This is a genomic window from Pseudomonas sp. TE3899 (assembly GCF_056279105.1).
This window is the reverse complement of record NZ_JBWBQR010000001.1, coordinates 3,181,988-3,239,361: the sequence shown is the minus strand read 5'-3', so window position 1 is coordinate 3,239,361 and position 57,374 is coordinate 3,181,988. Positions and strand designations below refer to the sequence as shown.

The window sequence follows — 57,374 nt, the reverse complement described above, 5'->3', positions numbered from 1 at the left end:
CGCGGGCCGGTTGGCCAGGCGGGCTTCCAGGGAGTTGGCGACGTCTGTGGCAACAATGGCGTAGAGCATGTCAGTCCTCGGTTTTTGGCGTAGTAGTGTCAGCGTCATGCAGGTGGCGGGACAGGTAGATGCCTTGCGCGACCAGGAACAGCAGGGTCATGCCCAGGCTGCCGAACACCTTGAAGTCGACCCAGTAGTTCTGGAAGGTGAACGCGACGAACAGGTTGGCGGCGCCGCAGAACAGGAAAAAGGCGATCCAGGCGATGTTCAGGCGAGTCCAGACAGCATCCGGCAGGGTCAGCGCGTGGCCCATGATGCGTTTGATCAGCAACTGGTCGCCGATGAAGTGGCTGCCGATGAACGCCAGGGCGAACAGCCAGTTGACCACCGGGGCTTTCCATTTCAGGAAGGTTTCGCTGTGGAAGGCCAGGGTCAGGCTACCGAAGACCAGGCAGGCGATCAGGGTCAGCCACTGGCTCTTCTCCAGCTTGCGCTGTTTGATGAAGAGCGTGCCGTACACCACCAGGGAACTGATGATCAGCATGGCGGTGGCACTGTAAATACCGCCTACAGTGACCTCATGACCGGCTATGTCGACGACCCGTGGATCGATTTTGAAGACGATGAAAAACAGCAGAAGCGGGATGAAGTCGATGAATTGTTTCACAGTGGCAGCCAGAAGCAGGATGTGTCGGCATAATAACAAACATATTGACGCGCGATAGCGCCAGCTGATTTGAGGTTACAAAGCCCTGTGAATGTTGATTTGCACTGCCATAGCACGGCCTCCGATGGCGCCCTGGCGCCTGCGGTACTGGTTGCGCGTGCGTTCGAGAAAGGCGTGCAAGTGCTGGCCTTGACCGATCACGACACCCTCGAAGGCCTCGATGAGGCCCGCAGCGCCGCGACGGCGCTGGGGATGCAACTGGTCAACGGCGTCGAATTGTCCTGCACCTGGGGCGGCGCGACCATTCATGTACTGGGCTACGGTTTCGACGTCAACGCGGTACCGTTGGTCGAGGCGATTGCCCGATTGCACGATGGCCGCTGGCTACGGTCCGAAGAAATAAGCCGCAAACTCGCGCTCAAGGGCATGCCCGGTGCGATGGACGGTGCCCGGGAGATGCAACAGGCCCTGGGTGACAGTGGCAACGCGCCGGCCCGTCCGCATTTTGCCGACTGGATGGTGCGCGAAGGCTACGTCAAGGATCGCGCCGAAGCGTTCCGCAAATGGCTCGGCGCCGGCAAGCTGGGGGACGTCAAGCAACACTGGCCGACCCTGGAAGACACCGTCGCGACCCTGCGCGCCGCCGGTGCCTGGGTCAGCCTGGCGCACCCGTGGCATTACGATTTCACTCGCAGCAAGCGTCGCCGCCTGATTTCTGACTATATTCAAGCGGGAGGCCACGCGATTGAAGTGGTCAATGGCCATCAGCCCGCCGAACAGGTCGGCAGCCTGGCCATACTTGCTCGCGAGTTCGGTCTGCTGGTCAGCGCCGGCAGCGATTTTCATGGCCCTGGAGGCTGGTCGGAAATCGGTGAATACCGCCCGGTTCCGGAGGATCTGCCACCGTTATGGTGTCGATTCAAACATGACCCAATTATTGCCGCCGTCTGAACAGGTAGAGAATGTGAGTCAATTTTTCCAGATTCATCCGGAAAACCCGCAAGCGCGCCTGATCAAACAGGCGGTCGAGATCATCCGCAAAGGCGGGGTGGTGATTTACCCCACAGACTCGTCCTACGCCATTGGTTGCCAGATCGGCGACAAGAACGCCGTGGAACGCGTGCGCCGGCTGCGTGGGCTGGATGACAAGCACAATTTCGCGTTGATTTGCAGCGACCTGTCGCAACTGGGCATCTTCGCCAAGATCGACACCGGCACCTTCCGTATCCTCAAGGCCCATTTACCTGGGCCCTATACGTTTATCCTCAACGCCACCCGCGAAGTGCCGCGCCTGTTGCTGCACGCCAAGAAGCGCACCATCGGCCTGCGGGTGCCGAGCCATCCGATTGCCCTGGCGCTGCTGGCCGAATTGGGCGAGCCGTTGATGAGCGTGACCCTGATCCTGCCCGGCGACACCGATCCGCTGAGCGATCCCCACGAAATGCGTCAGTTGCTGGAGCACCAGGTGGACCTGATCATCGACGGCGGTTTCGGCGGGATCAAGGCGTCCACGGTGATCAACCTCGCCGACGGCGAACCGGAAGTGATCCGCGTCGGTTGCGGCGACCCAGCGCCGTTCATGGCCGAGGCGTAGATGTCTGCAGTAGAACCCGTCGACAGTCAGGCCGGAGCCCAGCAAGAGCTGCCCTTCGCGATGGTCTATGGCCAGGCGGTCATGGAAATGCCGCTGGACTTGTACATCCCGCCGGATGCCCTTGAAGTCTTTCTCGAAGCCTTCGAGGGTCCGCTCGATTTGCTGCTGTACCTGATCCGCAAACAGAACATCAACATCCTCGACATCCCGGTGGCGGAAATCACCCGGCAATACATGGGTTATGTCGAGTTGATGCAGTCGGTGCGCCTGGAACTTGCCGCCGAGTACCTGGTGATGGCCGCGATGCTGGCTGAGATCAAGTCGCGAATGCTGCTGCCCCGCGCCGAGTCCATCGAAGCCGAGGAAGACGACCCGCGCGCCGAACTGATCCGGCGCTTGCAGGAATACGAGCGCTTCAAGGCTGCCGCCGAAGGCATCGATGGCCTGAGCCGGGTCGGTCGCGACGTCGTGGTGCCCAAGCTCGATGCCCCGGAAGCGCGGGCGCGCAAACTGGTGCCGGACGTGAGCCTGGAAGAATTGCTGATGTCCATGGCCGAGGTCCTGCGCCGGGGCGACATGTTCGAAAGTCACCAGGTCAGCCGGGAGGCCTTGTCCACCCGCGAGCGCATGAGCGATGTGCTGGAACGGCTCAAGGGCGGCGGTTTTGTGCCCTTTGTCGAGCTGTTCACCGCTGAGGAAGGACGGCTGGGGGTGGTGGTGACCTTTATGGCGATCCTCGAACTGGTCAAGGAATCCTTGGTCGAGCTGGTGCAGAATGAAGCGTTCGCGCCGATCCATGTGCGGGCCCGAGCCGAATAACGAGTTGAATCATGAACCTGACTGAACCCCGCGAGCTGGCGCCACTGCTTGAAGCCTTTCTGTTGGCCTCGGGAAAACCGCAATCCCTTGAACGCCTGTTCGAACTCTTCGAAGAGGGCGAGCGGCCTGAACCGCCGGTGTTCAAGAAAGCCCTGACGATCCTCGCCAAGTCCTGCGACGGCCGCGCCTTCGAATTGAAGGAAGTCGCCTCCGGCTACCGCCTGCAGATCCGCGAGAAGTTTTCGCCGTGGGTCGGTCGGTTGTGGGAAGAGCGTCCGCAGCGTTATTCCCGGGCCATGCTCGAAACCATGGCGCTGATCGCCTATCGCCAGCCGATCACCCGGGGCGAGATCGAAGACGTGCGGGGCGTGGCGGTCAACAGTCACATCGTCAAGACGTTGCTGGAGCGCGAATGGATTCGCATCGTCGGTTATCGCGATGTGCCGGGTAAACCGGCGATGTTCGCCACCACCAAGGTGTTTCTCGATCACTTCAACCTGAAAAATCTCGACGACCTGCCGCCGCTGGCTGAACTGCGCGAGATGGAGCCCGACCCGGTGCTCGATTTCGATGACGCGCCAGTGCCGGCCGGCTTGCAGGAACTGGCCGACGCCAGCGCCGAGCCGGAAGAGCCCAAGGAAGAAACCAGTTTCCATACGCTGCTGCTGGAACTGGATGACATGGAGCAGGGGATCAAGACGGACTTTGATGACTTGTTGCGTGATGGGGCAGTGACGGAGACGGAAGAAGGTCTGGATCTAGCGGTGCCAGAGCCAGTCATCGAAGTTGAACTTCAGCCTGACCCGGAAGCCACAATCGAAGAAGAACCGGAAGACGAGCCGGAAGACGAGCCGGAAGAGGAGCTGGAGGATGATGTTCTGGGCGTTGCCGAAGCCCGCGAGAAACTCCTGGCTGCTGTCGCCGCGCTAGAGCCACACAAGCCCGAACCGGAACCCGAGCTGAGCGACGAAGAAGCCGAAGCCCGCGCCCTGGCTGAAGCGATCGAAGCCGAACGCCGGGAATTCGACGACTGACCGAATCCCCGCGGGCAATAAAAATCCCTTGTAGGAGCGAAGCTTGCTCGCGAAGACGGCGGCACATCCAGCATCGATGGGTCAGACACACCGCTTTCGCGAGCAAGCTTCGCTCCTACAGCGAAGACGGCGGCACATTTAACATCGATGCGTCAGGCACACCGCCATCGCGAGCAAGCTTTGCTCCTACAGCGAAGACGGCGGCACATCCAGCACCGATGGGTCAGACACACCGCTTTCGCGAGCAAGCTTCGCTCCTACAGGAAGCGCGTTCACAGGAATTATTGATGAGCTCAACCAAAGACCCCTGCATCAGCCTCTGCAAGTTCACCGACGACATCTGCGTCGGTTGCGGGCGCAGCAAGCGTGAAATCAAGGCCTGGAAGAAACTCGACAAGACCGACAAGCGCACCGTGCTCGCCGAAGCGGCGTTGCGCTTGATCAAACTCGGTGCCACCGGTCGGCGGAAAGCCAAGTAAGTCTGCATTCATCAGCTAGTCTCTGATGCGCGAACGCTTGCATGAGCGTATGATTCGCGACCCTCCGGCGATCCCTTCGTCCGAGACCCAGCTTTCAACACTTCAGGGCCCTCACTTCAGAGCGTCCTGAACAGACCACACCGGGAGGTGCCCAGATGAGTATCAACGACCAGAAAGACGGCCCGAAAGACGACGCCGAAATCGGCCCCGCAGGCGAGAAACTGCAGAAAGTCCTCGCCCGTATCGGCGTCGGCTCGCGCCGTGACGTAGAAGCCTGGATCAGCCACGGCCGCATCAAGGTCAATGGCAAAGACGCCACCCTTGGCCAGCGCGTCGACATGCACGACGCCATCACCATTGATGGCCGCGTGATCAAGCGCGAAGAAGCCGCCGAGTCGGTACGCCGCGTGATCATGTACAACAAGCCCGACGGTGAAATCTGCACCCGCCTTGACCCGGAAGGCCGTCCGACCGTATTCGACAAGATGCCAAAACCGAAAGAAGGTCGCTGGATCAACATCGGCCGTCTGGACATCAACACCACCGGTCTGCTGATGTTCACCACCGACGGTGAACTGGCCAACCGCCTGATGCACCCTTCCTACGAAATGGACCGTGAATACGCGGTGCGTGTGCGTGGCGAAGTCGATGACGAGATGATCGAGCGCTTGAAAGCAGGGGTTGTCCTCGAAGACGGCCCGGCCAAGTTCACCGACATCAAGCAGGCGCCGGGCGGCGAAGGTTTCAACCACTGGTACCACTGCGTGGTGATGGAAGGTCGCAACCGCGAAGTTCGTCGCTTGTGGGAATCCCAGGGCCTGGTGGTCAGCCGTCTGAAGCGCGTGCGTTTCGGTCCGGTGTTCCTCAACTCCGACCTGCCGATGGGTCGCTGGCGCGAAATGAGCCAGTACGAAGTCGACATTCTGAGTGCTGAAGTGGGCCTGACGCCTGTGGCCATGCCGCAGATGAATGCCAAGAGCAAAGACAAGCTCGACCGTATGCAGCGTAAATCGTCGCGTCCGATGGGCAAGACCGAGCGCGTGCGTTCGTTGCGTCCAGCCATCGGCAACCAGACCGCTGCGACGCCGCGTGACACCCGCGAACCGCATATCGAAGGCGAGCGTCCAGCCCGCAAGCCCGCAGCACCTCGTGCTGATGGCGAGCGCGGTCCACGCACGCCACGTCCGGCCAATGGTCGCACCGAGCGCGGCGAAGGCCGTGGTGCGCCAAGCGGTGGTCGTAGCGATCGCGGTGCTCCTCGTGGTGAGGCCCGTGGTGATTCGAATCGCGGGGTACGCCAGTGGCGGACCGTCCGGCCGACACCAAGCGTCCGGCCAAGGCGCCGGCGAAGAAACGCCCGGGCATCGTGCTGGTCGACAAGGACACGCCATCGGGCAAGCGCCGTGGCGCACCGGCCGGTTCGGGCCAGCGTCCGGGGTTCGGGCGTCGTAAGCCGGAGTGAAGCAGCGTTGAGTTTTTAGCGGCAAGCTGCAAGTGAAAAACGCCAACCTCAGGGTTGGCGTTTTTTTTCGTCTGGCTGATCGTTCCCACGCTCTGCGTGGGAATGCATCAATGGACGCTCCGCGTCCGCTTCGCAAGGGACGCGGAGCGTCCCGGGCTGCACTCCCACGCAGAGCGTGGGAACGATCATTTAAAAGACAAACCGCCCATCAAACACCGGCTCATCATCGAGCGCCAACACACCGCCGGAGAAGATCAGGTCCAGGTGATGACTGCCCTTGGCCCCGCCGCCCAACCCCAGGTGCAAGCCGCAATGGCGCTCCTCGAACCCGGCGTTGCGCGCGTAAAGCTCCTTAACGCCTTCATTGGTGCCAATGCCCAACTCCTCGATCCGTCGATTCGACGGATTGGCGTCCAGGTATTTATTGAAGTCATGTTCCAGCCCCGGCACATCCGTGGCGATTTTGTGGATGGTCGAGTTCTTGATCCACAGTTCCAGCGGCGATTCCAAGACCCCGTATTTGCGCGCGAACGGAATGGTGCTGAGGAACGTCCCCATGAACTTCACGCGGCCATTGATCTCTTCGCTATGCGTCGCGATTTCGCCGGGGGCCAGGTCAAAGTTGCCCACACCGTTGATATCAGTCCACTTCTTGATGCTGCTCAACGGTGCTTCGAACCATGAACCGTGATCATCTTTGAAGCTGAGCGTCGTGGCATGGGACATGCGCTGGATCAAGTGGCTGTTCAACCCGGCAATGCGCTGCGGGGTGACGCTGAAGGTGTCGTAAAAGTAATCGCCGTAATCCTTGAACAGCAACGACTTCTTCCAGTTTTGCGCCATCACCCCTTGCAGCGCGCGGACAAACTCCGAGCCATCGGGACGAGGGTTGGGCAGGGTGGAAGAGTCGTAGAAGAAAATGTACAGATCGCTGTCAGTAATCGCCTGCGCCAGCAATTCGGTGGGTTCGAGGTCCAGGCGCAGGGTGCTGAAGCTGAACGGTGTGCTCAGACCGGCCTGTTCGGCGATGGCGCCGGTCAGTGCCTCGTAATCAGCGGTGTGGCCGAGCAAGACCTTCGCCGGGTTGATACCGACAAGGGCCGGGTGGTGTTCGAGGTAGTAAAGGAAATGCGAGATAGCCCGTTGCTTATCCATGTAATCCTCCCTGACAAACCGAGAAAATGTGGCAGGCACGACCGGCCGGATCGTGCCTGCCGGGGATGGCTTACAGAGGCCACATCGCCGTGCCGAACGGAACAACCGCGTCGGCTTGCATCATTTCAACGGCGGCTTCATGGGTCGGTGCTTCAAACCAATCGTCCAGTTGCAGTTCAGTTTCCAAGTCTTTGTCCAGTTGCATGTGAATCTCCTAGATGACTTTTGAGTAAGAACAGCGGCGCAGTTTTCAATCGATGAATACAACGCCAACTTGCCGGTCGATGTGGCTCGGCAAGTCGCTGAAAACCTAGTTCACTGGTTTTTAAAATGCAAAAAAATAATTAAATAAGATTTGTTTGAACTATTTATTCCATTTTTCCAGAGTGAATTTCTTAATAAGAAACAAAAAACTAACTCGACCTTTTCCTTAGGAAGCTTCCTAACGTCAATTTGCAGTCGGCCTTCAGAAAGATCTGATTTGGCAAATTTACGTTACGGCTTGTAACGGAATCTTTACGAAATACGCAGTTAAACCTCGCCTGATAAGGCCGTCTCGACGGCTGTAAGGAAAAGCTTCCGCCATGCCCGCTCACAGTCCATCCGCAGGGCTCTGGCCCGCTTGTTTCAGCCGCGCTTGACGGGTGAGATGCGTGCCATGCCTGCCGTGCAGGTGCATAACAAGAAGGAGGCGCAATGAACGCCGTGATCGATCTCCAATTCTCTCCGTGGGCCGATTCTTCCATCGCCCGCGCCGACGACCTGCAAAGGTCTGACTCCTTTTTTGCAGCTGCCCGGCACCCCCGAGGCGGACACAGACAATCCCGGCAACCGACGCGCTGATCCAGCGGGTCTGGCAGCAGGGGGTTAGCGGTGTACAATGCGCCGCGTTTTAACTGTGACCTCCTGCGCATCTGCGCACTTCAAGGCTACCCGTCTTGTTCACTCCGCCGCGCCACAAGCGTGTCGGGTTCGATTTCGTCACGGATAAAAACAAACAGGTGACGCATGACCGTTGTAATTACGCTGAACTCCTGGTGCTTGCGCTGGGGTTTGATCGGCGCTGCTTGAAATTGCAACCGAGCAGCAACGTCTACTGAACATCATCAAACCTTGCGTGAGACCCTTTTCATGAGTGGACAAAACTCGCATTCAGGCGAGCTGAAACGCGGCCTGAAAAATCGCCACATTCAACTGATCGCCCTCGGTGGCGCGATCGGTACCGGGCTGTTCCTCGGCTCGGCGGGCGTGCTGAAATCCGCCGGCCCGTCGATGATCCTCGGCTACGCCATCTGCGGCTTCATTGCGTTCATGATCATGCGCCAACTCGGCGAAATGATCGTCGAAGAGCCGGTGGCCGGTTCCTTCAGCCACTTCGCCCATAAATACTGGGGCGGTTTCGCCGGCTTCCTGTCGGGCTGGAACTGCTGGATTCTGTACATTCTGGTGGGCATGTCGGAGCTGACCGCGGTCGGCAAGTACATCCACTACTGGGCGCCGGATATCCCGACGTGGGTCTCGGCCGCCGGGTTCTTTGTATTGATCAACCTGATCAACCTGGCCAACGTCAAAGTGTTTGGCGAAGCCGAGTTCTGGTTCGCGATCATCAAGGTCGTGGCGATTGTCGGCATGATTGCCCTGGGCAGCTATTTGCTGGTCAGCGGCAACGGCGGCCCGCAGGCCTCGGTGAGCAACCTGTGGTCCCACGGTGGTTTCTTCCCGAATGGCGTCAGTGGTCTGGTGATGGCCATGGCGATCATCATGTTCTCCTTCGGCGGCCTGGAAATGCTCGGTTTCACCGCAGCCGAAGCCGACAAGCCGAAGACCGTGATCCCGAAAGCCATCAACCAGGTGATCTACCGGATCCTGATTTTCTACATCGGCGCCCTGGTCATCCTGCTGTCGCTGACGCCATGGGACAGCCTGCTGGCGACCCTGAATGCGTCCGGCGATTCCTACAGCGGCAGCCCGTTCGTGCAGGTGTTCTCGATGCTCGGCAGCAACACCGCCGCGCACATCCTCAACTTCGTGGTCCTGACCGCGGCATTGTCGGTGTACAACAGCGGCACCTACTGCAACAGCCGCATGTTGCTGGGCATGGCCGAGCAGGGCGATGCGCCGAAGGCCCTGGCGAAGATCGATAAGCGCGGCGTGCCGGTGCGTTCGATCCTGGCGTCGGCGGCGGTGACGTTGATCGCCGTGTTGCTCAACTACCTGATCCCGCAAAACGCCCTGGAGCTGTTGATGTCCCTGGTGGTGGCGACCCTGGTGATCAACTGGGCGATGATCAGTTTCTCGCACTTCAAGTTCCGCCAACACATGAACAAAACCAAGCAGACGCCGCTGTTCAAGGCCCTGTGGTACCCGTACGGGAACTACATCTGCCTGGCGTTCGTGGCCTTCATCTTGTGCGTGATGCTGCTGATCCCGGGCATTCAGATCTCGGTGTATGCGATTCCGGTGTGGGTCGCGTTCATGTGGATCTGTTACGGCATCAAGAACAAGCGCCGCGCACAGCAGGCGTTGCACACCGCGGTGAAATAACGCGGTACGCAGAAACAACAAACCCGGCCAAGTGCCGGGTTTGTTGTTTTTTTAACGCTCACTGCTTTAATGCCGCCAATACATGATCAGGATCATTATGTATCGCTCGCAGCAGAGCGCGGGCAGGCCCTTCCGGGTCGCGACGGCCTTGCTCCCAGTTACGAAGAGTGCCCAATGCCACATCAATAGTTTCGGCAAACCGGGCTTGAGATAGCCCTGTGGCCTGTCGGATTTTTTTTACCTGTGCAGCATCAATGTGGAATTCACGTGACGGCTGACGCTCGCCACGGTCAATTTCGTCCATCTGGGTCATGCTTTCTACAAGGCGGTTGAAGAGATTTTTTTCCATCATTTCCACCTACTGTTTAGTTCGCGAAGCACTTTTTTCTCATCCTCGGACAGATCGTCTTTGGCCCCTTTCTGATAGATCAGAATCAGGCGGATCTGGTAAGCCGATACGAGATGGTAGTAGATCACTCTAACCCCACCTCGCTTGCCCTTTCCTTGTGCGCCCCAGCGTACCTTCCTGAGACCTCCTGTTCCTTGGATTACATCCCCCGTGTCTGGGTTTTCTGCCAACGAATTCTGTAGTGCTCGGTACTCATCCTCACTGAGAAGACCTTTGACGTCTTCGGTAAAGATCGGGGTTTCAATAAAGATCATGCCTTTTCTTGGCGTACGTCAGTGGCGTAGTTCGACTATAGCCATTCAATCAAGGTCGAGCAACGACAAACTCGAGCCGCACCCACATGATCTTCTGCGCGTCGTAAATTGCATTCGCGCTATCCTGCACATCCTGAACCTGGACGCTTTTCCATGCTGGTTATCTCCAACAACGTGCACCTACCGGATGCCGAGATCGAATTGACCGCCATCCGCGCCCAGGGCGCCGGTGGGCAGAACGTCAATAAGGTTTCCAGCGCGATGCACCTGCGCTTTGACATCCCGGCCTCGTCCTTGCCCGAATTCTACAAGGAGCGGCTGCTGGCGCTACGCGACAGTCGCATCACGAGCGACGGCGTATTGATCATCAAGGCACAGCAATACCGCACGCAGGAAGCCAATCGCGCCGATGCGCTGGAGCGGCTGGTGGAGTTGATCCTCAGCGCCACCAAAGTCGAGAAGAAGCGCCGTCCGACCAAGCCGACCCTTGGTTCGAAGAAGCGTCGGCTGGAGTCGAAGACCAAGCGCGGCAGCATCAAGGCCGGGCGCGGTAAGGTGGATTTCTAACGGGTGGCGCGCTCTTCGCGATACTTCGGCGCCTGGCGGTACAAGTAGACGCTCAACGCCAAACCGCTCAATGCGGCGAGGGCGGCGAACAGGAAGATCGAGGCAAAACCAAAACCCGCCGCAATCGCACCGGCCAGTGGCCCGGTAATCCCCAGCGACAAATCGATGAACAGCGAATAAGCCCCCACCGCGGCACCACGGCTGGAGGCTGGCACCAGGTTCACCGCTTCCACGCCCAGCGCCGGGAACACCAGCGAGAAGCCGAAGCCACTCAGCGCCGCACCGGCCAACGCCCAATTGGCGTCCGGCGCGAGCCATAGCAGCAGCAAGCCCAGGGTTTCCACCGACAGGCAGGCAATCGCCACGCGAAACCCGCCGAGGCGGTTGATCAGGTTGCCGAACAGCAGGCGCGCACCAATGAAGCTGGCACCGAACAGGCTCAGGCACAGCACCGCGTTCGACCAATGCTGGGTCGCGTAATACAGGGTGATGAAGGTGGCGATGGTGCCAAAACCGATCGAGCCCAGCGCCAGGCCGCAACCGTGGGGCAACACCCGGCCCAGCACATGCATGAACGGCAGGCGTTCACCGACGACAATCGGCGCGGCGGTTTTCGGCCAGGCCAGCGCCAGGCCCAGCACGGCCAGCAGCACAATGCTCACGCCCATGCTCCACAAGCCCAATTTAGACACCAGCCACACGCCAAACGGAGCGCCGATGGCAATGGCGCCGTAACTGGCAATGCCGTTCCAGGAGATGACCTTGGCCGTGTTTGCCGCGCCGACCCGGCCGATGCCCCAGCCGATCGAGCCGGAGCCCACCAGGCTTTCCGCGCTGCCGAGGATCAGGCGGCCGATCAGCAGGCTGATGAGGCTGAGCATTGGCAGGCTTTGGGTCCAGGCCGACACCAGCATGAACACACCGCTCAAACCGCAGCCGGCGAGGCCGTACATCACCGCCAGTTTGCTGCCCTTGTTGTCGATAATGCGCCCGGCGTAAGGCCGACTGAGCAGGGTGGCCAGGTATTGCACGCTGATCACCAGCCCGGCGATCACCGCGCCGAAGCCCAAGTCACTGTGGACGTAGCCCGGCAATACGGCCAGGGGAATGCCGATGTTGAGGTAGCCGATGAAGGTGAACAGGACGATGGAAACGACTTGCAGCGTGACCGCCAGGGGGCGCTGGTTTTCTGACATGGGTAAAAGTCCACGGGGCAGCAGGATAGATAGGCTGCTTATGATAGCGGCGCGAAGGGCGGGCGGTCGTGGAAAAGTAAAACTATTTGCCGGGCGGGGGGAGTCAGGGTTTGGCGGGGGCGACCAGTTGCGTGGTGACCAGGGCGGCGAGGGCATTTTCTTCGCTGCCGAAACGGGCCAGCAGGGCGGCTTGTTTTTCAGGGGAGAGGCGATTCCAGATCTCGATCATCTTCTCGGCGGTGCCGATCAGGACGCTGGCCTGGGTGTCGGAAAATTCGTTGGTCATGGCGGGGGACTCGGGGTTCAGGCGGTGTGGAAAGCGCATGTTAGCGCTTTCCACACGGTCTGGCATTGCAGGTGGATCAGTCTTCGCTGTCAGTCTTTCGACGGTCAGTGGCTTCTTTCGGCTCAGGCTGTTGGGCACTGGCTTGTTGCGGGGTTGTCTGCTCAGTTTCGTGCAGGCTTGGGAAGGGGAGATTAGGGATCTCGTGCATGTTTCGCGCTCCTCGCAAAGTCTGTTGATAGATCTGGTAGATCCGCGCTTTTAAAAAGCTTGGGCAGGATACAGCAGGACAAATGACAAACAGACTTTTATCTGGGATTTCTGCGACCAATGGCCGCAGGGGAGGGCGAAACGCAAAAGATCGAAGTCCCTAGATGATCGTTCCATGCGCTGCGTGGGAATGCCTCACTGGGCGCTCTGCGTCCGCTTTGGGACGCGGAGCGTCCCGGGCTGCATTCCCACGCGGAGCGTGGGAACGATCGGTGCTGAGGAAGGTTATTTGCAGACTTCAGCAATGGCTTCAGCCAGCAACGCCAGCCGCGTTGCATCAATTCCCGCCACGTTGGCCCGGCCGGAGTTGACCATGTACACGCTGTGATGATCGCGCAGCTGTTTAACCTGTTCCGCCGTCAATCCGGTGTAGGAGAACATCCCGCGTTGCACGCCGATATGCGCAAAGCGTTCGCGCAAGCCGTGCGGTTCCAGGGCTTCGACCAGGCCGCTGCGCAGTTGCGCGATACGCAAGCGCATGGCTTCCACTTCGTCGGCCCAGAGGCTTTTCAGCTCCGGGTCGCCAAGGATGGTCGCCACCACGGCCGCGCCGTGATCCGGTGGCGTCGACCACAGGTTGCGGGCGATGTTGGCCAGTTGGCTGCGGATATCCACCAGTTTGTCGGCGGTTTTCGCGCAGACAATCAGTGCGCCGGTGCGATCGCGGTACAGGCCGAAGTTCTTCGAGCACGAGCTGGTGATCAGCACTTCCGGCAGCGCATTGGCGAACAACCGGGTGGACCACGCGTCTTGTTCCAGGCCATCACCAAAACCCTGGTAGGCGAAGTCGATCAGCGGCAATAGCTCGCGGCGACGGACCACGTCCAGCACCCGACGCCAATCGTCATGGGACAGGTCGAAACCGGTCGGGTTGTGGCAGCAGGCGTGCAGCAACACCACGTCGCCCTTGGGCGCTTCGTTGAGCACCGCGAGCATGGCGTCGACGTCGAGGCGATTGTCGCTGCCCACGTACGGGTAGTGACTGACCTTGACCCCGGCCGTGGCGAAAATCGTTTCATGGATCGGCCAGGTCGGGTTGCTCAACCAGACGCCACGGCCCGGCAGCATGTGCGCGATAAAGTCCGCGCTCAAGCGCAGCGCACCAGTGCCACCCGGGGTCTGGGTGACGCCGGCCCGTTGCTCAGCGATCAGTGCCGAATCGGCGCCGAGCACCAGCTCGTTCATGACTTTGCCGAATGCCGGATCGCCATGGCCACCGATGTAGGTCTTGGTGGTCTGGCGATCCACCAGTCGCGCCTCGGCGAGCTTCACCGCTTGCGGAATCGGCGTCAGGCCCTGGGCGTCTTTGTAGACCCCCACGCCCAGGTCAAATTTGCGCGGGTTGGGGTCCTGCGCATAGGCCTCCATCAGGCCGAGAATCGGGTCGCCGGGTACTCGGCCGATGGCGTCGAAATGCATTATTTGCGGCCCTCGGCATCCTTGGCCACGTCGTCAGTGCGCGCAGCCATGATGAAGTCGTTGCGGTGCAGTCCCTTGATGGAGTGGCTCCACCAGGTCACGGTGACTTTGCCCCACTCGGTCAACAGGCCCGGGTGGTGACCTTCGGCTTCGGAGATTTCACCGACCGCGTTGGTAAACGCCAGGGCGTGCTTGAAATTCTTGAACAGGAAAACTTTTTCCAGCTGCATCACGCTGTCGCGCACTTCGATGTTCCAGTCAGGGATCTGTTTGATCAGTACCGGCAACTCTTCGTCGCTGACCTGAGGGGCGCCGGCTTGGCAGGCTTCGCAGTGGGCTTGGTTCAAAGTGGACATGGTCTGTTTCCTGTATCGGATGTTTTTTATATCGGTCGTCAATGCCGTCACGCTAAACCAAAGTCGCGACGACTGACAGACTCACTTGTGAGTAAAAGTCGCGGTTCACGCGGCCTTCGGTTTGGGTGGGAATTTCGGTGCGTGCAAGCCCAGCTGCATGCCTTGCTTGACCATGCCCATGATGTCTTCGTGGGCCACGTCGAACAGGCGCTTGAGGTTGGGCAGCACAAAGTACAGCGGCTGCAGGATGTCGATGCGATACGGCGTGCGCATGCATTCCAGCGGATCGAAGGCCTGGTGTTCTGGCTCATCCGACATGCAATAAACAGTTTCCTTGGGCGAGGACAGGATGCCACCGCCGTAGATGCGCAGGCCTTGCGGGGTGTCGACCATGCCGAACTCGATGGTCATCCAGTACAGGCGCGCCAGGTACACGCGTTCTTCCTTGGTGGCCTGTAGGCCAAGTTTGCCGTAGGTGTGGGTAAATTCGGCAAACCAGGGGTTGGTCAGCAGCGGGCAGTGGCCAAAGATCTCGTGGAAAATGTCCGGCTCTTGCAGGTAATCCAGCTCTTCACGGGTACGAATAAAGGTCGCTACCGGAAACTGCTTGCTGGCGAGCAATTCGAAGAATGTCTGGAAGGGGATCAGCGCCGGGACTCGGGCAACCTGCCAGCCGGTGGTTTCACCGAGGACTTTGTTGATCTCGCCGAGTTGCGGAATGCGGTCGTGGGGCAGACCGAGTTTTTCGATACCGTCCAGGTATTCCTGGCACGCACGACCCTCAATCACCTTCAGTTGACGAGTGATCAGCGTGTTCCACACCGCATGTTCTTCGGCGGGGTAGTCGATAAAACCTTGCGCATCGGGCTCGCGGGCCACGTATTGCGTCTGCTTCATGCTGCTCTCCTGCTAGGGGGAATTCGTTCTTGTTATGTACAGCTATGGACCTAGAGATACCCCAAGGCGTGCGGTGATGCAGCAGGTGGTTTGCGTCGCGCGTAGGAAAAATCTGTGCTTTTCGTAAAGTTTTCGTTACGGAATGGCTGCTGTGGCGCAGGTATTGAGTTTTCCGGGTTTGAAAAGCGCTCTGGCTGTCACATAATCTTGACGACTAACTGAGCACTCCCGCAGAAATTTTCCGGCGGTGAGCCTCGATCACTCTGTTCAGGCTCTTTATATGCGTATCAAAGTCCACTGCCAAAACCGCATCGGCATCCTGCGTGACATTCTCAACCTGCTGGTGGAATACGGGATCAACGTCGCGCGCGGCGAGGTTGGCGGTGAACATGGCAACGCGATCTACCTGCACTGTCCGAACCTGATCAATATCCAGTTCCAGGCGCTGCGTCCTAAATTCGAGGCGATTGCCGGGGTATTCGGTGTCAAGCGGGTAGGGCTGATGCCCAGCGAGCGTCGGCACATGGAGTTGAACGCGTTGCTCGGTGCCCTGGAGTTCCCGGTGCTGTCGATCGACATGGGCGGTTCCATCGTGGCGGCCAACCGGGCGGCGGCGCAGTTGCTCGGGGTGCGGGTGGACGAGGTGCCGGGGATTCCCTTGTCCCGGTACGCCGAGGACTTCGACTTGCCGGAACTGGTGCGCGCCAACAAATCGCGGATCAATGGCCTGCGGGTCAAGGTGAAGGGCGATGTGTTTCTCGCCGACATCGCCCCGCTGCAATCGGAGCACGACGACAGCGAGGCCATGGCCGGCGCGGTATTGACCTTGCACCGGGCCGACCGGGTGGGTGAGCGCATCTATAACGTGCGCAAGCAAGAGTTGCGCGGTTTCGACAGCATTTTCCAGAGCTCGAAAGTCATGGCAGCGGTGGTGCGCGAAGCCCGGCGCATGGCGCCTCTGGATGCGCCGCTATTGATCGAAGGCGAAACCGGCACCGGCAAAGAGCTGCTGGCCCGGGCCTGTCATCTGGCGAGCCCTCGCGGCCAGTCGCCGCTGATGGCGCTCAATTGCGCGGGTCTCCCGGAGTCCATGGCCGAGACCGAGTTGTTCGGTTACGGCCCCGGCGCCTTCGAAGGCGCGCGGGCCGAGGGCAAGCTTGGGCTGCTGGAACTGACGGCGGGCGGTACGCTGTTTCTCGATGGCGTCGGCGAGATGAGCCCGCGCTTGCAGGTGAAATTGCTGCGCTTCTTGCAGGACGGTTGCTTCCGCCGTGTCGGCAGTGATGAAGAGGTGTATCTCGACGTGCGGGTGATCTGCGCCACGCAAGTAGACCTGTCGGAGCTCTGTGCGCGCGGCGAGTTTCGCCAGGATTTGTATCACCGCTTGAACGTACTGTCGTTGCACATCCCGCCGCTGCGCGAATGCCTCGACGGTTTGACGCCGCTGGTAGAGCACTTCCTCGATCAGGCCAGCCGGCAGATCGGCTGCCCATTGCCGAAACTGGCGCCGGCGGCCATGGAACGGCTTAGTCATTACCATTGGCCGGGCAATGTCCGGCAGTTGGAAAACGTACTGTTCCAGGCGGTTTCCCTGTGCGAGGGCGGGACGGTCAAGGTCGAGCATATTCGCCTGCCGGATTACGGCGTGCGTCAGCCGCTTGGCGATTTCTCGCTGGAAGGCGGGCTGGATGCGATTGTCGGGCGCTTTGAAAAAGCGGTGCTGGAGCGCTTGTACTCAGAACATCCGAGCAGTCGGCAGCTGGGTAAGCGGTTGGGGGTTTCGCACACCACGATTGCCAATAAGTTGCGTGAGTACGATGTCGGTAAAGACATCACCTGAAGATGACCGATCGTTCCCACGCTCTGCGTGGGAATGCAGCCCGGGACGCTCCGCGTCCCCAAAGCGGACGCAGAGCGTCCATTGAGGCATTCCCACGCGGAGCGTGGGAACGATCATGGACCAGGGGTTTGCCGCGAAGCGGCATAACACCGCCGGTTTTTCGACTTCGACACAATCCTCCTATCCCCCTCAAAACCCCTCAAGTCCTTTGTTTGCCGGGCCCGGCGCCGTCAGAAAAAAGTTGGTCTGCAAATTGCTTAAGGCTCAGCAGTACAGCAGTGGGCGGCAAACGTCCGGCATGCAGAGGAAAGAGTGTGGACAAGTACCTTTATGTGGCAATGACCGGCGCCAGCCAGAATGCACTGGCGCAGAAGGCTCATGCGAACAACCTGGCGAACATCTCCACCAATGGTTTTCAAAAGGACCTGGAGCAGGCCCGTTCGATGCCGGTGTTTGGTGACAGCTTTCCGGCGCGTGCCTATGCGATGTCCGAACGCCCGGCCACCGACTTCTCGCCAGGTTCGATGGTGGAAACCGGTCGTGACCTCGACGTCGCCGTGGCCGGCAACGGCTGGATCGCCGTGCAGACGCCCGATGGCGGTGAAAGCTACGTGCGCACCGGCAGCCTGAACATTGACGCCCTGGGCGTTTTGCGCGCCGGCAATGGGATGCCGGTGATGGGCAATGGCGGGCCGATTGCCGTGCCGCCCGAGCAGAAAATCGAAGTGGGCGAGGACGGCACCATCAGCATTCGTTCGATGGGCGAAGGTCCGCGAGTGATGGCCGAAATCGACCGCATCAAACTGGTCAACCCTGACCTGAAGAACATGACCAAAGGCCTGGATGGTTCGATCCACACCAAAGACGGCAAGCCGGCGCAAGCCGATGCGGGCGTCAAGCTGGTGTCCGGGTTCCTGGAGTCGAGCAACGTCAATGCCGTGGAAGAGATGACGTCGGTGCTGGCTTTGTCGAAGCAATTCGAGCTGCACATCAAGATGATGAACACCGCCAAAGACGATGACCAGGCCATGGCTCGGGTCTTGCAGATCACCTAATTACCAGAACGTCGCGCCGTAAAACAGGCGCACGAGGAGAATCGAAATGCTTCCGGCTCTATGGGTTGCCAAAACAGGTCTGTCCGCCCAGGACACCAACCTGACCACCATTTCCAACAACCTGGCGAACGTATCGACCACGGGTTTCAAACGTGATCGCGCCGAGTTCCAGGACTTGCTGTACCAGATCAAACGCCAGCCTGGCGCCCAGTCGACCCAGGACAGCGAACTGCCGTCCGGCCTGCAATTGGGTACCGGTGTGCGCATCGTCGGCACCCAGAAGAACTTCTCCGCCGGCAGCTTGCAAACCACCGAGCAGCCGCTGGACCTGGCGGTCGACGGTCGCGGTTTCTTCCAGATCCTGCAACCGGATGGCACCACGTCCTACACCCGTGACGGTACTTTCCACCTCGACTCCAATGGCCAGATCGTCAACGCCAGCGGTTTCGCTCTGGAGCCGGCGATTGTCATCCCGAACAACGCCCAGACTTTCACCGTCGGCACTGACGGCACGGTGTCCATCACCGTTCCCGGCAACCCGGCTTCCCAGGTGATCGGCAACCTGCAAACCGCCGACTTCATCAACCCGGCCGGTCTGCAAGCAGTGGGTAACAACCTGTTCCTGGAAACCGCCGCCAGCGGCGCGCCGCAAGTCGGCACACCGGGCCTGAACGGTTTCGGCACCACGCTGCAGAACACCCTGGAAGGTTCCAACGTGAGCACCGTTGAAGAGATGGTCAACATGATCACCACTCAGCGTGCCTACGAGATGAACTCCAAGGTGATCTCCACCGCCGACCAGATGCTCTCGTTCGTAACGCAGAATCTGTAATCAAGTCTATGGGGCGGCCATAAGGTCGCCAGCAACACCGTGAGGTAGGGTCATGAATCGCTTTGTATCTGTTGTGGCACTGAGTGGGGTGGTCGCGCTCGCGGGCTGCGTCGCGCCGACGGCCAAGCCCAATGACCCTTACTACGCCCCGGTGTTGCCGCGCACGCCGTTGCCGGCGGCCGCCAATAATGGCTCGATCTACCAGGCCGGTTTCGAACAGAACCTGTACAGCGACCGCAAGGCATTCCGGGTCGGTGACATCATCACCATCACCCTGAACGAGAAGACCCAGGCCAGCAAAGGCGCCAACTCGCAGATCGGCAAGACCAGCAAGACCGGCATCGGCCTGTCGTCGCTGTTCGGTGGCGGCTTGAGCACCAATAACCCGGTAGGCAGCGGCGACCTGAGCCTGGACGTCGGCTACAGCGGCGACCGTGCCACCAACGGCGCCAGCAAATCCGGCCAGAGCAACAGCCTGACCGGTTCGATCACCGTGACCGTCGCCGACGTCTTGCCCAACGGCATCATTGCCGTGCGCGGCGAGAAGTGGATGACGCTCAACTCCGGTGATGAGCTGGTGCGGATTGCCGGTCTGGTACGCGCCGACGATATCGCTACCGATAACACCGTGTCGTCGACCCGCGTCGCCGATGCACGTATCACCTATTCGGGCACCGGCGCGTTTGCCGATGCGAGTCAGCCAGGCTGGTTCGACCGTTTCTTCCTCAGCCCGCTGTTCCCTTTCTAGGTGGCTACGTTGAACTTCAAAAGTCTCATTGTTGCCGCCCTGTTGCTGTCCGCAGCGTTCACCGCTCAAGCCGAGCGGCTGAAGGACATCGCCAGCATCTCCGGCGTGCGGACCAACCAATTGATCGGTTACGGCCTGGTGGTCGGGCTTAACGGTACCGGCGACCAGACGACCCAGACCCCGTTCACCCTGCAGACCTTCAACAACATGCTCTCGCAGTTCGGCATCAAGGTGCCGCCGGGTTCGGGCAACGTGCAGTTGAAGAACGTCGCGGCGGTGTCGATCAGTGCGGATCTGCCGGCGTTTGCCAAGCCGGGTCAGCAGGTCGACATCACGGTGTCGTCCATCGGTAACTCCAAGAGCCTGCGCGGCGGCACCTTGCTGCTGACGCCGCTTAAAGGTATCGACGGCAACGTCTACGCCATCGCCCAGGGCAACCTGGTGGTCGGCGGTTTCGATGCCGAAGGTCGCGACGGTTCGAAGATCACCGTCAACGTTCCGTCGGCCGGTCGAATCCCTGGCGGTGCGTCGGTCGAGCGTTCGGTGCCGAGCGGTTTCAACCAGGGCAATAGCCTGACGCTGAACCTCAACCGTTCCGACTTCACCACCGCCAAGCGCGTGGTCGACAAGATAAACGACCTGCTCGGCCCCGGCGTGGCCCAGGCCATCGACGGCGGTTCGATCCGCGTCACCGCGCCACTGGATCCGAGCCAGCGCGTCGACTACCTGTCGATCCTGGAAAACCTTGAAGTCGATCCGGGCCAGGCGGTGGCGAAAGTCATCATCAACTCGCGCACCGGCACCATCGTGATCGGCCAGAACGTCAAGGTTTCTCCAGCCGCCGTGACCCACGGCAGCCTGACCGTGACCATCACCGAAGACCCGATCGTCAGCCAGCCCGGCCCTCTGTCCAACGGGCAGACGGCGGTCGTGCCGCGCTCGCGGGTCAACGCCCAGCAGGAAGCCAAGCCAATGTTCAAGTTCGGCCCGGGCACCACCCTCGACGAGATCGTGCGTGCGGTGAACCAGGTCGGCGCGGCGCCGGGTGACTTGATGGCCATCCTTGAAGCACTGAAACAGGCCGGCGCGCTGCAAGCCGACCTGATCGTGATCTGAGGACGACGACCATGGTGGATATGCGCAAAGGCGCTTTGGTTGGCACCGGCGATTCGGGTTCGTACTCGGACCTTAACCGCCTGAACCAACTGAAAGTCGGCGACAAGAACAGCGAAGGCAACATGCGTAAAGTTGCGCAGGAATTCGAATCGCTGTTCCTCGGTGAAATGCTCAAGTCCATGCGCTCCGCCACTGACGAGTTGGGCAAGGACAATCCGCTCAACACGCCAGCCGCCAAGCAATACCAGGAAATGTCCGACCAGCAGTTGGCCGTTTCCATGTCCCGCGAGGGCGGCGGTATTGGTCTGGCGGACGTGTTGTTGCGCCAGATGTCGAAGAACAAACCGCTGGCGCCGGGTGAAGCCGCTGCCAACTCGGCAGCCAAGCAGGACGCGGCGAAAGCCAAGGCCGAGGCGATCATCACGCCGGTGGCTGCCGGCACAACTGCCACCAATGGTCCGTTGTCGCGCCTCAATGGCGAGCGTCCGTTGTGGGCTTCGCGCGGGGTCAAGGCGCCGACGGCGACCGCCGCTCACAGCAATGACGTGGCGCTGCTCAACCAGCGCCGCCTGGCCTTGCCGCCGAAACTGGCCGACCGCTTGCTCGCCGGCCTGGTGCCGTCCACCGCGACCGCCGCCACGGCTGCGGCAACGACCCTCAAGAATGTTTTGCCAGAGCGCGCCACGGCCATGACGACCGGCGCCGGCCCGCTGTACAACGGCGATTGGCTGGCCTCGGCAACGTCTGCGGCGTCGGGCGGGCAGATGCAGATTTACGGCCGTGCCATGGCGCAGATTCCGTTGGCGCCGGCGAAGAAAGCGTTCAGTTCCGCCGACGAATTCGTCAACACCATGTTGCCGATGGCCAAGGAAGCCGCCGACCGCATCGGCGTCGATCCGCGTTACCTGGTGGCCCAGGCCGCCCTGGAAACCGGTTGGGGCAAATCGGTCATGCGCGCTCAGGATGGCAGCAGCAGTCACAACCTGTTCGGCATCAAGACCGGCAGCAGTTGGAAGGGCGATTCGGCACGGGCAATCACCAGCGAATTCAGGGATGGCGCGATGGTCAAGGAGACGGCGGAGTTCCGCTCCTATGCCTCGTACAAGGACAGCTTCCACGACCTTGTGACGTTGCTGCAATCCAATAATCGCTATCAAGATGTGGTGAAGTCGGCCGATAACCCAGAACAGTTTGTGCGCGAGTTGCAAAAGGCCGGTTATGCAACCGACCCGAACTACGCCAACAAGATTTCGCAGATAGCCAAGCAGATGACGAGTTACCAAAACTACGCTGCGGCGGGCGCTACCACCACGCCTTTATAGGCACAAGGCATAAGGTCTGAACCATGAGTTTGCTCAATATCGGGATGTCGGGTCTGGCGGCTAGCCAATCCTCTTTGGCTGTCACGGGCAACAACATTGCCAACGTCGACACCGCCGGTTACTCGCGTCAGCAAACCGTGCAGGGCACCAAGGCCTCGCAGCAGTACGGGAATGTTTTCATCGGCACTGGCACGACCCTGGCGGATGTGCGCCGGGTGTACAACGCCTACCTCGATTCCCAGTTGCAGACCGCCACTTCGCTCAACAGCGAAGCCGCTTCGTTCCAGGCCCAGGCCACGCCGCTGGATGCGTCGCTGTCGGACGTCAACACCGGCCTGACCGGCGTGTTGCAGAAATTCTTCACCTCGATGCAGGGTGTCTCGACCTCGGCGACCGACGATACGTCCCGTCAGTCGGTGCTGACCGGTGCCCAGGCGTTGAGCAATCGTTTCAATACCATTGCCAAACAGTTGAACGACCAGAACACCACCATCAATGGCAGTCTGTCGGACATGGCGGCCCAGGTGAACAAGCTGGCCACCGCGATTGCCGGCCTGAACCAGAAGATCGGCGAAGTCTCCACCAGCGGCGGCCAGCCCAACGATTTGCTCGATTCCCGTAACGAAGCGGTGCGCCAACTGTCCGAGTTGACCGGTGCGCAAGTCGTCGAGCGCGGTACCAGCTACGACATCTATGTCGGCAGCGGCCAGCCATTGGTGATGGGCAACACCACCAATACCCTGGAAACCGCCCCGAGCAAGGACGACCCGACGCGCATGGGCCTGCAGATGAACCGCGGCTCCAGCACCATCGACATCACGTCAGTGATCAGCGGTGGCGAAATCGGCGGCCTGCTGACCTACCGCAAGGAAGTACTCGACCCGTCGCTCAATGAGTTGGGGCGAGTGGCGTTGGTAATTGCGGACCAGATGAACAGCCAGCAAGCGCAAGGCATCGACAAGAACGGCGATTTCGGCGCGGCCATTTTCAACAACATCAACAGTGCCGCGCTGATCAGTCAGCGCAGCATCGGCAATGCGAGCAACAGTGCCGGTTCCGGCAACCTCGATGTCACCATCAAGGACACCGGCAAGCTGACCACCAGCGATTATTCGGTGACGTTCACCAGTCCCACCGCGTACAGCGTCAAGCGTTCCGATGGTACTGACATGGGTTCCTTCAACACCGGGACCACGCCGCCGCCAGTGATCGACGGTTTCACCCTGTCGCTCAACGGCGGTGCCTTGAGCGCCGGTGACAGCTTCAAGATCACCCCGACTCGCGGTGCCGCGGCCAGCATTCAGATGGTACTGAGCGACCCGAAAAAGATCGCGGCGGCCGCTCCGTTGACCGGCGTCACCAGCGCGGCTAACGGCGGCACCTACACCCAGCCAACGCTCAGCAGCACCCTGGACATCTACAACCCGGCGTCCCAGGCGGAATTGCAGTCGGCGCTGAAAAATTCGACCCCGGTCAAACTGTCGTTCGGTGCCGCCAGCGGTGGCAGCCAGACTTACACCCTGAGCGACGCCCAAGGTAACCCGTTGGGTAGCGGCACCATCGTGCCGGGCCAGAGCAATACCCTGAACCTGAAAGTGGGCATGGTCGACGCCAGCGGCAACGCGATCACGGACGGCGGCACCCCGCCGATCCAGAAAACCTTCACCGTGCAGACCACCGTAGGCGGTACGCCGAAGGCCAACGAAAGCTTCACGATTTCCCTGACCGGCGCGTCCTCCTCGGACAACCGCAACGCGCAATCTTTGGTAGCGCTGCAAACCAAACAGACCGTGGATACCGGTTCGGCGAGCAAGGGCATCAGCCTGACCGACGCCTACAGCAAACTGGTGACCAACGTCGGTACCCAGGCTGCCCAGGGCAAGTCCGACGCCGCTGCCACCTCGGCGATCCTGACCCAGGCCAAGGGCGCGCGTGATTCGCTCTCCGGGGTCAACCTGGATGAAGAAACCGGCAACCTGGTCAAATACCAGCAGTACTACACCGCCTCGTCGCAGATCATCAAAGCGGCGCAGGAAACTTTCAGCACGCTGATCAACAGCCTTTAAGGAGTCGTAATTCATGCGCATTGCTACCGCCCAGTATTACGAAACAACCGCTGCCAACTATCAGCGCAACTTCAACAACGCCATTGCCACCAGTGCTGAAGCCAGTAGCCTGCAACGCATCAACACCGCCTCCGATGATCCGATCGGTGCCGGGCGTTTGCTCTCCCTCGGCCAGCAGAGCGCGGATCTTGAGCAGTACACCACCAACATCAGCAGCACCAAGAGCGCGCTGAGCCTTCAGGAAACCACCCTGACGTCCATCGGCACGGCGTTGCAACGCGCCAAGGAACTCGGCCTCGCCGCGAACAACGGTATTGCTACCGACTCGGATCGCAAGGCCTATGCGGCGGAGCTCGGCCAGATTCAGTCACAAGTTTTGGGCCTGATGAACTCCAAGGATGCGGACGGCAACTACCTGTTTTCCGGCTCGAAGACCGACACCGCGCCTTACTCGCAGAATTCCGACGGTACCTACAGCTACAACGGCAACCAGACCAGCATCAACCTGGGCGTTGGCGACGGCATGACGGTTGCCACCAACACCACGGGTTGGGACGCGTTCCAGCAGACCATCAACACCAGCCGCACCCAGACCAACATGACCGCTCCGGCGGTGGATGACGGTCGCGTGGTTCTGTCCAACGGTACGGTCGGCACTGCAGCGACCTACAACGCCAAATTTACCGGTGGCGAGCCGTACACTGTCAGTTTCCTGAGCAGCACCCAGCTGAAAATCACCGATGCCCTGGGCAACGACGTCACCGCCGAAGCCAGCAAGAGCGGCGTGATCAGCAACAGCAACGGCGCTAATCAGCAGATCAGTTTCCGTGGCGTTGATCTGCAACTGAACATCAACCTCAAGGCGGGTGATGCCGCCAACCCGGATGCCGCTATCGCCGGTCACACCTTCAAGTTGTCGGCCACGGCGGACACGTTTAACACCTCGCGCAGCCCGGGCAACGCGTCGACCGCGGTCGTCACCGGTGCCACCATCACCGACCCGACGGCCTACAACAGTGCCTTCCCGGCGGGCGGGGCGATCCTCAAGTTCACCAGCGCCACGGCCTTCGACCTGTATGCCGCGCCGGTCACCGCCGACAGCCGGCCGGTGTCGTCCGGCACCGTGGCCGGCAGCAATGCCACCGCTGCGGGCGTGACCTTCGCGCTGGGCGGCGGTGCCCCGGCAGCGGGTGATCAGTTCGTGGTCCAGCCCAACAATCACCAGACTCAGAACGTGCTCGACACACTGGGCAAGATGATGAACGCCATGACGGCGCCGATCGACGGTAATGACGTCGCCAAGCAGCAGTTTCAAGGCGCCATGGAAGCGGCCCTCGGTAACCTCGACAGCGCCAGCAATCAGATCGGTACTGCCGTCACCTCCATTGGTGCCCGCGGTCAGACCCTGGACACTCAAAGCTCCACCAACTCAAGCCTGAGCATGGCGAACACCACGACCCAGGGGGCGATTCGCGATTCCGACCCTGCCGAAGTCATGACCCGCCTGACCTTGCAGCAAACCATGCTGCAAGCGGCGCAACTGGCGTTCAGCAAGATCTCCTCGCTGGGCCTGTTCAACAAGATCTAACGGTGTCGGGCGCGCAAGCGCCCGTTAGCCTGACCCTTCAATAGTCATCGTCTTTTAGCGGTTTCAAGGGCTCGCTTTCCTGAGCGGGCTCGCACCGCCTGTGAGCCCGCCGTGAATTCACTCCCCCTTGTCAGCCTGGTCATTCCTGCCTTCAACCCGCGCTTCTTCGAACGGGCGTTGCGCAGTGCCATGAGCCAGGGCTACGGCAATCTCGAAATCATCGTCTGCGACGACAGTCGCGGTCATGAGATCGAGGACATTGTCACCTCGCTGAGCGAGCAGACCGGCGTGGCGGCGCGCTACGTGCGTAACCCGCGGACCCTGGGGCTGGTGGGTAACCTGGCGCAGTGTCTGGAGGAAGCGCAAGGCGAGTTCATCAAATTTCTGTGTGACGATGATCAGCTGTTCTCGACCTGTATCGAGCGTCAGGCCCACGTGCTCGCCCATCTTGAAGAGGTCAATCTGGTATTGGCCCAGCGCCTGTTCTGGGACGCGGATGATCTGGCCCTGCCTTCGCGGCTTGAAAATACGCCGCTGTCACCGTTGTGCGGCTTGTTCAAGGGCGAGGACCTGCTGGCGATTTTCGAGAACTTCCCGGTCAATATCCTCGGTGGTTTCAGCAATGCGCTGTTCCGTCGTCGCGATGTGCTGGAGTTGTTGCCAGCCTTGACCCAGGCGGGTCACTGTTTTGTCGCGAGCCTCGATTTTGCCTTGTATGTGTGCCTGCTGCGCCGTGGCAACGTCGTGGTCTCCAATCACGTGCTGAGTGTCGAACGCCTGTATCCAGAGCGCTTGAGTGGCCAGCAACCGATGAAGGATGCCCTGGAAGTCGAGCGCCAGTGGGTCTTGCAGATGCTCAAGGCGCGCAGCGGCGAATCGGCGCCGGCCCCCGGCTGGGTGCGCTACCTGCCACTGACCAAGGCTGACGAGTTGCCGCGTGTCTGGGAAGAGTTGCCCCTGAGCCGAACCCTGGGCACCAAGCAGAGCAATCAGGAGTGGCATGTCGGCGTCAACAGTGTCAGTTTTTCCGAGCTGTATGCGCAGTGGCTGTCCTGTCGTACCTTGACTGACGGGCAGCGCAAGCAGTTGCCGGATGCCCTGGCGAGTTGGCCGTACAACCCTAAAATCGTCCCGATCATTGTCGATAGCCTCGGCAGCCGCTCGGCCCTTGAGTTCACCTTGGAGTCGTTGGCTGCGCAGGATTACGCACCCGAACTGACCCTGGTGCTGTCCACCTCCTGCACCGAGGCTGAACTGGATGGGCGGGTGTTCCGCTTGCCACTGCAAGATGACTGGCAGCAGCAAGTCAATGATCTGCTGCCGCAACTCGACGGGGCTGACTGGTTCTATCTGCTGCGTGCGGGCGACCGTCTGATTCCGCCGGCCTTGCTGGCGATGGCGGAGCGAATTGCCCTCACGCCCGCGCTGACGTGCCTGTACAGCGACGAAGGCAGTTTGCTGCAGGGCGAGTCTGCCAGCCCGGCGTTCAAGCCCGACTTTAACCTGGACCTCATGCGCAGCTACCCCTACGTCGGCAGGGCCCTGGCGTTCGAGCGCGAAGGTTTCCTGGCCCTGGGCGGTTTTCATTCCAGTTACGGCGAGTTGGCTCCCCACGATGTGCTCTGGCGCATGGTCGAGCATAAAGGCCCGCAGGTGATCGGCCATGTGGCCGAGGTCTTGCTGGAATCGACGTTCGACCTGGCGAAGTGGCTGTCACTGCCCGAAGTGGTCGACACCAACCCGCTGGTGCTCGAAGCTCACCTGGATCGGCTGGGGATCGCCCATGGCATTCGCAGCGGTAGCTCGGCGCTGCTCAATCGGGTCGATTATCAGCATGTGGCTCGGCCGCTGGTATCGATCATCATCGTCTGCAAGGACCATGTCATGGCCTTGCAGCGCTGTATTGAAAGCCTGCTGGAAAAGACCCTCTACAGCGAATATGAACTGCTGCTGGTGGACAACGGCAGCGAGAGTGTCGAGGCGCGGGAATGGCTGGCCGGCATGGCGCAGCTGGGTGGTGAGCGGGTCCGTGTGCTCAGCTATCCGGCCCAGGGCAATGGCGCCGCAGTGCGCAACTTCGCCGTCGAACAGGCCCGGGGCGACTATGTCCTGCTGCTCAACCCTTACACGGTGATCGTCGACGGCGACTGGCTGAGTGAGCTGCTCAATCACGCGCAACGTCCGGAAGTCGGCGTGGTCGGTGCCAAGTTGTTCAACCCGGATGGTCGCGTGTTGCACGCCGGCCTGATCCTGGGTCTGCAAGGGCCCGCCGGTGTGCCGTTTCACGGTGAGCCGGTGCACGCGTCGGGGTACATGTACCGCTTGCAGGCCGCTCACGATTTAAGCGCGGTCGGCAGCGATTGCCTGATGATCCGCAAAAGCATTTTTGACGCGGTCGGTGGTCTGGACGAGCAGAACCTTGCGCTATCGCTCAGTGATGTCGACCTGTGCCTGCGTGTCGGTCGCGACGGTTACCTGGTGGTCTGGACGCCGTTTGCACGATTGGCGTTGGGCGTCCAGCCGGCCGTGGCGGCGCAGGCCTCGGATGACGCGTTGCGCAGCCAGGAGCAGGAAGTGTTTTATAAGCGCTGGCTCCCCTTGGTTGCGCGGGATCCGGCCTATAACACCAACCTGGCATTGAACGGTCCGACCGGGACCAGTTTCAGTCTCGACCCGGGCCTGCGCAGCGGCTGGAGTCCATTTACCAAGCCCCAACTGCCACGGGTGCTGGCGGTGCCGGCCAACTCCTCTGCCATCGGTCACTACCGAGTGACCCAGCCCTTGATCGAGCTGGAAGCGGCGGGCAGGGCGCAAGGCTGCATCCACTACAACTTGCCATCGATTATTGAAATCGAGCGTCAGTCACCTGACGTGATCGTCTTGCAGGGGCGCTATTCCGAGGCCTCGATCAAAGAAATCCCGGCCCTGCAAAAGTACTCCAGTGCCCGCCGGATTTATGAGCTGGATGACTACGTCATCAATGTTCCACACCGCAACGCGCATATTCGCAACATGCCGGGCAAGGACGACATGGAAAAACTGGTCCGGCGTGCCATCGGCATGTGCGACCGCGTCGTGGTGTCGACCGAGCCGCTGGGTAATGCGCTGTCGGACATGCACCATGACATTCGCGTGGTCCCGAACATGCTCGCCAAGCACTTGTGGAGTGACCTGCACAGTCAGCGCCGGACCTCTAAAAAACCTCGCGTCGGCTGGGGCGGCGGCACCAGTCACCACGGTGACCTGGCGATCATTGCCGATGTGGTGCGCGAACTGGCCAATGAAGTCGACTGGGTGTTCTTCGGCATGTGCCCGGATGACTTGCTGCCGTTCATGCATGAGTTCCACGGCGTGATCGCGCTGGATATCTACCCGGCCAAACTTGCCAGCCTGAACCTCGACCTGGCCCTGGCGCCCCTTGAATTCCACATCTTCAACGACTGCAAGAGCAACCTGCGCCTGCTGGAGTACGGCGCGTGCGGCTACCCGGTGATCTGCACCGATACCGAGGCCTATCGCGGTTACCTGCCGTGCACCCGGGTCAAGACCAACTCCACGGACGAATGGCTGCAAGCGATCCGCATGCACCTGGCCGACCCTGATGCCAGCTATCGCATGGGCGATGAGTTGCGCGAGGTGGTCCTGCGTGACTACGTGTTGCGTGGGGACAACCTGCGTTATTGGGAGAATGGCTGGCTGGCGGACTGATCGTTTTGCCGATGCCATTTCCAAAACAGGCGACTTTCGAGTCGCCTTTTTGTTGCCTGTGATATCGAGGTGCCCGACTCCCTCGCCACAGGTTGTTTATCGCCAATCCCTTCGCTTGCCTGACTGGCATTAGGCGATTGAAAGAGCTGGCGCGTTTCCTGCAAGTCCCCCTCCATATCGCCATAAAAAGAGCACTGGCGGCGTTGCCGGCGGTGCCAGGCGCGGCGTTCAGCGTTTTATCCAGATGGCCCGCCAACGCTTGATACAGCGTGGCCGGGCCCTGTGACGAACAAGAGGGGAAGAGGATGAAGGCAGTTATTTTGGCGGGCGGACTGGGCACTCGCATCAGTGAAGAGTCGCACCTCAAACCCAAACCGATGATCGAGATCGGCGGCAAGCCAATTCTCTGGCACATCATGAAGCAGTACTCCGCCCACGGTATCCACGATTTCGTGATTTGCCTGGGTTACAAGGGCTACGCGATCAAGGACTTCTTCGCCAACTATTTCCTGCACACCTCTGACGTCACCTTCGACATGTGCAACAACCGCATGGATGTGCACCAGAACTACAGCGAGCCATGGCGCGTCACGCTGATTGATACCGGCGAAGACACCATGACGGGCGGCCGTTTGCGCCGCGCCCGGCGTTACGTCGAAGACGAGCAGGCCTTCTGTTTTACTTACGGCGACGGTGTCTCGGACCTGAATATCGGGGCCCTGGTGGACTTCCACCTTGAACACGGCAAGCTCGCGACCGTCACGGCCGTGCAACCCCCAGGCCGCTACGGTGCGCTGAATCGCGATGGCGACCGCGTCCTTGGCTTCACCGAAAAACCCCGGGGCGATGGTGGCTGGATCAATGGCGGCTTCTTTGTCCTGTCGCCCAAGGTCTTGCCCTTGATCGACGGCGACGACACGTCGTGGGAGTCGGGGCCGCTGGATGGCCTGGCCGAACGCGGTGAGTTGATGGCGTTCCAGCACGACGGCTTCTGGCAACCGATGGACACCCTGCGCGACAAGAACCACCTCGAAGCACTGTGGCAGAGCGGGGAGGCCCCATGGAAGCAATGGGACTGAGCCCGCAATTCTGGCGCGGCAAACGGGTTCTGGTCACCGGGCACACCGGTTTCAAGGGCAGTTGGCTGACGTTGTGGCTGCAAAGCCTGGGCGCCGAGGTCAGCGGGTTTTCCCTGGATCCGTCGACCGAGCCGAGCCTGTTCGAACTGGCGCGCGTGCACGAAGGCATCAACGATCAGCGGGGCGACCTGCGTGACCTCGGCGCTTTGCTGGAACTGATCGCCGACACCGAGCCGGAGATTGTCTTGCACCTGGCGGCACAGCCGCTGGTGCGTGAAGGGTATCGCGACCCGTTGGGTACTTATTCCAGCAACGTCATGGGCACCCTGAACCTGCTCGAAGCGATCCGCCAGGTTGGCTGCGTCCGCGCCTGCGTGCTGGTGACCACCGACAAGGTCTACGCCAACAAGGAATGGCTGTGGCCGTACCGCGAAGACGAAGCCCTCGGTGGCCACGATCCCTACAGCAGCAGCAAGGCCTGCTGCGAATTGCTGGCGCAATCCTATGCCGCGTCGTTTTTCGCCGCCGAGCGTTATGAAGAACACGGTCTGGCCCTGGCCACGGCCCGCGCCGGCAACGTGTTGGGCGGTGGCGACTTCGCGCCTGAGCGACTGATCCCGGACGTGCTCAAGGCCTGGTCGGCCAACGAGCCGGTGACCCTGCGCTACCCGCAAGCCGTGCGCCCGTGGCAGCACGCGCTGGAGCCGCTGGCCGGTTACCTGCAACTGGCGGCCGGGCTTTACGAGAAAGGCCCGGACTACGCTGGTGCGTGGAACTTCGGCCCGAGCGAGGCGGACATGTGCAGCGTTGGCGAAGTGGTCGAACTGCTCGCCAGCCGCTGGCCGCAAGCCCGTGGCTTGCGCATCGAACCGAGTGATCTGCATGAAGCCGGCCTGTTGCGCCTCGACAGCAGCCGTGCCCGGCAACTGCTCGGCTGGCAGCCACGCTGGTCGTTGCAGCAATGCCTGACGCAGACCCTCGACTGGCATCTGGCGTGGCAAAACGGCGATGACATGCGCGGCGTCACGCTGAGCCAGTTGAACCTGTACCGAGGCGCACTGTGAGCGAGTTTTTACTGAAAGCATTGCCGCTGAACGGCTTGTTCAGCGTGCAGCACAAACGCTTTGAAGATGATCGCGGGCACTTCGCCCGACTGTTCTGCGAGGGCAGCCTGAGCGCCTTCGGCCAGGCGTTGCATATCCGTCAGATCAACCATTCCTGCACCCGCGAGCGCGGCAGTGTGCGCGGCTTGCATTACCAGAATGCCGAGGCCCCGGAAGCCAAGTTGATCACTTGCCTGCGCGGTGAAGTCTGGGATGTGGCGGTGGACCTGCGCCCCGACTCCGAGACCTTCCTGCACTGGCACGCCGAACACTTGCGCGCCGGTGACGGTCGCAGCCTGTTGATCCCGGCCGGGTTCGCCCACGGTTTCCAGACCCTCACCGATGACGCCGAGTTGCTGTACCTGCACAGCGCCGACTACGCGCCGGCCCACGAGGGCGGTGTGTCGGTGAACGATCCACGGCTGGCGATTGCCTGGCCGTTGCCTGTCAATAATCTGTCAGCCCGGGACGCGAGCCATCCCGTGCTCGACGAACACTTCGCCGGAGTGCGTCTATGAACTGCCGTGGTTGCGCTACGCCGCTGGCCTTGCCGCTGATCGACCTCGGTACCTCGCCGCCGTCCAATGCCTATGTACGCGCCGATCAATTGGAGCAGGCCGAGCAGTGGGTGCCGCTGAAAGTCGCGGTGTGCCAACAATGCTGGCTGGTACAAACCGAGGATTACACCAGCGCCGACAGCCTGTTCGACGCCGAATACGCCTATTTCAGTTCGTTCTCCAGTACCTGGCTGGCCCATGCCGAGCGCTATGTGGCGGAGATGGTCGAGCGCTTTGGCTTGACGGCTGACAGCCGCGTGGTGGAAATCGCCGCCAACGACGGTTACCTGTTGCAGTACGTCGCCGGGCGCGGCATTCCGTGCCTGGGTGTCGAGCCGACCCGCAGCACCGCGCAAGCGGCGCGGGAAAAAGGCCTGGAGATTCGTGAACTGTTCTTCGGTCGCGAGACGGCGTCGCAACTGGTCACGGAAGGCTGGTCCGCCGACCTGATGGCCGCCAATAACGTGCTGGCCCACGTCCCGGACATCAACGACTTCCTCGGCGGTTTTGCGACCCTGCTCAAACCGACCGGCGTGGCGACCTTCGAATTTCCGCAACTGCTGACGCTGATGGCCGGCCAGCAGTTCGACACGCTGTATCACGAGCACTATTCGTACCTGTCCCTGACGGCCGTGCAAACCTTGTGCGAGCGCAATGGCCTGGAAGTGTTCGATGTCAGCCAGTTGTCGACCCACGGCGGTTCGCTGCGGGTGTTCGTCCAGCGCGCCGATGGCCAGCGTCGCGAGGTCCAGCCAGCGGTTCAACAGCAGTTGCAGGCCGAAGTCGCGGCGGGTGTGAAAACCCCTGAGTACTACGCGAGCCTGGCGCCGGCGGCGGAGCGCATCAAGCACGAGCTGCTGCGTTTCCTGTTGCAGGCCAAGGCCGACGGTAAACGTGTCGTTGGTTACGGCGCCGCCGCCAAGGGCAACACCTTGCTCAACTACGCCGGGGTTAAGCCGGACCTGCTGGCCTGGGTCGCCGATGCCAACCCGCACAAGCAGGGCAAGTACCTGCCGGGCAGCCGCATTCCGATTGTTTCGCCCGAACGCATCGAGATCGAGAAACCCGACTACGTGCTGGTGTTGCCGTGGAACCTGCTGGATGAAATCACCCAGGCGTTTGCCGGCATTCGTGCCTGGGACGGTCGTTTTGTCATCGCCATTCCCGAGTTGATTATTCGATGAGCCGAATTCATTACACCAAACCGAGTGTCGGTGAGCTGGAAGCGCGTTACGCCCTCGATGCCGTGCAGAACGGTTGGGGCGAGCGCTGTTACGAATACCTGACCCGCTTCGAAAAAGCTTTCGCCGAGCATGTCGGCACGACCTACGCGATCGCGACGTCCAGTTGCACCGGGGCGTTGCACATGGGGATGGCCGCACTGGGCATCGGCGCGGGTGACGAGGTGATACTCGCTGATACCAATTGGATCGCCTCCGCCGCGCCCATCACCTACCTGGGCGCGACGCCGGTGTTTGTCGACGTGCTGGCTGACAGTTGGTGCCTGGACCCGCAGCAGGTTCGCCGGGCGATCACGCCGCGGACCAAAGCCATCCTGGCCGTGCACATCTACGGCAACCTCTGCGACATGGACGAATTGTTGGCCATCGGCCGCGAGTTTGGCCTGCCGGTCATCGAGGATGCTGCCGAAGCGATCGGCTCGCAGTGGCGCGGCCACGCGGCTGGAGCACTGGGGGCGTTCGGCGCGTTTTCCTTCCACGGCACCAAGACCATGACCACCGGCGAGGGCGGCATTTTCGTCACCTCGGACAAGGCGCTGTATGAACGCGTGCTGACCCTGTCCAACCACGGTCGAGTCGCAGGCAACAGCAAACAGTTCTGGCCGGATTTCATCGGTTTCAAATACAAGATGAGCAACCTGCAGGCGGCCGTCGGTTGTGCCCAGGTTGAGCGGATCGAAGAGCTGATCGAGCGTAAACGGGCGATCTTCGCTTACTACGCCCAGGCGTTGGCCGGGTTGCCGGGTGTGTCGATGAACCCTGAACCCGAGCATGGGCGCAACGGTTACTGGATGCCCACCGTGGTGTTTGATCGCGAACTGGGGATCACTCGGGACATCTTGATCGCGGCGTTCCAGGCGGCCGACATCGACGCGCGCGTGTTCTTCTGGCCGCTGTCCTCGTTGCCGATGTTCAGCGACGTCACGGCGGACTCGCCGGTGGCGTATGCACTGCCAGAGCGCGCGATCAACCTGCCGAGTTACCACGACATGACGGACGACGATCAGCACCGCGTGATCGAGGTGCTGCGCGCGCTCTTGCTCAAAAGGACTTCGCTATGAAGGTGTATTTGCTGGGCGCGGCCAATCCTGAAGCGGTACGGATGATCCTCACCCTGCAGCGCCATCAGCCGGATGTGCAATTTGCCTTCCTCGATAACGATCCGGCGAAACAAGGCACGCTGTTTCATGGCGTGCCGGTGGTGGGCGGCACCGACAAAGTGGCAGAGCTCAAAGGCGCCGACACGCGGTTCGTCAACCTGATCACCGGCAGCACGTCGCTGCGGTATCAGACCACCCGCGAGATCGTCGAGGCCGGTGGCACCCTGGGCAACTTTATTCACCCCGGGATCGACCTGACGATGATCACGATGGGCGTGGGCACCTATTTGCAGGAGGGCGTGATTATGCAGGCGCAAGTCAGCCTGGGTGATAACACCAGTATCAGCGCTGGCAGTGTGGTCGGCCACGAGGGGCGGATCGGTCACTCGGTGTTCATGGCGCCCGGTGTCTGCATCGCCGGTTGTGTCGAAATCGGTGACGGTACTTTCATCGGTACCAACGCCACGATCCTGCCGCGTTTGCGCATCGGCCGTTGGGTCACCATCGGCGCGGGTGCCGTGGTGATCAATGATGTTCCTGACTATGCGGTCGTGGTGGGCAGTCCCGCCAGGACCATCAAGACCAACCCTGTTTCCTTTCAAGACGGTCGGGTTTTCAAGTAACCGCCGCGGCTAATTTCTGGAGCGTTTGTAATGAATCCTCATGAGCAGTTTCGTGAAGAAGTAAAAGAAAACATCGAAGGCCTGCAACAGGACAAAGCCCTGCAAGCCGAGTCCCTGGACTGGGTTGGCACCACCGCCAAGCACAAGTACACCTACAACTTCAGCTGGATGGGCCGCCCGATTATCCAGTTCCCCCAGGACATGGTCGCCATGCAGGAGATCATCTGGGAGCTGCGCCCGGACATCATCGTCGAAACCGGTATCGCCCACGGCGGTTCCCTGGTGTTCTACGCGTCGATTCTGGAGCTGATGGGCCATGGCGAAGTGCTGGGCATCGACATCGATATCCGCCAGCACAACCGTGAAGCGATCGAAGCGCACCCGATGTTCAAGCGCATCGACATGATCCAGGGTTCGAGCATCGATCCGGCGATCGTCGATCAGGTTCGCCAACGCATCGAGGGCAAGAAAGTGCTGGTGGTGTTGGACTCCAACCACACCCACGAACACGTGCTCGAAGAGCTGCGTGCCTACGCGCCGATGGTCTCGGTGGGCAGCTACTGCGTGGTGATGGACACCGTGGTTGAAGACATGCCGGAAGATGCGTTCCCGGACCGTCCATGGGGTAAGGGGGATAACCCGAAAACCGCCGTGTGGGCCTACCTGGAAGAAAATCGCGATTTTGAAATCGACCAGGCCATTCACAGCAAATTGCTGATCACAGTCGCGCCTGATGGCTATCTGCGTCGCGTACGTTAATCAACAACATCGTCGGTTTTTTCGGCTAATGGCCGGTTGTGGGGACATTTATGCAAGGCAAGAACAATTCTGAACACGGGCTGGCGCTCAACGAACAGTTGACCGTGGTGCTGATCTCTCACGAGCGCCCGGCATTTCTGCGTCGGGCGGTACGTTTTTACAGCAGCTTGCCCTGCAGGATTCTCGTACTGGACTCCTCCACCGAGGCCCAGCCAGCCATGGCGGGTCAATTCCCTAACGTGGACTATCTGCATCTGCCGCAGTTCGGTTACTGGGGGATTCGTGCGAAGTTGGCGTATGGCGTGGAGCAAGTGACCACACCGTTCATGGTGTTCGCCGCCGACGATGACTTCCTTGTCCATGACGCTTTGTATGAAGCCACCGAATTCATGGTGGCCAACCCCGATTACAGCCTGTGTCATGGCTATAGCATGATGTACCTGGCGCTGCCCAACGGCGTCAGTTACTACCGGCGCGACAAGAAAGTCTGTGAAGACTATTCGGCTGAACACGCCCAGGACCGTATTCTGGATTACATGCAGCAATACATCCCGCCGTTCTATGCCGTGCAGCGCACCGCGCTTCTGCGTGACTGGTATCACGCCATGCCAGAGGAAACGATCTTCCAGTGGCAGGAAGTCGGCCATACGTATTACATGCTGGCGCGGGGCAAAGTGCGCATTCTGCCGATCGGCTATGTCGTGCGTGAGATCAACTACGAGCATTCCGACCACAAGACCGAGATCTTCCACTCATTGGCGTTTACCGATACCAAGTCGGTCGCCGAGCGTGAAGACTTCGCCGGTTTCCTGGCCGCGCTGCCCACTCAGATTCGTGACCTGGATCCTGAACAAGGTGTGCAGTTCGTGCTCGAAAGCTTCGCGGTGCTGGCCGAAAGCCTGCGCACGGGGCGTGCACTGACGGCCGAACTGATCATCGAGTCAGCGTGGACGAGCGCCGAGCCAGGTCCCCAGCGTCGTTTCGGCCCCAAGCAGTACATCGAAATGCCGTTTTACAATCAGGCGTTTTTCGATCAGTTGACGCAGTTTGAATTCCTCCTGCACGCGATGCCGGCCGGTCGTGTCCAGTTGCAAGGCCTGGAAGGTGTGTGGACACAGCAGGAACACTTGCTGCGCGCGCGCAACAACGATACGCCGGAAAGTGTGGTCGACCGGTTGTGGATGGCCCATGACTGCAATGCGTTCAACCGCACCGTGGTCAAACGCCTGGCGGCGCAACTGGAGCTGCTGGGCGAGGAGGAGGACGCGCAAACCCTGCGTGACTGGCTCGCTCGCCTCGAGGCCGTATCGGTCGATACGCAACAAGCGGCCTTCGACAAGATGCAGTCCGGCCGCCTGCTCAAATGGCTGGCGCCGCGACAGCCCGATGCCGAGCAGTCCGAGTCAATTGCCCGGCACCTGGCCGCGAACGATGGCGGCCCGCAGTTCGGCATCTTTGTGCTCGACCTCGACAACAACATCGACCAGGTGCAAGTCACCCTCGACAGCCTGGTCGAGGGGCATGGCAAAGCCTTCAAAATCGTGGTCTTCACCACCGGTGAACCGCCAGCGGCGACCACCGGGCACAACACATTGCACTTTGTCCGGGTCACCCAGGGCAACTTTGTCGACAAGCTCAACCAGAGCGCCCGGCAGTCGGCATGCGACTGGCTGTTGCTGGCGCAAGCGGGTGACGAGTTCACCGCTGGCGGGCTGTTGCGCGCCAGTCTGGAGCTGATGGCGGCGACCGATGTGCGAGCGGTCGCCACCGACGAAATCCAGCGCATGGCCAATGGTGCGCTGGTGGATGTGTTCCGCCCTGGCTTCAACCTTGACCTGCTGCAAAGCCTGCCGGCGCTGATGGCGCGGCACTGGCTGATTCGTCGGGACGTGTTGCTTGAGGTCGGCGGTTACGAAGCCGATTTCAGCAAGGCGCTGGAATTCGACGTGCTGCTGCGCATCATTGAACAGGGCGGTCTCGGCGGTCTGGCGCATCTGGACGAGCCGTTGCTGATCACCCAGGCGCCCGCGCTGGAAGAAAACGCGCATGAGCGCCAGGCGTTGCTGCGACACCTGGGCAATCGCGGCTACAAGGCCAAGATCACATCGTCGGTGCCGGGCACCTATCAGATCGATTATCGCCATACCGAACGGCCGCTGGTCTCGATCATTGTGCCTGCCGGGGATGATCTGCCTGAGTTGCAGCGCTGCCTGGAAGGCGTGTTGCTCAGAACCCGATACACCCGCTATGAAGTGCTCATCGCGGCCAATCCGAATCAGTCGGCGGCCGTCAACGATTGGCTGGGCATGCTGCAGAACGCCAAGGTGCGGGTCCTGTTTGCGGATCAACCCTTGAGCGACGCGGCCGCGTGCAACGCCGCCAGTCAGCAGGCCCAGGGCGAGTACCTGGTGCTGTTGGCCGCTGACGCTGAAGTGGTCAACCCGAACTGGATCGAGTCGTTGCTCAACCATGCCCAACGTCCGGAAGTCGGTATCGTTGGTGCCAAGTTGATTGATCGTGAGCGCAAGATCGCCCAGGCCGGTCTGATTCTGGGCTTGAACGGAGGCGTCGGCTCGGCCTTTGTCGGGGAAGAACACAACGCCAGCGTCTACATGCAACGACTGGCCGTGGAGCAGAACTACTCCGCCGTCTCGAAGGTGTGTCTGATGGTGCGCAAAGAACTGTTCGACGGCTTGGGCGGTCTGGACGACGTGACCTTCGGCGACGGTTTCAGTGATGTCGATTTGTGCCTCAAGGCCGGGCAGGCGGGTTATCTCACCGTGTGGACGCCGCTGGTCCAGGTGATTCATTCGGGCGACCTGTCGCAGGCGCCGCAGGCCCTGAGTGCGTTGCGTGAAAAATGGTCCGCCCACTTCGCTCAGGACTCGGCCTACAACGCCAACCTGGCCTTGACTGGCAAAGGCTTCGCCCTGGGCGAAAGCACTCCGATCGACTGGGCGCAGTTGCTCGTCTAAAAGGATTCACGGCATGTTCAACGGTAAATCGATTTTCATCTCGGGCGGCACCGGTTCGTTCGGGCGTAATTTCATCCGCCGCTTGCTGGAGCAATACCAGCCCAAGCGGGTGGTGGTGTTCTCCCGCGACGAGCTCAAGCAGTACGAGATGCAGCAGACGTTCAACGCACCCTGCATGCGCTACTTCCTCGGTGATGTGCGCGATGCCGAGCGTTTGCGCCAGGCCATGCGCGGCATCGATTACGTGGTGCATGCCGCAGCCCTCAAGCAAGTGCCGGCCGCCGAATACAACCCGACCGAATGCATTCGGACCAACGTCAACGGCGCGGAAAACATCATTGCCGCCGCCATCGACAACGGCGTCAAGCAAGTGGTCGCGCTGTCCACCGACAAGGCGGCCAGCCCGATCAACCTGTACGGTGCGACCAAGTTGCTGTCGGACAAACTGTTCGTGGCCGCCAACAACATTGCCGGCGAGCAACAGACCCGGTTTGCCGTGGTGCGCTACGGCAACGTGGCCGGCTCGCGGGGCTCGGTGGTGCCGTTTTTCAGCAAGCTGATCAACGAAGGCGCCACCGAACTTCCGATCACCGACGAGCGCATGACGCGCTTCTGGATCACCCTCGACCACGGTGTGCAGTTCGTGCTCGACAGCTTTGCCCGGATGCACGGCGGTGAAGTGTTCGTGCCCAAGATCCCGTCGATTCGCATCGTCGATCTGGCGCTGGGCATGGCCGAGCACTTGCCGCACAAACACGTGGGGATTCGTCCGGGGGAAAAACTCCATGAACTGATGGTGCCGCTGGACGATGCACGAATGACCCTGGAGTTCGCCGATCACTACACCATCCAGCCGTCGATCCGCTTCACCAGCGTCGACGTGGATTTTGCCGTGGACAAACTGGGCGAGCAGGGCAAACCGGTGAGCGAAGACTTCGAGTACCGCTCCGACACCAACCCGCATTACCTCACGGTCAGCCAGATCGCCGATCTGCACGCGGAGCTGCCGGCATGATTCCCTATGGTCGGCAAAGCCTGGATCAGAGCGACATCGACGCGGTGGTCGCGGTGTTGCAGTCCGACTGGCTGACCCAGGGCCCGACCGTCGAGCGCTTCGAACAGGCCATGGCCGAGCGTTGCCAGGCCGATTTCGCGGTGGCGGTGTGTAACGCCACGGCGGCGTTGCACATCGCTTGCCTGGCGGCGGGGCTTGGGCCGGGCGATCGGTTGTGGACCACGCCCAATACCTTTTTGGCGTCGGCCAATTGCGGCCGTTATTGCGGCGCCGAGGTGGACTTCGTCGACATCGACCCGCTGACCTGGAACCTCGATGCCTACGCCCTGAAAGCCAGACTGGAAGCGGCGCAGGATAACGGCACGCTGCCCAAAGTGCTGGTGGCGGTGGCGTTCTCCGGGCAGAGCTGCGACATGCGGATGATCGCCGCACTGGCCGAGCGTTACGGCTTCACGGTCATTGAAGACGCCTCCCACGCGGTCGGCGCCGCCTATGCCGGGCGACCGGTGGGCTGCGGTGAATTTGCGGCAATGACGGTGTTCAGTTTTCATCCGGTGAAAATCATCACCAGCGCCGAAGGTGGCATGGTCCTGACCAATCGCCAGGACCTCGCCGAGCGCCTGCAACGCTTGCGCAGCCACGGCATGACCCGGGACCCGGCGCAGATGACCGAACCCAGCCACGGCCCCTGGTATTACCAGCAAGTGGAGCTGGGCTTCAATTACCGAATCACTGATTTGCAAGCGGCCCTTGGGCTGTCGCAACTCAACAGACTCGAAGACTTTATCGAGCGTCGGCGGGAACTGGCCGCGCGTTACGACCACTTGCTGGCGTACTTGCCGTTGACCTTGCCGAGCGCCCAACCCGAGGCCGAATCGGCGTGGCACCTGTATGTGGTGCGCTTGCAGCTGGATCGCATCAGCCTGAGCCATCGGCAGGTCTTCGAAGGGTTGCGAGCGGCGGGAATCGGCGTAAACCTGCACTACATTCCGGTGCATTTGCAGCCTTACTACCGTGACCTGGGGTTTGCTGAAGGCGATTTTCCTGAAGCGGAACGTTACTACGCCGAGGCCATCAGCCTGCCGCTGTTTCCGTTGCTCAGCGATGAACAACAGGACTACGTGGTCGAGCAACTGCGACGATTGACCGAACAATGACCTCGACCCCTACGGGTGTACACCCCGGTGTTAGTGATGAGCGGATGGGAATGTGCAATGCGTGAGCTGAGTGAACAGGAAAAATTCTGGCAGGGCGATTTCGGCAACCAGTACGTCGAGCGCAACGTCGGGCAACCCTTGGTCGCGGCCAACCTGGCCTTGTTCGCCAAGGCGCTGACCCGCGCCGGGCGCATCGAAAGCCTGTTGGAGTTGGGCACCAATGCCGGCAACAATTTGCAGGCCCTGCGTCAGCTGTTGCCGCAATCGGAACTGTTCGGCGTGGAGATCAATGAAAGCGCGTGCGCCCAGGCCCAGGCGCTGGGGATCGCCCAGATCTGGCACGGTTCGCTGTTCGATTTCCCCCGCCGGCGCACGTTTGACCTGACCCTGAGCAAAGGCGTGCTGATTCATCTGGCGCCGGAACTGCTGTCCGCCGCGTATGCGAAATTGTATGAATTGAGCCAGCGGTACATCCTGATCGCCGAGTACTACAACCCGGTGCCGGTCGAGGTGTCGTATCGCGGTAACAGCGGCAAGTTATTCAAGCGTGATTTCGCCGGTGAAATGCTCGATCGTTACGCTGACCTGCAACTGCTGGATTATGGGTTCGGCTACCATCGCGACCCGCAATTCCCGGTGGACGACATCACCTGGTTCCTTCTGGAAAAACGCCCTTGAACAACGTCGCAATCATCCCGGCCCGCGGTGGCAGCAAACGCATACCGCGCAAGAACCTCAAGCCGTTCGACGGCGTGCCGATGATTGCCCGCTCGATTAAAACCGCCCTCGATTCGGGGTTGTTCGCCCAGGTCGTGGTCAGCACCGACGATAAAGAAATCGCCGAGCTGGCCCGGGCCTGTGGTGCACAGGTGCCGTTCATGCGGCCGGCGGCGCTGGCGGATGACTTCACCGGCACGGCGGCGGTGATTGCCCACGCCTTGCAAGCGTTGCCGGCGCAGGATTTTGATTTCGCCTGTTGCATCTATGCCACGGCGCCGCTGCTGCAAATCCGGTTTCTGCAACAGGGCCTGGCGTTGCTGGAGCAGCACCCGGACAAGTCCTTTGCGTTCTCGGTGTGCGACTTCGCCTTCCCCGTACAGCGGGCGCTGACCCTTGACGATCACGGCGCATTGAGCGCGTTGTACCCCGAGTTTCGCCAGACGCGTTCGCAAGATCTGCCGCCGGCCTATCAGGACGCCGGGCAGTTTTATTGGGGGCGGCGCAGCGCCTGGTTGCAGGGCGAGGTGTTGTATTCGACGCAAAGCCTGCCGGTGATCTTGCCGCGCTATCTGGTGCAAGACATCGACACACCTGAAGACTGGAAGCGCGCCGAGTACCTGTATGCCGCGTTGAAGGCCGGTGGGGAGTTGCAATGAGAGTGCTGATCCGTGCCGACGCCTCGCCGACCATCGGCAGCGGCCATATCGCCCGCTTGCTGCCCCTGGCCCGGACCTTGCGCAAGCAGGGCGTGCACGTCGCGTTTGCCTGCCGCAAGTTGCCGGGGCATCGGCTCGACAGTCTGGCGGCCGAAGGCTTTGAAACCTTCGCGCTACCTGAGCGCTATCCCGAAGAAGACCCGCAACAAGCCATCGAATCGATGCTGCCGTGGCAGGCAGACATTGCCGCGCTGGGCGTGTTGCTGGAAAGCCAGGCGTCGTTCGACTGGATCATCGCCGACCACTATGGCCTCGATCACCACTGGCAGACCGCAGCGCGCCGCTGGGCGCCACGGATCGCGGCGGTGGATGATCTGGCGACACGCACCTACAGCGTCGACTTGCTGCTGAACCAGAACCTGTCGGGCACGCCACAGGCCTATGCCGGGCTGATTGGCCCCGATTGCCGGACCTTGCTCGGACCCCGTTTCGCCCTGCTGCGCGATGAATTCTGCTGCCCGGTGATTGATATCAAACCCCAGGCCAAACAGGTGCTGGTGAACTTCGGCGGCTTCGATGCAGCGATGCAAACCCATCACGCCATGCTCGCGCTGATGGACTTTGCAGCGCTGGAAGTCGACTTCGTCGCCGGTGCCGATAACCCGGCCTGGGACGCCATGCACGCGCTGGCGGCCGGTCGTCCGAACTGGCGCCTGCACCGTTTTGTCAGCGACTTTTACCGGTTGATGACCGAGGCCGATCTGTTTATCGGCGCCGGTGGCGGCACCAGTTGGGAGCGCGCCGCCATGGGGCTGCCGACGATTTGCATTGCCGTGTCGAACAATCAGCAGGCCAATGGCGAGGTCATGGCCACTGCAGGGGCCCATGTGTTCCTCGGCGCCCGGGAGCAGGTCAGCGTCGAGCAACTGCGCCAGGCCATCGGTTTCGTCGCGGGTAACCAGAGGTTGCGCCAGAGCCTGGCCGAGCGTTCCCGGCAGTTGGTCGATGGCCGTGGTGCGCAGCGTGTAGCGGCAGCGCTGGTCGGTGCAGTATTGCCGCTGCGCGTGGCGACGCTCGACGACGCGCGATTGTTGTTCGACGGACGCAATGCCGACGCGGTACGGCGCTGGTCACTGGACAGCCGCCTCCTCGATTGGCCGTCGCACCAGGCGTGGCTGGCGGCAAGTCTGGACAACGAGCAGCGCGTGCTATTGATCGCCGAGGCCGGCGATGGCCCGGTCGGGGCGCTGCGTTATGACCTTCATGGGTTGAGCGCCGAAGTTTCGATTTATCTGTTCGAAGGCCGTTTCGGCCTGGGCTGGGGCAGGGCGCTGCTGGCCCGGGGCGAAGCCTTCGTGAAGGCCCGCTGGCCGCAACTGCAAAGCATCACCGCGCAAGTCTTGCCCGCCAACCAGCCGTCGCTGAGCCTGTTTCGCGAAGCCGGTTTCACCCAGAGTGCTTGCGCGTTCACCCGCGTATTGAAGGATCACGTAAATGACTAGTTTCAAGATTGGCGATCGCCTGATCGGTGCCGATGCGCCGCCGTTCATCATTGCCGAGATGAGTGGCAACCATAACCAGTCCCTGGACGTGGCGCTGCAAATCGTCGAAGCCGCCGCCAAGGCTGGTGCCCACGCCTTGAAACTGCAAACCTACACCGCCGAGACCATGACCCTGGACCTCGATGAAGGCGAGTTCTTCATCAAGGACCCCAACAGCCTGTGGACCGGCACCTCGTTGTACGCGCTGTACGAGAAGGCCCATACGCCGTGGGAATGGCACGCGCCGATTTTCGCCCGCGCCAAGGCGTTGGGCATGTTGGCGTTTTCGACGCCGTTCGACGATACAGCGGTGGACTTCCTCGAAAGCCTCGATGTGCCGGCCTACAAAATCGCCAGTTTCGAAAACACTGATCTGCCGCTGATTCGCCGTGTGGCCGCGACCGGCAAGCCGTTGATCATCTCCACCGGCATGGCCAGCATCGCCGAGCTCGACGAAACCGTGCGCGCCGCCCGCGAGGCCGGTTGCAAGGATCTGGTGCTGCTCAAGTGCACCAGCACCTACCCGGCGACCCCGGCCAACAGCAATGTGCGGACCATCCCGCATCTGCGGGAATTGTTTGGTTGTGAGGTCGGGCTGTCCGATCACTCCATGGGCGTTGGTGTGTCGGTCGCGGCGGTGGCGCTCGGGGCGACCGTGGTGGAAAAGCACTTCACCCTCGACCGTGGCGCTGGCGGGGTCGACGCCAGTTTCTCCCTGGAGCCGGCGGAACTGGCCAGCCTGGTGATCGAAACCGAGCGCGCCTGGCAGGCCATGGGGAATGTGCATTACGGCGTGACCGAGGCCGAGCGCAAGTCGCTGGTGTACCGACGCTCGCTGTACGTTACCCAGGACATGGCCGCCGGTGAACCCTTCACCACCGCCAATCTGCGGGCCATTCGCCCAGGCCTGGGGCTGGCGCCCAAACACGCGCAAACCCTGCTGGGGCGCCGCGCCCGCCAGGCGATCAAGCGCGGAACGGCGCTCGACTGGTCATTGGTCGAATAACCCTTGTCGGGCTGATTCGGCAAAATAGCGTGACCTGTGAGTCATAACGCGCATCTTCACTGTATTGTATTGACCGGGGAGATGGCGCCTGGCCCTTTATCGGGTCCAGTGATAGCCCTTGACGCTTCCCGCTGCCGCCCGTTTCGGGCGGCTGAAAATCTTTGTATGTCGGCGCCCCTCGAATCCTTGCGAGCGGTGGTATTGGGCTGTTTATTATTGGGAAGCCGTAATGATTGGCATAAAAAGCATTGCGAGCTACGTTCCTGTAGCCGGCGTGGACAATTACGCACAAGGTGCAAAATTCGAGAAGGATGAAGAGTTCATCCTGGGCAAGATCGGTTCGGCCTTCCTGCCGCGCAAAGACGCTGAGCAGGAAACCTCGGACCTGTGTGTCGAAGCAGCCAACGCGCTGTTCGCCAACAACCCCGATTTGAAACGTGAAGCCATCGACGTGCTGATCGTCGTGACCCAGAACGGTGACGAAGAAGGCCTGCCGCACACCGCCGCCATCGTTCAGGACAAGCTGGGCCTGTCGACCAACGTGGCCGCGTTTGATATTTCCCTGGGCTGCTCGGGCTATGTCTACGGCCTCTACGCGATCAAGGGCTTCATGGAAGCCACGGGCCTGAAGAATGGCCTGCTGATCACCGCCGATCCGTATTCCAAGATCGTCGACCCGGAAGATCGCAACACCACCATGCTGTTCGGCGATGCCGCCACCGCGACCTGGATGGGCGACGGCGCGCCGTGGCAACTGGGCAAGGCCAAGTTCGGCACCGATGGTTCCGGCGCGCCGCACTTGAAGGTCACCGATGGCGTGTTCTACATGAACGGTCGCCAGGTCTTCAATTTCGCGCTGCTCAAAGTCCCGGCGCATCTGCATGAACTGCTGGATGAGTCAGGCCTCAAGGCTGACGACATCGACGCCTTTTGCATTCACCAGGGCAGCGCGGCAATTGTCGATGCGGTCGCCCGGCGTTTCGAAGGCGAGCCGGAGAAGTTCATCAAAGACATGGTCGAGACCGGTAATACCGTGTCGTCGAGTATTCCGCTGCTGCTGGAAAAACACGTCCTGGACTCTGACTGGCAGCGCGTTGCGTTGAGCGGTTTTGGTGTGGGACTGTCGTGGGGTTCGGCGATTATCTATCGTCCCTGAGCCGGTTCTGTAGGCGCAGCCTTCGGTAGCTCCTACCGGGTATGCAGCAGCCTTGAGAACCAAAACGGCCGACACAAAATAGCGTTCAAGGGTTAACCTTGAACGCTATTTTTTTGCCTGTATGAACAGCGAGGCAGCATGAGCGAATGCTTTGAAGACAACGCCCAGGTGATCGAGCGCCGCTGGCCGGCGTTGCATACGCGGCTGATGCTGGAGGACAGCACGTCGGTCCAGGCCGAGTTGACCGAGGGCCTGGCTTCGACGCTGAGCATTGACGGCATCCAGCTCACCAGTCGCCATGACCGTGTCCATGAAGCCCGTGTGCAGGCCGCCAGTTTGCCGGCGGACAGGCCGCAGTTGCATGTCTACGGCACCGGCCTTGGGGACTTGCCGGCGGTCCTGCTGGAGCGTGCCGGGCTTGAGCGCTTGTACGTGCACATCCTCAACGGCGCCCTGTTTGCGCTGGTGCTGCAATTGCTCGATCAACGGCACTGGCTCGACGACCCACGGGTGGAGCTGCTGTATGCCGGCGATCATGCGGATATCTACACGCCGTTTTTCGCACTGCCGGCGGAAATGCTGCTGGCCGATGACTTCAACGCCAAGATTCGTGATCGGCTGGTCAACGAAGTCCATCTGAGTTTCAACAATCGCGATTTCGACCCGCAATTGCCGTTCATTCAGCAGCGCTTGCAGGATTGCCTGGACGTGTTGCTCGCGGATGACGATGTGGCACATCTGTTTGGCACCTGCACCGGCCGTGAAATCTATGTGATTGGCACCGGGCCGACCCTGGAAAGTCACTTCGAGCGCCTGGCGGCGGTGCGCGGGCAGGCCGAGCGGCCGCTGTTCATCTGTGTCGACACCGCCTATCTGCCCTTGCGCAAGCACGGGATCGTTCCCGATCTGGTGGTGACGATCGACAAACTGATCAGTTTTCGACACTTGCCTTTCGAGGAATCCGACGGCATCCCGTTGGTGTACCTGCCCATGAGCGATCCGGCGGTGTTGAAGGTCTGGAAGGGCAAACGTTATGGCGCGTATACCGCCAGCCCGATCTATGACGCTTTGCGTCAGCAGCATCCCAGGGCGCAACTGCATGCGGGCGGCAGCGTGATTCACCCGGCCGTGGACCTGGCGGTAAAGATGGGCGCCACGCGCATTACCCTGTTCGGCGCCGACTTTGCCTTCCCGATGAACAAGACCCATGCCGGGTGGAATGACGGCGACCTGGGGCCAGCCCTGGAGCAGGCTCGACATTGGGTCCGTGACGGCTATGGCGAACGGGTCCGCACGCAGCTGAATTTTCGCGGCTACCTGTGTGTGCTGGAGCGTTATATCGCCGCGCATCCGCAAGTGAACTTCCTTAACAGCAGCCGCGCGGGCGCGATGATCGTCGGTACGCAGTTCAATCAGGAGTTTGTGCAATGAGTGCGCTGCAGAAGTGCATCGGCGAATGCCGCCAATGCGCCGGATTGTTCCGGTTGGGGCGGGATGTCGAAGCGGCGTTGGTCATGGTGGATGTCTTCGATGAGGCGCAACGGCTTTTAGCGTCCGCGCCTCAGGATGTTCAGCTGACGTGGGCGCAGGTACTGACCCAAATGCTGGCGAGTCAGGAGCGTCAGGATTGGTTGGGGCTTGCCGATTTCATGGAATATGAGCTGATTGATTTGCTGGAAAGTGCTCAGGGTTGAGGTCGACCAACGGCTCTGGCCTACGGGTTGGTGCCATGGACAGTTTTATGACGTCATTTTTTCGTGATTGAGGGGCCGCCAAGCCCTTGTTTTGCAAGGGGTGGCAGGGTGATGGCAAATATTTTTGAAAAAGCCCTCAAGCAACCTGCCAAGCCGACGATAACTATTACGAAGGTTCTCTAGGCCACACCCGGCGGTTGCCAGGGCCGGAAGCCGCAGTACCCAACCAACGAGGAATTCGTCATGGCTTTAACAGTAAACACCAACACTACGTCGTTGAACGTTCAGAAAAACCTGAACCGCGCTTCCGATGCCCTGTCCACCTCGATGCAGCGCCTGTCCTCCGGCCTGCGTATCAACAGCGCTAAAGACGACGCCGCTGGCCTGCAGATCGCTACCCGCATGACGACTCAGATCCGTGGTGGCAACCAGGCGATCCAGAACGCCAACGACGGTATCTCCGTTGCTCAGACCGCTGAAGGCGCGCTGCAAGCTTCGACCGACATTCTGCAACGTATGCGTGAACTGGCTGTTAAAGCACGTACCGGTACCAACGGCAGCGTTGACCAGACCGCTACCAACCTTGAATTCGGTCAGATGTCTGACGAATTGACCCGTATCTCCGCTTCGACCAACCTGAACGGCAAAAACCTGCTGGACGGTTCGGCTGGCACTGTGACCCTGCAAGTGGGCGCAAACACTGGTTCGGCTAACCACATCGACCTGGTACTGAGCTCCAAGTTCGACGCCGTCAGCCTGTCGGTTGGTAGCGGTACTGTAGTTCTGACCGGTGCAAGCGTTTCGGGCGCTGCTGCAAACATCGACAACGCAATCACCGCGATCGACGCTGCAATTGCAAGCATCAACAGCACTCGCGCTAGCCTCGGTGCTTCGCAAAACCGTCTGACCAGCACCATCGCCAACTTGCAAAACATTGTTGAAAACACCACTGCTGCACAAGGTCGCGTACAAGATACCGACTTCGCCGCAGAAACAGCTAACCTGACCAAACAGCAAACTCTGCAACAAGCTTCCACCGCTGTTCTGGCCCAGGCTAACCAGCTGCCATCCGCTGTACTGAAACTGCTTCAGTAATTTCGGATCGGGTTTTGGCGGGGGAGTGCGCTTGCGTGCTCTCTCGCTTTTTCCGTTTAAGAGGTGATGGTTATGGACATGAGCGTGAAGCTGAACTTGTCTTACCCGGCCGCGCAACCGGCGGTCAGCACTACCGAAAAGCCGGTCGAAAAGCCTCGTGCCGAAAGTACCCAGCCTGTCGCAGCCAGCAAAGGCTCTGATTCTGGTAAATCGGACAATTCGGATGAGTTGAAAATGGCCGTTCAAGAGATCGAAAAGTTCGTTCAGTCGGTCAAGCGCAACCTGGAATTTTCCATCGATGAGACGTCCGGCAAGGTCATCGTCAAGGTGATTGCCAGCGAGTCCGGTGAAGTCATTCGGCAGATTCCGTCAGCCGAAGCAATGAAGCTGGCTGAAAGCCTGCACAATGCCAGCAATGTTTTGTTCGATGCCAAAGCCTGATACTGGCATGAAACGTGTTTGTACGATCATTGATCGCTGACAGTGGTCAAAAGACCGGCGACACACAGAAAGGGAGATGCACATGGCAAGTCCAATTTTACCGGGTGCGGGTCTAGGCTCTGGTCTCGACATCGGTTCGATCGTGTCCGCGCTGGTCAACTCCGACAAGTCGGCCAAACAAACGCAAATTGATACCCAGACCAAAACCAACACCCTGAAAATTTCCGGTGTCGGCTCCTTGAAGAGTGCGCTGGCGGCCTACCAGGCCACGCTGACTCAACTCAACAGCGCGACCAGTCCTGCGTTTGCCGGTTTTACCGCGACGTCGGGCAATACTTCTGTTCTGGCTGCAACCTCGGATAACACGGCGGTTGCGGGTACCTACAACGTGGTTGTGCAGAGTCTGGCCACGGGTTCGAAAGTCGGCAGTGCTGCTTTCGCCGGCGGTGCCGCCAGTGCCATTCCGAGTGGTACTCTGAAAATCAGTCAAAATGGCACTGATTACAACGTCACGATTCCGGCCAATGCGACGTTGCAAAGTACCCGGGACGCGATCAACACCGCTCAAGCTGTCAACGGTATTTCCGCCAACATCGTGACCGACAGCACCGGTGCCTCGCGCCTGGTGATCAACTCCAACAAGACCGGTGCCGGTTCTGACCTAAATGTCAGCGGTATTGCCGGCCTCGAAATTGATGGCACCGTGCCGATGGGGTCCACCCCTGCGCCGGGTGCTTCCGGGGCCATCAACGGGATTGCCGCAGATGCCAAGCTGACCATCGACGGCCTGACCGTTACCAGCAAGAGCAATACGGTGACCGGTGCGATCAGTGGCCTGACGCTAAACCTGGCTGCAATGAGTCCAACTTCGGGTGGGGTTGGAACCCCGACTGTGGTCACTGTGGCGAGCAACACCACTGGCTTGCAGACATCGATTCAGGCGTTCGTCGATGCCTACAACACCCTGAAAAAAACCGTTGATTCCCTGACCACTGCGACAGCGGATGCCGATGGCAAGCTGACTGTTTCAGCGGCGTTCACCGGTGATTCGCTGCCGCGCTCGCTGATTGCGGACGTACGTGGCGTGCTGACCGCGCCGGGTGCGGCGGGTCCGTTGTCCGTGCTGTCGCAGATCGGTGTGATGACAGACGCGTTCACCGGTAACCTGAAATTCGACACGGCTGCGTTCACCAAGACCATGAGCAACAATGGCATGACCGGCCAGGTGCAGCAGTTGTTCAGTGGTACGGACGCTAACAACGGCTTGTTGGCGCGCATGGGCAAGGCGATCGACCCTTACTTGAAGACGGGCGGATTGCTCGATCAGCGCAACACCAACCTTACCAGTACGGCCAAGAAAATTTCCGAGCAGCAGAAGACGCTGGATCTGCATGTCACCAGCCTGACGCAGACCTTGACGGCCAAGTACAACGCCATGGACCTGCTGGTTGGGCAAATGAAAGCGACGGCGAGCAACATCACCTCGTTCTTCGCTTCCTTGAACGCCCAGAAGTCCGCCAGCTAGTCATGAGCTGACGACAAAAACCCGGCTACGCTTTCTGGCGTGCGCCGGGTTTTTGTCTTTTGATCTAAAGTTTTTTGGCTCGCAGGCGATACACTGGTCATACGAGTCATTGTGGCAATGAGGTAGAACATGAATCCGATGTTAGCCCTTCGGCAATACCAGAAGGTGGGCGCGCAAGCACAGGCGTCCGAGGCCAGTCCGCACCGTCTGGTGCAAATGCTGATGGAAGGCGGCCTGGACCGCATCGCCCAGGCCAAGGGTGCCATTGAGCGTAAAGACGTGCCTGCCAAGTGCGTGGCGATCAGCAAGGCCATCGGCATTGTCGGTGGCTTGCGTGAAGGCCTGGATCTGGACAAGGCCGCCGAAACCGTTGGCGAACTTGACCGTCTTTATTCCTACATGATGAAGCGCCTCGCCGAAGCGAACATCAAGAGCGACCCGCGGATTCTCGATGAAGTCGCCGGTTTGCTGCGCACGGTCAAAGAAGGCTGGGATGCTATCGCAGCGCCAGGTCCGCAGTTTTAAGGAGATCACCATGAGTCTTGTATTGCAGCGAATCGAACAAACCCGCGAAGCGTTGGTCGGTGCCCTGGCCGAACGCAACTGGGAGGCAATCGGTCAGTTGGACCTGGATTGCCGTTCCTGCATGGAAGACGTCTTGAGTGAAGCTTCGCTGGACGAGGGGGCGTTGCGCGACAATCTTGAGGAGCTGCTGCATGTCTACAAGCAGCTGCTTGAGGTGGCGATGGGGGAGAGGCAGGCGATAGTCGACGAGATGTCTCAGATCCACCAAGCACAGAATGCCGCAAAGGTTTACCATCTGTTTGGTTAATCCGCGGTTAATCCAAACATAGTGCGCCATAAATTTGACTGTGCACGGTTTTTTGACTTAACTAGTGGCTGTATCCAGATTTCAGGCGTCTACAGGCATAACGTGTCTGCAAGCGTCTAGCTTGCCCCCTCATTTCGGGCATTGAGTTGACTAGGGAAGTTGCTATTGCATGTGGCGTGAAACCAAAATTCTGCTAATTGATGACGATAGCGTCCGTCGCCGCGATCTGGCGGTGATTTTAAATTTTCTCGGTGAAGAAAATTTACCCTGCGGAAGCCATGACTGGCAGCAGGCGGTCGGCTCGTTGTCATCAAGTCGTGAAGTCATTTGTGTGCTGATCGGGACGGTCAATGCTCCTGGCGCGCTTTTGGGCTTGCTAAAGACACTCTCAACCTGGGATGAGTTCCTTCCGGTTTTGTTAATGGGCGATAATTCTTCCGTTGACTTGCCTGAAGACCAGCGTCGCCGAGTGCTTTCGACCCTCGAAATGCCGCCCAGCTACAGCAAATTGCTCGACTCCCTGCACCGTGCCCAGGTCTATCGCGAGATGTATGACCAGGCCCGCGAGCGCGGTCGTCACCGCGAACCCAATCTGTTCCGCAGCCTCGTCGGCACCAGCCGTGCGATCCAGCACGTGCGCCAGATGATGCAGCAGGTGGCCGACACCGATGCCAGCGTGCTGATCCTCGGCGAATCCGGCACCGGCAAGGAAGTGGTCGCGCGCAACCTGCATTACCACTCCAAGCGTCGCGACGCGCCGTTCGTTCCGGTCAACTGCGGGGCGATCCCGGCCGAGTTGCTGGAAAGCGAACTGTTTGGCCACGAGAAGGGCGCCTTCACCGGGGCCATCACCAGCCGCGCCGGGCGTTTCGAACTGGCCAACGGCGGTACGCTGTTCCTCGACGAAATCGGTGACATGCCGTTGCCGATGCAGGTCAAGCTGCTGCGGGTCCTGCAGGAACGCACCTTCGAGCGCGTGGGCAGCAACAAGACCCAGAGCGCCGATGTGCGCATCATCGCGGCGACCCACAAGAATCTCGAAAGCATGATCGAGATCGGCGCCTTCCGCGAAGACTTGTACTACCGCTTGAACGTATTCCCGATCGAGATGGCGCCGCTGCGCGAACGTGTCGAAGACATCCCGTTGCTGATGAACGAGTTGATCTCGCGCATGGAGCACGAGAAGCGCGGTTCGATCCGTTTCAACTCGGCGGCGATCATGTCCCTGTGCCGTCACGGCTGGCCGGGCAACGTCCGTGAACTGGCCAACCTGGTGGAGCGCATGGCGATCATGCATCCATATGGGGTGATCGGTGTGGTCGAGTTGCCGAAGAAATTCCGCTACGTCGACGACGAGGACGAACAGCTGGTCGACAGCTTGCGCAGTGATCTGGAAGAGCGGGTGGCCATCAACGGGCACACCCCGGACTTCAGCGCCAATGCCCTGCTGCCGCCGGAAGGCCTGGACCTGAAGGACTACCTCGGTGGTCTGGAGCAAGGGCTGATTCAGCAGGCGCTGGATGATGCCAATGGCATCGTTGCGCGTGCCGCCGAGCGTCTGCGCATTCGTCGCACCACCCTGGTGGAGAAGATGCGCAAGTACGGCATGAGTCGTCGTGACGGTGATGAACAGGCGGATGATTGACGCCTGTTTTTCAAGTCCTTCATTTATAGGCGGTTTTTTTTAGGCACGGGTATTGCTACATCTCTCGCAACGTTCCGTTTCACTGACGGTCAGCCAAGCGAGAGAGCACGATGCCCCAAGCCGCCCAGATGTCTCCTGTCCCTGACGCTTCGGGGCAACCGTCGTCCGTAGAGCAGGCAAGCCGGCTGGGTCTTGAGCAGGCGTTCGCGCTGTTCAACCAGATGTCGAGCCAACTGACTGACTCCTACAGCATGCTCGAAGCCCGGGTCACCGAGCTCAAGGGGGAGCTGGCGGTAGTCAGCGCCCAGCGCATGCAGGAGCTGGCGGAAAAAGAACGCCTGGCCAACCGCCTGCAAAACCTCCTTGATCTGTTACCCGGTGGCGTCATCGTAATCGACGCCCAGGGCATGGTGCGCGAAGCCAACCCGGCGGCTTGCGAGTTGCTCGGCCTGCCCCTCGAAGGCGAGCTGTGGCGCCAGGTGATTGCGCGTTGCTTCGCACCCCGTGAAGACGACGGTCATGAAATCTCCCTCAAGGATGGTCGACGCCTGTCGATCGCCACCCGCTCGCTGGATGCCGAGCCAGGTCAGTTGGTATTGCTCAACGACCTGACCGAAACCCGCCACCTGCAAGATCAACTGGCCCGTCATGAACGCCTGTCGTCCCTGGGTCGGATGGTGGCCTCGCTGGCTCACCAGATTCGCACGCCACTGTCCGCCGCGCTGCTGTACGCCAGTCATTTGACTGAGCAGGAATTGCCCGTCGCCACCCAGCAACGTTTCGCCGGTCGTTTGAAAGAGCGTCTGCACGAGCTGGAGCATCAGGTGCGGGACATGCTGGTGTTCGCGCGCGGCGAACTGCCGCTGACCAATCGCGTGACGCCCAAAGAATTGCTGCAATCACTGCAAGCGGCGGCACTGACCCACGTGCAGGACCTGCCCATCCGCTGGCAGTGCGACAGTCATGCCGGGGAGTTGCTGTGCAATCGCGACACCCTGGTCGGGGCGATTCTGAATTTGATCGAAAACGCGATTCAGGCCAGCAACGGTGCTGTTCGCTTGAAGGTTCACCTCTATACCCGGGGCAGCAATCTGCGCCTGTGCGTCAGCGACAGCGGCAGTGGCATCGATGACGCCGTACTGGCGCGCCTGGGAGAACCCTTTTTCACCACCAAGACCACCGGGACCGGGCTGGGTTTGACCGTGGTCAAGGCAGTGGCCCGCGCTCATCAGGGAGAATTGCAGTTGCGCTCGCGGCTCGGTCGCGGCACCTGTGCGCTGGTGTCCCTGCCGTTGTTTATCAGCGCATCGGACGCGGAGTGAAGGGCATGGCAATCAAGGTTCTACTGGTCGAGGATGACCGCGCGCTACGGGAAGCACTGGCGGATACGCTGCTGCTCGCGGGGCACGATTACAAGGCGGTCGGTTCGGCGGAAGAGGCGCTGGCGGCGGTCGGCGTCGAAGCGTTCAATCTGGTGGTCAGTGACGTCAACATGCCAGGCATGGATGGCCATCAGTTGCTCGGATTGTTGCGGGCACGCCAGCCGCAATTGCCGGTGCTGCTGATGACCGCGCACGGCGCTGTGGAGCGGGCCGTCGATGCCATGCGCCAGGGCGCGGCGGATTACTTGGTCAAGCCGTTCGAACCCAAGGCGTTGCTCGATCTGGTGGCGCGGCATGCGCTCGGCAGTTTGGGTGCCACCGACGGTGAAGGGCCGATTGCCTTTGAGCCGGCCAGTGCGCAATTGTTGGAACTGGCCGCGCGGGTGGCGCGCAGCGATTCCACGGTGTTGATCTCCGGCGAGTCCGGCACCGGCAAGGAAGTGCTGGCGCGCTACATCCACCAGCATTCCCATCGCTCCAGCCAACCATTCATTGCGATCAACTGCGCGGCAATTCCCGACAACATGCTCGAGGCCACGTTGTTCGGTCACGAGAAAGGCTCGTTCACCGGCGCCATCGCGGCCCAGGCCGGCAAGTTTGAACAGGCCGACGGCGGTACCATCCTGCTCGACGAAATTTCCGAAATGCCCATGGGCTTGCAGGCCAAGTTGCTGCGAGTGTTGCAGGAGCGCGAAGTCGAACGGGTGGGCGCGCGCAAACCGATCAGTCTGGACATTCGCGTCGTCGCCACCACTAACCGTGATCTGGCCGGTGAAGTGGCGGCGGGGCGTTTTCGTGAAGACCTTTATTATCGGCTGTCGGTTTTTCCGCTGGCCTGGCGTCCGTTGCGCGAGCGCACCGCCGACATCCTGCCGCTGGCCGAGCGTCTTTTGGCCAAACACGTCAATAAAATGAAGCATGCGGCGGCCAGGCTGTCGCCCGAGGCGCAGGCGTGCCTGATCGGTTATCCATGGCCGGGCAATGTGCGTGAGCTGGATAACGCCATCCAGCGCGCGCTGATCCTGCAGCAGGGCGGTTTGATCCAGCCGCAGGATTTCTGCCTGTCGGGGCCGGTCGCCTGTGCGCCGTTACCCGCGTTGACGCCGGTGCGGGCGGTGGAGGTCGAGGCTGAATCGGCCAGTGCCTTGGGGGATGACCTGCGCCGTCATGAGTTCCAGATGATCATCGACACCTTGCGCGCCGAGCGCGGCCGGCGCAAAGAGGCTGCCGAACGCCTGGGCATCAGCCCGCGCACCTTGCGCTACAAACTGGCGCAAATGCGTGACGCCGGAATGGATGTGGAAGCTTATCTGTTTGCCACCTGATTCACCGGCAAGGCTTTTGTGAAGCAAGGCCACTGAGCTGGCACCCTTGTTGCTAACACCTCAGTACCCGCCGAGTGAGTGTCAAAAAATTGCGGGTCGCCAGAGAGAGTAGACCATGAGCCAAGGTATTGAATTTAATCGATTGATGTTGGACATGCGCTCCATGCAGATGGACGCGATGTCGGCACCGAAATCGACTGCCGCAGTTCCCGAACTGGGTGGCAGCAGCTTTGCCGACATGCTCGGTCAGGCCGTCAATAAAGTGAATGACACCCAGCAGGCGTCCAATCAGCTGTCCAGTGCCTTTGAAATTGGCAAGAGCGGCGTTGATCTGACGGATGTGATGATTTCTTCGCAGAAGGCCAGTGTGTCTTTCCAGGCGTTGACCCAGGTGCGTAACAAGCTGGTTCAGGCGTACCAAGACATCATGCAGATGCCGGTTTAAGGACGAGATTGAGTCATGGCAGAAGCAGTCGCCGATAATGTTCCGGCCAAGGCCACCCCAGTAGACGGCAAACCGCCGTTGTTCGGGTTGTCCTTCCTGGAAAACCTCTCCGAGATGACCATGTTGCGTCAGGTGGGCCTGTTGGTCGGCCTGGCTGCGAGCGTGGCGATTGGCTTTGCCGTGGTGTTGTGGTCGCAGCAGCCGGACTACCGGCCTCTGTATGGCAGTCTTGCCGGTATGGACGCCAAGCAGGTCATGGAAACCCTGGCCGCCGCTGACATCCCTTATACCGTTGAACCGAACTCCGGCGCCTTGCTGGTCAAGGCCGATGATGTGTCCCGTGCGCGGCTCAAGCTCGCGGCCGCTGGTGTCACTCCCAGCGACGGCAACATCGGTTTTGAAATCCTCGACAAGGACCAGGGCCTGGGCACCAGCCAGTTCATGGAAGCGACCCGATATCGTCGCGGCCTCGAAGGCGAACTAGCTCGTACCATCTCCAGCCTGAACAACGTCAAGGGCGCCCGCGTCCATTTGGCGATTCCGAAAAGCTCGGTGTTCGTGCGCGATGAACGCAAGCCTAGCGCTTCGATTCTGGTTGAGTTGTATTCCGGCCGCTCCCTGG

General features: G+C 60.6%; 55 protein-coding genes and 1 pseudogene (2 of these 56 running past the window's edge). 44 read left to right on the top strand and 12 right to left on the bottom strand.

Features of this window, described 5'->3' with window-relative positions:
* Positions 1-69: the start of a YciI family protein gene (locus ACZ89E_RS14840; RefSeq protein ID WP_149657065.1), read on the bottom strand. It extends 231 nt beyond the left edge of the window; 69 of the gene's 300 nt are visible here — the first part of the coding sequence; the start codon lies at positions 67-69; its stop codon lies beyond the left edge, outside the window.
* Between the two features lies 1 nt (position 70).
* Positions 71-637 (bottom strand): septation protein A, encoded by a 567-nt coding sequence (locus ACZ89E_RS14835; RefSeq protein ID WP_256672228.1) that lies wholly within the window; start codon positions 635-637, stop codon positions 71-73.
* 117 nt (positions 638-754) lie between these two features.
* Between ACZ89E_RS14835 and ACZ89E_RS14830 the strand changes: the two genes are divergently transcribed.
* The 6 genes and pseudogenes from ACZ89E_RS14830 to rluB all read left to right on the top strand — a co-directional run bounded on the left by ACZ89E_RS14830 (position 755) and on the right by rluB (position 6,055).
* On the top strand, positions 755-1,618 hold the full coding sequence (locus tag ACZ89E_RS14830) for a PHP domain-containing protein (protein ID WP_149657064.1): 864 nt from the start codon (positions 755-757) through the stop codon (positions 1,616-1,618).
* Positions 1,619-1,631: 13 nt separating this feature from the next.
* Positions 1,632-2,261, top strand: coding sequence for an L-threonylcarbamoyladenylate synthase (locus ACZ89E_RS14825; RefSeq protein WP_133839183.1), 630 nt, complete (start codon positions 1,632-1,634; stop codon positions 2,259-2,261).
* 60 nt (positions 2,262-2,321) lie between these two features.
* On the top strand, positions 2,322-3,080 hold the full coding sequence (locus tag ACZ89E_RS14820; RefSeq protein ID WP_178129007.1) for a segregation and condensation protein A: 759 nt from the start codon (positions 2,322-2,324) through the stop codon (positions 3,078-3,080).
* Positions 3,081-3,091: 11 nt separating this feature from the next.
* Positions 3,092-4,114, top strand: coding sequence for an SMC-Scp complex subunit ScpB (scpB, locus tag ACZ89E_RS14815; RefSeq protein ID WP_476255942.1), 1,023 nt, complete (start codon positions 3,092-3,094; stop codon positions 4,112-4,114).
* A 287-nt stretch (positions 4,115-4,401) separates the two neighbouring features.
* Positions 4,402-4,593, top strand: a complete 192-nt coding sequence (locus tag ACZ89E_RS14810) for a DUF1289 domain-containing protein (RefSeq protein ID WP_463259737.1) — start codon at positions 4,402-4,404, stop codon at positions 4,591-4,593.
* Between the two features lie 155 nt (positions 4,594-4,748).
* Positions 4,749-6,055 (top strand): annotated as a pseudogene (gene rluB / locus ACZ89E_RS14805) (23S rRNA pseudouridine(2605) synthase RluB).
* A 189-nt stretch (positions 6,056-6,244) separates the two neighbouring features.
* On the opposite strand, the gene ACZ89E_RS14800 reads toward rluB, so the two are convergent.
* Positions 6,245-7,210, bottom strand: coding sequence for a M29 family metallopeptidase (locus tag ACZ89E_RS14800; protein ID WP_476255941.1), 966 nt, complete (start codon positions 7,208-7,210; stop codon positions 6,245-6,247).
* 70 nt (positions 7,211-7,280) lie between these two features.
* A complete protein-coding gene (locus ACZ89E_RS14795) occupies positions 7,281-7,415 on the bottom strand; it encodes a hypothetical protein (protein WP_054049237.1) in 135 nt (44 codons plus the stop codon).
* A 926-nt stretch (positions 7,416-8,341) separates the two neighbouring features.
* On the opposite strand from ACZ89E_RS14795, the gene ACZ89E_RS14790 reads away from it, so the two are divergent.
* Positions 8,342-9,754, top strand: a complete 1,413-nt coding sequence (locus ACZ89E_RS14790) for an amino acid permease (protein WP_476255940.1) — start codon at positions 8,342-8,344, stop codon at positions 9,752-9,754.
* Positions 9,755-9,812: 58 nt separating this feature from the next.
* On the opposite strand, the gene ACZ89E_RS14785 is transcribed toward ACZ89E_RS14790, so the two are convergent.
* Together ACZ89E_RS14785 and ACZ89E_RS14780 are read right to left on the bottom strand one after the other, a co-directional pair.
* Entirely contained in the window at positions 9,813-10,103 is a 291-nt protein-coding gene (locus ACZ89E_RS14785; protein WP_476255939.1) for a helix-turn-helix domain-containing protein, read from the bottom strand.
* Positions 10,103-10,417, bottom strand: coding sequence for a type II toxin-antitoxin system RelE/ParE family toxin (locus ACZ89E_RS14780; protein WP_149657057.1), 315 nt, complete (start codon positions 10,415-10,417; stop codon positions 10,103-10,105). The genes ACZ89E_RS14785 and ACZ89E_RS14780 overlap by 1 nt, the downstream gene beginning before the upstream one ends.
* A 153-nt stretch (positions 10,418-10,570) precedes the next feature.
* Here ACZ89E_RS14780 and arfB point away from each other — a divergent pair, with 153 nt between their 5' ends.
* Positions 10,571-10,984, top strand: a complete 414-nt coding sequence (gene arfB, locus ACZ89E_RS14775; protein WP_007920134.1) for an alternative ribosome rescue aminoacyl-tRNA hydrolase ArfB — start codon at positions 10,571-10,573, stop codon at positions 10,982-10,984.
* Here the strand turns inward: arfB and ACZ89E_RS14770 are convergent.
* The 6 genes from ACZ89E_RS14770 to phhA all read right to left on the bottom strand — a co-directional run bounded on the left by ACZ89E_RS14770 (position 10,981) and on the right by phhA (position 15,405).
* A complete protein-coding gene (locus ACZ89E_RS14770; RefSeq protein WP_149657056.1) occupies positions 10,981-12,180 on the bottom strand; it encodes an MFS transporter in 1,200 nt (399 codons plus the stop codon). The two genes, arfB and ACZ89E_RS14770, sit on opposite strands and share 4 nt — an antisense overlap.
* A 103-nt stretch (positions 12,181-12,283) precedes the next feature.
* Positions 12,284-12,466, bottom strand: a complete 183-nt coding sequence (locus ACZ89E_RS14765) for a hypothetical protein (protein ID WP_149657730.1) — start codon at positions 12,464-12,466, stop codon at positions 12,284-12,286.
* Between the two features lie 76 nt (positions 12,467-12,542).
* On the bottom strand, positions 12,543-12,674 hold the full coding sequence (locus ACZ89E_RS14760) for a hypothetical protein (protein WP_256672193.1): 132 nt from the start codon (positions 12,672-12,674) through the stop codon (positions 12,543-12,545).
* Positions 12,675-12,958: 284 nt separating this feature from the next.
* Positions 12,959-14,152: an amino acid aminotransferase gene (locus ACZ89E_RS14755; protein ID WP_476255938.1), complete on the bottom strand. Its 1,194-nt coding sequence runs from the start codon at positions 14,150-14,152 to the stop codon at positions 12,959-12,961.
* Positions 14,152-14,508: a 4a-hydroxytetrahydrobiopterin dehydratase gene (locus ACZ89E_RS14750; protein WP_123509107.1), complete on the bottom strand. Its 357-nt coding sequence runs from the start codon at positions 14,506-14,508 to the stop codon at positions 14,152-14,154. Before ACZ89E_RS14750 ends, ACZ89E_RS14755 begins: the two co-directional genes overlap by 1 nt.
* Positions 14,509-14,613: 105 nt before the next feature.
* Entirely contained in the window at positions 14,614-15,405 is a 792-nt protein-coding gene (gene phhA / locus ACZ89E_RS14745; RefSeq protein WP_149657054.1) for a phenylalanine 4-monooxygenase, read from the bottom strand.
* A gap of 280 nt (positions 15,406-15,685) precedes the next feature.
* Between phhA and ACZ89E_RS14740 the strand changes: the two genes are divergently transcribed.
* The 36 genes from ACZ89E_RS14740 to fliF all read left to right on the top strand — a co-directional run.
* Complete coding sequence (locus tag ACZ89E_RS14740; protein ID WP_476255937.1) at positions 15,686-17,245, top strand: sigma-54-dependent transcriptional regulator; 1,560 nt, start codon at positions 15,686-15,688, stop codon at positions 17,243-17,245.
* A gap of 314 nt (positions 17,246-17,559) precedes the next feature.
* Positions 17,560-18,300: a flagellar basal body rod protein FlgF gene (locus tag ACZ89E_RS14735; protein WP_149657052.1), complete on the top strand. Its 741-nt coding sequence runs from the start codon at positions 17,560-17,562 to the stop codon at positions 18,298-18,300.
* 46 nt (positions 18,301-18,346) lie between these two features.
* On the top strand, positions 18,347-19,132 hold the full coding sequence (gene flgG / locus ACZ89E_RS14730) for a flagellar basal-body rod protein FlgG (RefSeq protein WP_054049256.1): 786 nt from the start codon (positions 18,347-18,349) through the stop codon (positions 19,130-19,132).
* A 52-nt stretch (positions 19,133-19,184) separates the two neighbouring features.
* On the top strand, positions 19,185-19,880 hold the full coding sequence (gene flgH, locus ACZ89E_RS14725; protein ID WP_149657051.1) for a flagellar basal body L-ring protein FlgH: 696 nt from the start codon (positions 19,185-19,187) through the stop codon (positions 19,878-19,880).
* A gap of 9 nt (positions 19,881-19,889) precedes the next feature.
* Positions 19,890-20,996 carry a flagellar basal body P-ring protein FlgI gene (locus ACZ89E_RS14720; protein WP_133839169.1) on the top strand — a complete coding sequence of 369 codons (1,107 nt, stop codon included), beginning with the start codon at positions 19,890-19,892 and terminating at the stop codon, positions 20,994-20,996.
* A 14-nt stretch (positions 20,997-21,010) separates the two neighbouring features.
* The gene (gene flgJ / locus ACZ89E_RS14715; protein WP_476257055.1) at positions 21,011-22,318 is read left to right on the top strand and encodes a flagellar assembly peptidoglycan hydrolase FlgJ; all 1,308 of its coding nucleotides are present in this window, start codon (positions 21,011-21,013) and stop codon (positions 22,316-22,318) included.
* A 23-nt stretch (positions 22,319-22,341) separates the two neighbouring features.
* On the top strand, positions 22,342-24,384 hold the full coding sequence (gene flgK / locus ACZ89E_RS14710; RefSeq protein WP_476255936.1) for a flagellar hook-associated protein FlgK: 2,043 nt from the start codon (positions 22,342-22,344) through the stop codon (positions 24,382-24,384).
* 13 nt (positions 24,385-24,397) lie between these two features.
* A complete protein-coding gene (locus tag ACZ89E_RS14705) occupies positions 24,398-25,972 on the top strand; it encodes a flagellar hook-associated protein 3 (RefSeq protein WP_149657049.1) in 1,575 nt (524 codons plus the stop codon).
* Between the two features lie 111 nt (positions 25,973-26,083).
* Positions 26,084-29,680: a glycosyltransferase gene (locus ACZ89E_RS14700; RefSeq protein ID WP_463259745.1), complete on the top strand. Its 3,597-nt coding sequence runs from the start codon at positions 26,084-26,086 to the stop codon at positions 29,678-29,680.
* Positions 29,681-29,985: 305 nt separating this feature from the next.
* Positions 29,986-30,759, top strand: coding sequence for a glucose-1-phosphate cytidylyltransferase (rfbF, locus tag ACZ89E_RS14695; protein ID WP_149657047.1), 774 nt, complete (start codon positions 29,986-29,988; stop codon positions 30,757-30,759).
* The gene (gene rfbG / locus ACZ89E_RS14690) at positions 30,741-31,823 is read left to right on the top strand and encodes a CDP-glucose 4,6-dehydratase (protein WP_149657046.1); all 1,083 of its coding nucleotides are present in this window, start codon (positions 30,741-30,743) and stop codon (positions 31,821-31,823) included. The genes rfbF and rfbG overlap by 19 nt, the downstream gene beginning before the upstream one ends.
* Entirely contained in the window at positions 31,820-32,380 is a 561-nt protein-coding gene (locus ACZ89E_RS14685; protein ID WP_476255935.1) for a dTDP-4-dehydrorhamnose 3,5-epimerase family protein, read from the top strand. The genes rfbG and ACZ89E_RS14685 overlap by 4 nt, the downstream gene beginning before the upstream one ends.
* The gene (locus tag ACZ89E_RS14680; RefSeq protein ID WP_476255934.1) at positions 32,377-33,603 is read left to right on the top strand and encodes a methyltransferase domain-containing protein; all 1,227 of its coding nucleotides are present in this window, start codon (positions 32,377-32,379) and stop codon (positions 33,601-33,603) included. The genes ACZ89E_RS14685 and ACZ89E_RS14680 overlap by 4 nt, the downstream gene beginning before the upstream one ends.
* Complete coding sequence (locus ACZ89E_RS14675) at positions 33,600-34,721, top strand: DegT/DnrJ/EryC1/StrS family aminotransferase (RefSeq protein WP_476255933.1); 1,122 nt, start codon at positions 33,600-33,602, stop codon at positions 34,719-34,721. The genes ACZ89E_RS14680 and ACZ89E_RS14675 overlap by 4 nt, the downstream gene beginning before the upstream one ends.
* A complete protein-coding gene (locus ACZ89E_RS14670) occupies positions 34,718-35,383 on the top strand; it encodes an acetyltransferase (protein WP_476255932.1) in 666 nt (221 codons plus the stop codon). The genes ACZ89E_RS14675 and ACZ89E_RS14670 overlap by 4 nt, the downstream gene beginning before the upstream one ends.
* Positions 35,384-35,413: 30 nt before the next feature.
* Positions 35,414-36,142 carry a cephalosporin hydroxylase family protein gene (locus ACZ89E_RS14665; protein ID WP_476255931.1) on the top strand — a complete coding sequence of 243 codons (729 nt, stop codon included), beginning with the start codon at positions 35,414-35,416 and terminating at the stop codon, positions 36,140-36,142.
* A 50-nt stretch (positions 36,143-36,192) separates the two neighbouring features.
* Complete coding sequence (locus tag ACZ89E_RS14660) at positions 36,193-39,117, top strand: TIGR00180 family glycosyltransferase (RefSeq protein WP_476255930.1); 2,925 nt, start codon at positions 36,193-36,195, stop codon at positions 39,115-39,117.
* A 13-nt stretch (positions 39,118-39,130) separates the two neighbouring features.
* Positions 39,131-40,132 carry a UDP-N-acetylglucosamine 4,6-dehydratase (inverting) gene (gene pseB, locus ACZ89E_RS14655; RefSeq protein WP_149657040.1) on the top strand — a complete coding sequence of 334 codons (1,002 nt, stop codon included), beginning with the start codon at positions 39,131-39,133 and terminating at the stop codon, positions 40,130-40,132.
* The gene (gene pseC / locus ACZ89E_RS14650) at positions 40,129-41,289 is read left to right on the top strand and encodes a UDP-4-amino-4,6-dideoxy-N-acetyl-beta-L-altrosamine transaminase (RefSeq protein WP_476255929.1); all 1,161 of its coding nucleotides are present in this window, start codon (positions 40,129-40,131) and stop codon (positions 41,287-41,289) included. Before pseB ends, pseC begins: the two co-directional genes overlap by 4 nt.
* A 57-nt stretch (positions 41,290-41,346) precedes the next feature.
* Positions 41,347-41,967 (top strand): pseudaminic acid biosynthesis-associated methylase, encoded by a 621-nt coding sequence (locus ACZ89E_RS14645; RefSeq protein WP_476255928.1) that lies wholly within the window; start codon positions 41,347-41,349, stop codon positions 41,965-41,967.
* The gene (pseF, locus tag ACZ89E_RS14640) at positions 41,964-42,665 is read left to right on the top strand and encodes a pseudaminic acid cytidylyltransferase (RefSeq protein ID WP_476255927.1); all 702 of its coding nucleotides are present in this window, start codon (positions 41,964-41,966) and stop codon (positions 42,663-42,665) included. The genes ACZ89E_RS14645 and pseF overlap by 4 nt, the downstream gene beginning before the upstream one ends.
* Positions 42,662-44,167, top strand: coding sequence for a UDP-2,4-diacetamido-2,4,6-trideoxy-beta-L-altropyranose hydrolase (gene pseG, locus ACZ89E_RS14635; protein ID WP_476255926.1), 1,506 nt, complete (start codon positions 42,662-42,664; stop codon positions 44,165-44,167). The genes pseF and pseG overlap by 4 nt, the downstream gene beginning before the upstream one ends.
* Positions 44,160-45,212 (top strand): pseudaminic acid synthase, encoded by a 1,053-nt coding sequence (gene pseI / locus ACZ89E_RS14630; RefSeq protein ID WP_476255925.1) that lies wholly within the window; start codon positions 44,160-44,162, stop codon positions 45,210-45,212. Before pseG ends, pseI begins: the two co-directional genes overlap by 8 nt.
* A 229-nt stretch (positions 45,213-45,441) precedes the next feature.
* Positions 45,442-46,368, top strand: coding sequence for a ketoacyl-ACP synthase III (locus tag ACZ89E_RS14625; protein ID WP_463259756.1), 927 nt, complete (start codon positions 45,442-45,444; stop codon positions 46,366-46,368).
* Between the two features lie 138 nt (positions 46,369-46,506).
* On the top strand, positions 46,507-47,799 hold the full coding sequence (locus tag ACZ89E_RS14620) for a motility associated factor glycosyltransferase family protein (protein ID WP_476255924.1): 1,293 nt from the start codon (positions 46,507-46,509) through the stop codon (positions 47,797-47,799).
* The gene (locus tag ACZ89E_RS14615) at positions 47,796-48,062 is read left to right on the top strand and encodes a hypothetical protein (protein ID WP_476255923.1); all 267 of its coding nucleotides are present in this window, start codon (positions 47,796-47,798) and stop codon (positions 48,060-48,062) included. Before ACZ89E_RS14620 ends, ACZ89E_RS14615 begins: the two co-directional genes overlap by 4 nt.
* Before the next feature lie 243 nt (positions 48,063-48,305).
* Positions 48,306-49,157 carry a flagellin domain-containing protein gene (locus ACZ89E_RS14610; RefSeq protein WP_133839148.1) on the top strand — a complete coding sequence of 284 codons (852 nt, stop codon included), beginning with the start codon at positions 48,306-48,308 and terminating at the stop codon, positions 49,155-49,157.
* A gap of 72 nt (positions 49,158-49,229) precedes the next feature.
* Positions 49,230-49,598, top strand: coding sequence for a flagellar protein FlaG (locus ACZ89E_RS14605; protein ID WP_149657032.1), 369 nt, complete (start codon positions 49,230-49,232; stop codon positions 49,596-49,598).
* A gap of 82 nt (positions 49,599-49,680) precedes the next feature.
* Positions 49,681-51,123 carry a flagellar filament capping protein FliD gene (gene fliD, locus ACZ89E_RS14600; RefSeq protein ID WP_149657031.1) on the top strand — a complete coding sequence of 481 codons (1,443 nt, stop codon included), beginning with the start codon at positions 49,681-49,683 and terminating at the stop codon, positions 51,121-51,123.
* Positions 51,124-51,252: 129 nt separating this feature from the next.
* Entirely contained in the window at positions 51,253-51,648 is a 396-nt protein-coding gene (gene fliS, locus ACZ89E_RS14595) for a flagellar export chaperone FliS (RefSeq protein WP_149657030.1), read from the top strand.
* Between the two features lie 10 nt (positions 51,649-51,658).
* Positions 51,659-51,955, top strand: coding sequence for a flagellar protein FliT (gene fliT, locus ACZ89E_RS14590; protein ID WP_133839144.1), 297 nt, complete (start codon positions 51,659-51,661; stop codon positions 51,953-51,955).
* 169 nt (positions 51,956-52,124) lie between these two features.
* Positions 52,125-53,600 carry a sigma-54 dependent transcriptional regulator gene (locus tag ACZ89E_RS14585; RefSeq protein WP_133839143.1) on the top strand — a complete coding sequence of 492 codons (1,476 nt, stop codon included), beginning with the start codon at positions 52,125-52,127 and terminating at the stop codon, positions 53,598-53,600.
* A gap of 128 nt (positions 53,601-53,728) precedes the next feature.
* Positions 53,729-54,922 (top strand): sensor histidine kinase, encoded by a 1,194-nt coding sequence (locus tag ACZ89E_RS14580; protein ID WP_178128979.1) that lies wholly within the window; start codon positions 53,729-53,731, stop codon positions 54,920-54,922.
* Positions 54,923-54,927: 5 nt separating this feature from the next.
* A complete protein-coding gene (locus ACZ89E_RS14575) occupies positions 54,928-56,307 on the top strand; it encodes a sigma-54-dependent transcriptional regulator (protein ID WP_149657028.1) in 1,380 nt (459 codons plus the stop codon).
* A 115-nt stretch (positions 56,308-56,422) separates the two neighbouring features.
* Entirely contained in the window at positions 56,423-56,752 is a 330-nt protein-coding gene (gene fliE, locus ACZ89E_RS14570; RefSeq protein ID WP_054049322.1) for a flagellar hook-basal body complex protein FliE, read from the top strand.
* A 15-nt stretch (positions 56,753-56,767) separates the two neighbouring features.
* Positions 56,768-57,374, top strand: the beginning of a protein-coding gene (gene fliF / locus ACZ89E_RS14565) for a flagellar basal-body MS-ring/collar protein FliF (protein ID WP_463259762.1). The gene runs 1,181 nt beyond the window's last position; only the first 607 of its 1,788 coding nucleotides appear in the window; it begins with the start codon at positions 56,768-56,770; its stop codon lies beyond the right edge, outside the window.

Bases quoted from the DNA above. Each gene is read 5' to 3' on its own strand.
- ACZ89E_RS14820 (WP_178129007.1), top strand. From the start codon at position 2,322: ATGGTCTATGGCCAGGCGGTCATGGAAATGCCGCTGGACTTGTACATC.
- scpB (WP_476255942.1), top strand. From the start codon at position 3,092: ATGAACCTGACTGAACCCCGCGAGCTGGCGCCACTGCTTGAAGCCTTT.
- ACZ89E_RS14810 (WP_463259737.1), top strand. From the start codon at position 4,402: ATGAGCTCAACCAAAGACCCCTGCATCAGCCTCTGCAAGTTCACCGAC.
- ACZ89E_RS14800 (WP_476255941.1), bottom strand. From the start codon at position 7,210: ATGGATAAGCAACGGGCTATCTCGCATTTCCTTTACTACCTCGAACAC.
- ACZ89E_RS14795 (WP_054049237.1), bottom strand. From the start codon at position 7,415: ATGCAACTGGACAAAGACTTGGAAACTGAACTGCAACTGGACGATTGG.
- ACZ89E_RS14790 (WP_476255940.1), top strand. From the start codon at position 8,342: ATGAGTGGACAAAACTCGCATTCAGGCGAGCTGAAACGCGGCCTGAAA.
- ACZ89E_RS14785 (WP_476255939.1), bottom strand. From the start codon at position 10,103: ATGGAAAAAAATCTCTTCAACCGCCTTGTAGAAAGCATGACCCAGATG.
- ACZ89E_RS14780 (WP_149657057.1), bottom strand. From the start codon at position 10,417: ATGATCTTTATTGAAACCCCGATCTTTACCGAAGACGTCAAAGGTCTT.
- arfB (WP_007920134.1), top strand. From the start codon at position 10,571: ATGCTGGTTATCTCCAACAACGTGCACCTACCGGATGCCGAGATCGAA.
- ACZ89E_RS14770 (WP_149657056.1), bottom strand. From the start codon at position 12,180: ATGTCAGAAAACCAGCGCCCCCTGGCGGTCACGCTGCAAGTCGTTTCC.
- ACZ89E_RS14765 (WP_149657730.1), bottom strand. From the start codon at position 12,466: ATGACCAACGAATTTTCCGACACCCAGGCCAGCGTCCTGATCGGCACC.
- ACZ89E_RS14760 (WP_256672193.1), bottom strand. From the start codon at position 12,674: ATGCACGAGATCCCTAATCTCCCCTTCCCAAGCCTGCACGAAACTGAG.
- ACZ89E_RS14755 (WP_476255938.1), bottom strand. From the start codon at position 14,152: ATGCATTTCGACGCCATCGGCCGAGTACCCGGCGACCCGATTCTCGGC.
- ACZ89E_RS14750 (WP_123509107.1), bottom strand. From the start codon at position 14,508: ATGTCCACTTTGAACCAAGCCCACTGCGAAGCCTGCCAAGCCGGCGCC.
- phhA (WP_149657054.1), bottom strand. From the start codon at position 15,405: ATGAAGCAGACGCAATACGTGGCCCGCGAGCCCGATGCGCAAGGTTTT.
- ACZ89E_RS14740 (WP_476255937.1), top strand. From the start codon at position 15,686: ATGCGTATCAAAGTCCACTGCCAAAACCGCATCGGCATCCTGCGTGAC.
- flgG (WP_054049256.1), top strand. From the start codon at position 18,347: ATGCTTCCGGCTCTATGGGTTGCCAAAACAGGTCTGTCCGCCCAGGAC.
- flgH (WP_149657051.1), top strand. From the start codon at position 19,185: ATGAATCGCTTTGTATCTGTTGTGGCACTGAGTGGGGTGGTCGCGCTC.
- flgK (WP_476255936.1), top strand. From the start codon at position 22,342: ATGAGTTTGCTCAATATCGGGATGTCGGGTCTGGCGGCTAGCCAATCC.
- ACZ89E_RS14705 (WP_149657049.1), top strand. From the start codon at position 24,398: ATGCGCATTGCTACCGCCCAGTATTACGAAACAACCGCTGCCAACTAT.
- rfbF (WP_149657047.1), top strand. From the start codon at position 29,986: ATGAAGGCAGTTATTTTGGCGGGCGGACTGGGCACTCGCATCAGTGAA.
- rfbG (WP_149657046.1), top strand. From the start codon at position 30,741: ATGGAAGCAATGGGACTGAGCCCGCAATTCTGGCGCGGCAAACGGGTT.
- ACZ89E_RS14680 (WP_476255934.1), top strand. From the start codon at position 32,377: ATGAACTGCCGTGGTTGCGCTACGCCGCTGGCCTTGCCGCTGATCGAC.
- ACZ89E_RS14675 (WP_476255933.1), top strand. From the start codon at position 33,600: ATGAGCCGAATTCATTACACCAAACCGAGTGTCGGTGAGCTGGAAGCG.
- ACZ89E_RS14670 (WP_476255932.1), top strand. From the start codon at position 34,718: ATGAAGGTGTATTTGCTGGGCGCGGCCAATCCTGAAGCGGTACGGATG.
- ACZ89E_RS14665 (WP_476255931.1), top strand. From the start codon at position 35,414: ATGAATCCTCATGAGCAGTTTCGTGAAGAAGTAAAAGAAAACATCGAA.
- ACZ89E_RS14660 (WP_476255930.1), top strand. From the start codon at position 36,193: ATGCAAGGCAAGAACAATTCTGAACACGGGCTGGCGCTCAACGAACAG.
- pseB (WP_149657040.1), top strand. From the start codon at position 39,131: ATGTTCAACGGTAAATCGATTTTCATCTCGGGCGGCACCGGTTCGTTC.
- pseC (WP_476255929.1), top strand. From the start codon at position 40,129: ATGATTCCCTATGGTCGGCAAAGCCTGGATCAGAGCGACATCGACGCG.
- ACZ89E_RS14645 (WP_476255928.1), top strand. From the start codon at position 41,347: ATGCGTGAGCTGAGTGAACAGGAAAAATTCTGGCAGGGCGATTTCGGC.
- pseG (WP_476255926.1), top strand. From the start codon at position 42,662: ATGAGAGTGCTGATCCGTGCCGACGCCTCGCCGACCATCGGCAGCGGC.
- pseI (WP_476255925.1), top strand. From the start codon at position 44,160: ATGACTAGTTTCAAGATTGGCGATCGCCTGATCGGTGCCGATGCGCCG.
- ACZ89E_RS14625 (WP_463259756.1), top strand. From the start codon at position 45,442: ATGATTGGCATAAAAAGCATTGCGAGCTACGTTCCTGTAGCCGGCGTG.
- ACZ89E_RS14620 (WP_476255924.1), top strand. From the start codon at position 46,507: ATGAGCGAATGCTTTGAAGACAACGCCCAGGTGATCGAGCGCCGCTGG.
- ACZ89E_RS14615 (WP_476255923.1), top strand. From the start codon at position 47,796: ATGAGTGCGCTGCAGAAGTGCATCGGCGAATGCCGCCAATGCGCCGGA.
- ACZ89E_RS14610 (WP_133839148.1), top strand. From the start codon at position 48,306: ATGGCTTTAACAGTAAACACCAACACTACGTCGTTGAACGTTCAGAAA.
- ACZ89E_RS14605 (WP_149657032.1), top strand. From the start codon at position 49,230: ATGGACATGAGCGTGAAGCTGAACTTGTCTTACCCGGCCGCGCAACCG.
- fliD (WP_149657031.1), top strand. From the start codon at position 49,681: ATGGCAAGTCCAATTTTACCGGGTGCGGGTCTAGGCTCTGGTCTCGAC.
- fliS (WP_149657030.1), top strand. From the start codon at position 51,253: ATGAATCCGATGTTAGCCCTTCGGCAATACCAGAAGGTGGGCGCGCAA.
- fliT (WP_133839144.1), top strand. From the start codon at position 51,659: ATGAGTCTTGTATTGCAGCGAATCGAACAAACCCGCGAAGCGTTGGTC.
- ACZ89E_RS14585 (WP_133839143.1), top strand. From the start codon at position 52,125: ATGTGGCGTGAAACCAAAATTCTGCTAATTGATGACGATAGCGTCCGT.
- ACZ89E_RS14580 (WP_178128979.1), top strand. From the start codon at position 53,729: ATGTCTCCTGTCCCTGACGCTTCGGGGCAACCGTCGTCCGTAGAGCAG.
- ACZ89E_RS14575 (WP_149657028.1), top strand. From the start codon at position 54,928: ATGGCAATCAAGGTTCTACTGGTCGAGGATGACCGCGCGCTACGGGAA.
- fliE (WP_054049322.1), top strand. From the start codon at position 56,423: ATGAGCCAAGGTATTGAATTTAATCGATTGATGTTGGACATGCGCTCC.